Origin of the sequence: Klebsiella sp. GG_Kp175, assembly GCF_040062325.1 — a bacterium.
GTDB lineage: Bacteria > Pseudomonadota > Gammaproteobacteria > Enterobacterales > Enterobacteriaceae > Klebsiella > Klebsiella quasipneumoniae.
In genome coordinates this window covers 506,237-562,183 of the sequence record NZ_JBEAFX010000004.1, presented here as the reverse complement: position 1 = coordinate 562,183, position 55,947 = coordinate 506,237, and the positions used below count along the sequence as shown (strand labels likewise).

The 55,947-nt window shown below is 60.6% G+C and carries 54 protein-coding genes (2 of these 54 only partly in view); 27 read left to right on the top strand and 27 right to left on the bottom strand.

The window, feature by feature from the left end; genetic code table 11:
- Window positions 1–57, top strand: the end of a protein-coding gene (locus ABLU73_RS11465) for a mechanosensitive ion channel domain-containing protein (RefSeq protein ID WP_117263090.1). 1,560 nt of this gene lie to the left of the window's left edge; only the last 57 of its 1,617 coding nucleotides appear in the window; its start codon lies beyond the left edge, outside the window; it ends in the stop codon at window positions 55–57.
- A 738-nt stretch (window positions 58–795) separates the two neighbouring features.
- Here ABLU73_RS11465 and pcaC read toward each other — a convergent pair.
- The 6 genes from pcaC to ABLU73_RS11435 are packed head-to-tail and all read right to left on the bottom strand — an operon-like array spanning window position 796 to window position 5,860.
- On the bottom strand, window positions 796–1,185 hold the full coding sequence (gene pcaC / locus ABLU73_RS11460) for a 4-carboxymuconolactone decarboxylase (protein WP_004886998.1): 390 nt from the start codon (window positions 1,183–1,185) through the stop codon (window positions 796–798).
- Window positions 1,175–1,942 (bottom strand): 3-oxoadipate enol-lactonase, encoded by a 768-nt coding sequence (gene pcaD / locus ABLU73_RS11455; RefSeq protein WP_348850215.1) that lies wholly within the window; start codon window positions 1,940–1,942, stop codon window positions 1,175–1,177. Before pcaD ends, pcaC begins: the two co-directional genes overlap by 11 nt.
- A complete protein-coding gene (locus ABLU73_RS11450) occupies window positions 1,932–3,284 on the bottom strand; it encodes a 3-carboxy-cis,cis-muconate cycloisomerase (RefSeq protein ID WP_114465314.1) in 1,353 nt (450 codons plus the stop codon). The genes pcaD and ABLU73_RS11450 overlap by 11 nt, the downstream gene beginning before the upstream one ends.
- Window positions 3,285–3,293: 9 nt before the next feature.
- The gene (pcaF, locus tag ABLU73_RS11445) at window positions 3,294–4,496 is read right to left on the bottom strand and encodes a 3-oxoadipyl-CoA thiolase (RefSeq protein ID WP_004887005.1); all 1,203 of its coding nucleotides are present in this window, start codon (window positions 4,494–4,496) and stop codon (window positions 3,294–3,296) included.
- A gap of 10 nt (window positions 4,497–4,506) precedes the next feature.
- Window positions 4,507–5,163: a 3-oxoacid CoA-transferase subunit B gene (locus tag ABLU73_RS11440; protein ID WP_004887008.1), complete on the bottom strand. Its 657-nt coding sequence runs from the start codon at window positions 5,161–5,163 to the stop codon at window positions 4,507–4,509.
- A gap of 10 nt (window positions 5,164–5,173) precedes the next feature.
- Complete coding sequence (locus ABLU73_RS11435) at window positions 5,174–5,860, bottom strand: 3-oxoacid CoA-transferase subunit A (protein ID WP_004887011.1); 687 nt, start codon at window positions 5,858–5,860, stop codon at window positions 5,174–5,176.
- A gap of 169 nt (window positions 5,861–6,029) precedes the next feature.
- Here ABLU73_RS11435 and ABLU73_RS11430 point away from each other — a divergent pair, with 169 nt between their 5' ends.
- Window positions 6,030–6,836 (top strand): IclR family transcriptional regulator C-terminal domain-containing protein, encoded by an 807-nt coding sequence (locus ABLU73_RS11430; RefSeq protein ID WP_004887014.1) that lies wholly within the window; start codon window positions 6,030–6,032, stop codon window positions 6,834–6,836.
- Here ABLU73_RS11430 and smrA read toward each other — a convergent pair.
- Both smrA and ABLU73_RS11420 read right to left on the bottom strand, forming a co-directional pair.
- Window positions 6,833–7,396, bottom strand: a complete 564-nt coding sequence (smrA, locus tag ABLU73_RS11425; protein ID WP_004887017.1) for a DNA endonuclease SmrA — start codon at window positions 7,394–7,396, stop codon at window positions 6,833–6,835. The two genes, ABLU73_RS11430 and smrA, sit on opposite strands and share 4 nt — an antisense overlap.
- A gap of 101 nt (window positions 7,397–7,497) precedes the next feature.
- Entirely contained in the window at window positions 7,498–8,406 is a 909-nt protein-coding gene (locus ABLU73_RS11420; RefSeq protein ID WP_004887019.1) for a LysR family transcriptional regulator, read from the bottom strand.
- Between the two features lie 166 nt (window positions 8,407–8,572).
- On the opposite strand from ABLU73_RS11420, the gene ABLU73_RS11415 reads away from it, so the two are divergent.
- From ABLU73_RS11415 to abgT, 3 genes are all read left to right on the top strand, one after another.
- The gene (locus ABLU73_RS11415; RefSeq protein WP_064794820.1) at window positions 8,573–9,883 is read left to right on the top strand and encodes a M20 family metallo-hydrolase; all 1,311 of its coding nucleotides are present in this window, start codon (window positions 8,573–8,575) and stop codon (window positions 9,881–9,883) included.
- Window positions 9,883–11,328, top strand: coding sequence for a M20 family metallopeptidase (locus ABLU73_RS11410; protein ID WP_348850213.1), 1,446 nt, complete (start codon window positions 9,883–9,885; stop codon window positions 11,326–11,328). The genes ABLU73_RS11415 and ABLU73_RS11410 overlap by 1 nt, the downstream gene beginning before the upstream one ends.
- Window positions 11,329–11,450: 122 nt before the next feature.
- Complete coding sequence (gene abgT, locus ABLU73_RS11405) at window positions 11,451–12,977, top strand: p-aminobenzoyl-glutamate transporter (protein ID WP_023318148.1); 1,527 nt, start codon at window positions 11,451–11,453, stop codon at window positions 12,975–12,977.
- 32 nt (window positions 12,978–13,009) lie between these two features.
- On the opposite strand, the gene ABLU73_RS11400 is transcribed toward abgT, so the two are convergent.
- Window positions 13,010–13,168, bottom strand: a complete 159-nt coding sequence (locus ABLU73_RS11400) for a hypothetical protein (protein ID WP_032455956.1) — start codon at window positions 13,166–13,168, stop codon at window positions 13,010–13,012.
- A 267-nt stretch (window positions 13,169–13,435) separates the two neighbouring features.
- Between ABLU73_RS11400 and ogt the strand changes: the two genes are divergently transcribed.
- The 3 genes from ogt (at window position 13,436) to uspE (ending at window position 15,987) form a co-directional block, all read left to right on the top strand.
- The gene (gene ogt, locus ABLU73_RS11395) at window positions 13,436–13,951 is read left to right on the top strand and encodes a methylated-DNA--[protein]-cysteine S-methyltransferase (RefSeq protein WP_004887029.1); all 516 of its coding nucleotides are present in this window, start codon (window positions 13,436–13,438) and stop codon (window positions 13,949–13,951) included.
- Between the two features lie 194 nt (window positions 13,952–14,145).
- Window positions 14,146–14,898: a fumarate/nitrate reduction transcriptional regulator Fnr gene (fnr, locus tag ABLU73_RS11390; protein WP_004887031.1), complete on the top strand. Its 753-nt coding sequence runs from the start codon at window positions 14,146–14,148 to the stop codon at window positions 14,896–14,898.
- A 138-nt stretch (window positions 14,899–15,036) separates the two neighbouring features.
- Window positions 15,037–15,987, top strand: a complete 951-nt coding sequence (uspE, locus tag ABLU73_RS11385) for a universal stress protein UspE (RefSeq protein ID WP_004887033.1) — start codon at window positions 15,037–15,039, stop codon at window positions 15,985–15,987.
- 119 nt (window positions 15,988–16,106) lie between these two features.
- On the opposite strand, the gene ABLU73_RS11380 is transcribed toward uspE, so the two are convergent.
- The 3 genes from ABLU73_RS11380 to pntA all read right to left on the bottom strand — a co-directional run bounded on the left by ABLU73_RS11380 (window position 16,107) and on the right by pntA (window position 19,372).
- A complete protein-coding gene (locus tag ABLU73_RS11380) occupies window positions 16,107–16,295 on the bottom strand; it encodes a YdiH family protein (RefSeq protein ID WP_004887037.1) in 189 nt (62 codons plus the stop codon).
- A gap of 148 nt (window positions 16,296–16,443) precedes the next feature.
- Entirely contained in the window at window positions 16,444–17,832 is a 1,389-nt protein-coding gene (pntB, locus tag ABLU73_RS11375; RefSeq protein ID WP_004887040.1) for a Re/Si-specific NAD(P)(+) transhydrogenase subunit beta, read from the bottom strand.
- Between the two features lie 10 nt (window positions 17,833–17,842).
- Window positions 17,843–19,372, bottom strand: coding sequence for a Re/Si-specific NAD(P)(+) transhydrogenase subunit alpha (gene pntA / locus ABLU73_RS11370; protein ID WP_264923489.1), 1,530 nt, complete (start codon window positions 19,370–19,372; stop codon window positions 17,843–17,845).
- A gap of 521 nt (window positions 19,373–19,893) precedes the next feature.
- Between pntA and ydgH the strand changes: the two genes are divergently transcribed.
- From ydgH to folM, 3 genes are all read left to right on the top strand, one after another.
- The gene (ydgH, locus tag ABLU73_RS11365) at window positions 19,894–20,844 is read left to right on the top strand and encodes a DUF1471 family protein YdgH (RefSeq protein ID WP_004887044.1); all 951 of its coding nucleotides are present in this window, start codon (window positions 19,894–19,896) and stop codon (window positions 20,842–20,844) included.
- A 177-nt stretch (window positions 20,845–21,021) separates the two neighbouring features.
- Window positions 21,022–22,404, top strand: a complete 1,383-nt coding sequence (locus ABLU73_RS11360) for an amino acid permease (protein WP_023318146.1) — start codon at window positions 21,022–21,024, stop codon at window positions 22,402–22,404.
- Between the two features lie 36 nt (window positions 22,405–22,440).
- Window positions 22,441–23,163, top strand: a complete 723-nt coding sequence (gene folM, locus ABLU73_RS11355; protein WP_264923490.1) for a dihydromonapterin reductase — start codon at window positions 22,441–22,443, stop codon at window positions 23,161–23,163.
- On the opposite strand, the gene ABLU73_RS11350 is transcribed toward folM, so the two are convergent.
- Window positions 23,160–23,495, bottom strand: a complete 336-nt coding sequence (locus ABLU73_RS11350) for a GlpM family protein (RefSeq protein WP_004887053.1) — start codon at window positions 23,493–23,495, stop codon at window positions 23,160–23,162. The two genes, folM and ABLU73_RS11350, sit on opposite strands and share 4 nt — an antisense overlap.
- Before the next feature lie 128 nt (window positions 23,496–23,623).
- Here ABLU73_RS11350 and rstA point away from each other — a divergent pair, with 128 nt between their 5' ends.
- The 4 genes from rstA to tus all read left to right on the top strand — a co-directional run bounded on the left by rstA (window position 23,624) and on the right by tus (window position 27,508).
- Window positions 23,624–24,340, top strand: coding sequence for a two-component system response regulator RstA (gene rstA / locus ABLU73_RS11345; protein ID WP_004887056.1), 717 nt, complete (start codon window positions 23,624–23,626; stop codon window positions 24,338–24,340).
- Window positions 24,341–24,572: 232 nt separating this feature from the next.
- On the top strand, window positions 24,573–24,935 hold the full coding sequence (locus ABLU73_RS11340) for a hypothetical protein (RefSeq protein ID WP_004887058.1): 363 nt from the start codon (window positions 24,573–24,575) through the stop codon (window positions 24,933–24,935).
- A gap of 263 nt (window positions 24,936–25,198) precedes the next feature.
- Window positions 25,199–26,500, top strand: coding sequence for a two-component system sensor histidine kinase RstB (gene rstB / locus ABLU73_RS11335; RefSeq protein ID WP_017898701.1), 1,302 nt, complete (start codon window positions 25,199–25,201; stop codon window positions 26,498–26,500).
- A gap of 75 nt (window positions 26,501–26,575) precedes the next feature.
- On the top strand, window positions 26,576–27,508 hold the full coding sequence (tus, locus tag ABLU73_RS11330) for a DNA replication terminus site-binding protein (RefSeq protein ID WP_017898702.1): 933 nt from the start codon (window positions 26,576–26,578) through the stop codon (window positions 27,506–27,508).
- Here the strand turns inward: tus and fumC are convergent.
- Together fumC and fumA are read right to left on the bottom strand one after the other, a co-directional pair.
- Window positions 27,498–28,898 carry a class II fumarate hydratase gene (fumC, locus tag ABLU73_RS11325; protein WP_004887066.1) on the bottom strand — a complete coding sequence of 467 codons (1,401 nt, stop codon included), beginning with the start codon at window positions 28,896–28,898 and terminating at the stop codon, window positions 27,498–27,500. The two genes, tus and fumC, sit on opposite strands and share 11 nt — an antisense overlap.
- 142 nt (window positions 28,899–29,040) lie before the next feature.
- Window positions 29,041–30,687, bottom strand: coding sequence for a class I fumarate hydratase FumA (gene fumA, locus ABLU73_RS11320; RefSeq protein WP_087832869.1), 1,647 nt, complete (start codon window positions 30,685–30,687; stop codon window positions 29,041–29,043).
- 200 nt (window positions 30,688–30,887) lie between these two features.
- Between fumA and manA the strand changes: the two genes are divergently transcribed.
- The gene (gene manA / locus ABLU73_RS11315; RefSeq protein WP_064150126.1) at window positions 30,888–32,066 is read left to right on the top strand and encodes a mannose-6-phosphate isomerase; all 1,179 of its coding nucleotides are present in this window, start codon (window positions 30,888–30,890) and stop codon (window positions 32,064–32,066) included.
- 86 nt (window positions 32,067–32,152) lie between these two features.
- Entirely contained in the window at window positions 32,153–33,712 is a 1,560-nt protein-coding gene (locus ABLU73_RS11310; protein ID WP_087832867.1) for a YdgA family protein, read from the top strand.
- 39 nt (window positions 33,713–33,751) lie between these two features.
- On the opposite strand, the gene ABLU73_RS11305 is transcribed toward ABLU73_RS11310, so the two are convergent.
- Window positions 33,752–34,780 carry a Mal regulon transcriptional regulator MalI gene (locus tag ABLU73_RS11305; RefSeq protein WP_023318138.1) on the bottom strand — a complete coding sequence of 343 codons (1,029 nt, stop codon included), beginning with the start codon at window positions 34,778–34,780 and terminating at the stop codon, window positions 33,752–33,754.
- A 173-nt stretch (window positions 34,781–34,953) separates the two neighbouring features.
- Here ABLU73_RS11305 and malX point away from each other — a divergent pair, with 173 nt between their 5' ends.
- Entirely contained in the window at window positions 34,954–36,546 is a 1,593-nt protein-coding gene (gene malX, locus ABLU73_RS11300; protein ID WP_023318137.1) for a maltose/glucose-specific PTS transporter subunit IIBC, read from the top strand.
- A 52-nt stretch (window positions 36,547–36,598) separates the two neighbouring features.
- On the top strand, window positions 36,599–37,771 hold the full coding sequence (locus tag ABLU73_RS11295; protein ID WP_087832866.1) for a MalY/PatB family protein: 1,173 nt from the start codon (window positions 36,599–36,601) through the stop codon (window positions 37,769–37,771).
- Window positions 37,772–37,784: 13 nt separating this feature from the next.
- On the opposite strand, the gene ABLU73_RS11290 is transcribed toward ABLU73_RS11295, so the two are convergent.
- Window positions 37,785–38,813 carry a CorA family divalent cation transporter gene (locus tag ABLU73_RS11290; RefSeq protein WP_048294707.1) on the bottom strand — a complete coding sequence of 343 codons (1,029 nt, stop codon included), beginning with the start codon at window positions 38,811–38,813 and terminating at the stop codon, window positions 37,785–37,787.
- A gap of 308 nt (window positions 38,814–39,121) precedes the next feature.
- On the opposite strand from ABLU73_RS11290, the gene ydfZ reads away from it, so the two are divergent.
- Window positions 39,122–39,325 (top strand): putative selenium delivery protein YdfZ, encoded by a 204-nt coding sequence (gene ydfZ, locus ABLU73_RS11285; RefSeq protein WP_004151566.1) that lies wholly within the window; start codon window positions 39,122–39,124, stop codon window positions 39,323–39,325.
- 70 nt (window positions 39,326–39,395) lie between these two features.
- On the opposite strand, the gene ABLU73_RS11280 is transcribed toward ydfZ, so the two are convergent.
- Entirely contained in the window at window positions 39,396–39,875 is a 480-nt protein-coding gene (locus tag ABLU73_RS11280; RefSeq protein ID WP_075201775.1) for a hypothetical protein, read from the bottom strand.
- A gap of 239 nt (window positions 39,876–40,114) precedes the next feature.
- Here ABLU73_RS11280 and ABLU73_RS11275 point away from each other — a divergent pair, with 239 nt between their 5' ends.
- From ABLU73_RS11275 to ABLU73_RS11260, 4 genes are all read left to right on the top strand, one after another.
- Complete coding sequence (locus tag ABLU73_RS11275; protein ID WP_023318133.1) at window positions 40,115–40,468, top strand: DUF1304 domain-containing protein; 354 nt, start codon at window positions 40,115–40,117, stop codon at window positions 40,466–40,468.
- A 103-nt stretch (window positions 40,469–40,571) separates the two neighbouring features.
- A complete protein-coding gene (gene yedE, locus ABLU73_RS11270; protein ID WP_094311631.1) occupies window positions 40,572–41,783 on the top strand; it encodes a selenium metabolism membrane protein YedE/FdhT in 1,212 nt (403 codons plus the stop codon).
- On the top strand, window positions 41,780–42,013 hold the full coding sequence (gene yedF / locus ABLU73_RS11265) for a sulfurtransferase-like selenium metabolism protein YedF (protein ID WP_348850211.1): 234 nt from the start codon (window positions 41,780–41,782) through the stop codon (window positions 42,011–42,013). Before yedE ends, yedF begins: the two co-directional genes overlap by 4 nt.
- Window positions 42,014–42,258: 245 nt before the next feature.
- On the top strand, window positions 42,259–42,651 hold the full coding sequence (locus ABLU73_RS11260; protein WP_264923491.1) for a DUF1398 domain-containing protein: 393 nt from the start codon (window positions 42,259–42,261) through the stop codon (window positions 42,649–42,651).
- Window positions 42,652–42,690: 39 nt separating this feature from the next.
- Here ABLU73_RS11260 and ABLU73_RS11255 read toward each other — a convergent pair whose 3' ends face one another.
- On the bottom strand, window positions 42,691–42,849 hold the full coding sequence (locus ABLU73_RS11255) for a YqaE/Pmp3 family membrane protein (RefSeq protein ID WP_002903230.1): 159 nt from the start codon (window positions 42,847–42,849) through the stop codon (window positions 42,691–42,693).
- Window positions 42,850–43,131: 282 nt separating this feature from the next.
- Here ABLU73_RS11255 and gap point away from each other — a divergent pair, with 282 nt between their 5' ends.
- Window positions 43,132–44,130 (top strand): type I glyceraldehyde-3-phosphate dehydrogenase, encoded by a 999-nt coding sequence (gene gap / locus ABLU73_RS11250; protein WP_004204090.1) that lies wholly within the window; start codon window positions 43,132–43,134, stop codon window positions 44,128–44,130.
- A gap of 48 nt (window positions 44,131–44,178) precedes the next feature.
- Here the strand turns inward: gap and aldA are convergent, their stop codons facing one another.
- On the bottom strand, window positions 44,179–45,618 hold the full coding sequence (gene aldA / locus ABLU73_RS11245) for an aldehyde dehydrogenase (RefSeq protein ID WP_257707895.1): 1,440 nt from the start codon (window positions 45,616–45,618) through the stop codon (window positions 44,179–44,181).
- Between aldA and ABLU73_RS11240 the strand changes: the two genes are divergently transcribed.
- A complete protein-coding gene (locus tag ABLU73_RS11240; protein WP_032425978.1) occupies window positions 45,617–45,754 on the top strand; it encodes a hypothetical protein in 138 nt (45 codons plus the stop codon). The genes aldA and ABLU73_RS11240 overlap by 2 nt on opposite strands.
- Window positions 45,755–45,815: 61 nt before the next feature.
- Here the strand turns inward: ABLU73_RS11240 and ABLU73_RS11235 are convergent, their stop codons facing one another.
- Window positions 45,816–46,616: a YdcF family protein gene (locus tag ABLU73_RS11235; RefSeq protein ID WP_004204086.1), complete on the bottom strand. Its 801-nt coding sequence runs from the start codon at window positions 46,614–46,616 to the stop codon at window positions 45,816–45,818.
- A gap of 381 nt (window positions 46,617–46,997) precedes the next feature.
- Between ABLU73_RS11235 and ABLU73_RS11230 the strand changes: the two genes are divergently transcribed.
- On the top strand, window positions 46,998–48,323 hold the full coding sequence (locus tag ABLU73_RS11230) for an MFS transporter (protein WP_004204084.1): 1,326 nt from the start codon (window positions 46,998–47,000) through the stop codon (window positions 48,321–48,323).
- 219 nt (window positions 48,324–48,542) lie between these two features.
- Here the strand turns inward: ABLU73_RS11230 and ABLU73_RS11225 are convergent, their stop codons facing one another.
- The 6 genes in view from ABLU73_RS11225 to ABLU73_RS11200 are tightly spaced (at most 21 nt apart) and all read right to left on the bottom strand, a layout consistent with a single transcriptional unit that may run on beyond the window.
- Complete coding sequence (locus ABLU73_RS11225; RefSeq protein WP_004204083.1) at window positions 48,543–49,973, bottom strand: amino acid permease; 1,431 nt, start codon at window positions 49,971–49,973, stop codon at window positions 48,543–48,545.
- 9 nt (window positions 49,974–49,982) lie between these two features.
- Window positions 49,983–50,978, bottom strand: a complete 996-nt coding sequence (astE, locus tag ABLU73_RS11220) for a succinylglutamate desuccinylase (RefSeq protein ID WP_064189704.1) — start codon at window positions 50,976–50,978, stop codon at window positions 49,983–49,985.
- Between the two features lie 10 nt (window positions 50,979–50,988).
- On the bottom strand, window positions 50,989–52,329 hold the full coding sequence (gene astB / locus ABLU73_RS11215) for an N-succinylarginine dihydrolase (protein ID WP_017898714.1): 1,341 nt from the start codon (window positions 52,327–52,329) through the stop codon (window positions 50,989–50,991).
- Between the two features lie 21 nt (window positions 52,330–52,350).
- Entirely contained in the window at window positions 52,351–53,817 is a 1,467-nt protein-coding gene (gene astD / locus ABLU73_RS11210) for a succinylglutamate-semialdehyde dehydrogenase (RefSeq protein WP_264923493.1), read from the bottom strand.
- Window positions 53,808–54,830, bottom strand: a complete 1,023-nt coding sequence (astA, locus tag ABLU73_RS11205) for an arginine N-succinyltransferase (protein ID WP_348850209.1) — start codon at window positions 54,828–54,830, stop codon at window positions 53,808–53,810. The genes astD and astA overlap by 10 nt, the downstream gene beginning before the upstream one ends.
- Before the next feature lie 18 nt (window positions 54,831–54,848).
- A protein-coding gene (locus ABLU73_RS11200) for a bifunctional succinylornithine transaminase/acetylornithine transaminase (RefSeq protein WP_004204075.1) crosses the window boundary here: on the bottom strand, window positions 54,849–55,947 show its 3' portion. Its footprint extends 107 nt past the window's final position; only the last 1,099 of its 1,206 coding nucleotides appear in the window; the start codon falls outside the window, past its right edge; its stop codon occupies window positions 54,849–54,851.

Genomic DNA, 55,947 nt, shown 5'->3' with positions numbered 1-55,947 from the left:
CCGCAGGAAGCCTGGTACGCCGCCCCGGCTGTCGCGCCGCAGGAGCCTGAGAAATAAGGGTTAACGTATCGGCAATGTCGCCGGGTGGCGGCTACGCCTTACCCGGCCTACAGGATCCTCTCACAGGCTTACACCTCGCAGGCCCGGCAAGCGCTGCGCCGCTGCGCAATCTATCGGCGCCGTACCCGCCATTATGCCGGGTGGCGGCTACGCCTTACCCGGCCTATGTACGTACGACCTGCCGTTAATTTATTCACCATTGTTGCTGAAACTGCCGATGCTGGCGGCCTCAACATCGCTGAGACGTTCCCGGAAGGCCGGGGCAGCCCGCATGGATGCGGGCTGAGGGCCGTGTTTTGCAGGGACGCTGCCTCGGCCCGACCCGAAGCCTGCAGGGATAAGTCGAAGGGACCGCGCAGCGGCGATTTTGCTGGCCGGAGCCCGGGGGTACAGGGGGCGGCGGCGACTGGCCGCCCCCTGTGCGCTCCCTGCGCCATAAGAGACATAACGCAGAAGATCAACCGGGAGCGCAATCTGCCCGGAATTAACATAGAAGTTGTAGCCCTGCCAGGCGCATTGCAAACAGGGAAATTGACGATTGTGCCGTTATTTCGCCGGGTGACGGCTGCGCCTTACCCGGCCTACAGGATCCTCTTGCAAGCTTACACCTCGGAGGCCCGGCAAGCGCAGCGCCGCTGCGCAATCTATCGGCGCCGTACCCGCCATTATGTCGGGTGGCGGCTACGCCTTACCCGGCCTACAACAACTGCCGGGCAATCCGACTCGGACGACGACTTAACCCCGCCCGGCGTCGATGTCGTCAAACACCTGCTGCGCCAGATGCATCGTGGCATTGGCCGCCGGCAGTCCGCAATACAGCGCAGAGTGCATGATCAGCTCTTTCAGCTCATCGCGGGTCACCCCGTTGTTAAACGACGCGCGTAGATGCATCTTCAGCTCCGCCTCGCGATTGAGAGCGATCAGCATGGCAATGGTGATCATGCTGCGGGTGTGGTGGTCGAGCCCCGGACGCGTCCACGTCTCACCCCAGGCGTAGCGGGTGATAAAGTCCTGAAACTCGTCATTCAACGGCGTCAGATGCTGCAGGGTACGGTCGACGTGGGCGTCGCCCAACACTTTGCGCCGCACCGCCATTCCGTCCTGGTAGCGCTGTTTATCCTCCATGGCGTTCTCCCTGGAAAAAGCTCAGCAGCGCTGAAGTAAAGCTCTTCGCCGCCTCAATGTTTGACAGATGCGATGCCGGCAGAACCACCACCTGGGAAGCGGGGATCTGCTGCTGCAGAAAATTGGCGTCAGCGACCGTGGTGACAGGGTCACTTTCCCCGGCGATGATTAACGTCGGCAGCGGGATCTGCCCCACTTCGCCCCGCAGGTCGGCGGCGGCCAGCGCCTCACAGCAGGCGGCATAGCCTTCGGCATCGGTATGGGTCAGCTGGTGACACAGGGCCTCCACCACCTCCGGCGCCTTCTGGCGAAACGCGTGGGTGAACCAGCGGTCCGCCGCCCCGGCGGCCACCACCGCCATTCCTTCCTGGCGTACCGCCCGCGCCCGCGACAGCCAGCTGGCCTGATCGCCGATGCGCGCCGCGGTGTTGGCGACGGCCAGACCATAAAAACGCTCTGGCGCAAAGCGGCCCAGCCACAGACCGGTCAGACCGCCCATCGAAATCCCGCAGAACCAGGCCCGGTCGATATTCAGATGATCGAGCAGCGCAATTACATCTTCCCCCAGCTGGGCGAGGGTCACTTTGCCATTTTTCGTCGTTTTACCGTGGCCGTGGATGTCGTAGCGCAGCACCCGGAAATGGGCGGTTAGCGCCTCAATCTGCGGCTGCCACATCGCCCGGGTGGTGCCCAGCGAGTTGGAGAGAACGATAACCGGCGCACCTTCCGGTCCGTCGAGTTGATAATCAAGATTCATCATGTTGCTCCTGATAACGCGCCAGCACCTGGCGCACAAAGCATTCGGCGCTGCCGGTCGCCGTTGCCGGTTCCAGCAGCGTGGTTAAACGTTCGCGGGAGAGATACTGGCTGACCTGCGGATCCGCCGCGAGCAGATCGACCAGCGGACAGAGGCGGTCCAGCGCCTGACGGCACAGCGCCTCAATATGATGATGCGCCTCGGCTTTGCCGATGAATTCCGCCAGCGCCAGGGTCACCGCCTCAGCCATGATCAGCCCGTGGGTGATATCGAGATCGGCGCGCATCTTCTGCGGAAAGACCTGCATGTCGCGCACCAGCGCCTCGCTTTGCGCCAGCGCCCCGCCCACCAGGGTAATCAGCTCCGGCAGGGTCTCCCACTCCGCCTGCCAGCCGCCCAGCGCCCGCTCGTGCTGCTGAATCTGGCAGGCGTAGAGGGTCGCCATCAGACCCGGCGTGCGCTGGGCGGCGGTCAGGATCGCCGCGCAGGCCACCGGATTGCGCTTATGCGGCATCGTCGACGAGCCACCGCGCCCTTCCGCTACCGGCTCGCCCGCCTCCGCCACTTCGGTCTGCATCAGCAGGGAGAAGTCGTTAGCGAATTTCCCCAGGGTGCCGCAGACGCCGGCGAACCAGGCGCCCGCCTCCAGCAGCCGATCGCGCTGGCTGTGCCACGGGGTATCCGGCAGCGTCAGACCAAGATTCTGCGCCAGCGCCTGGCCAACCGCCGGCCCTTTCTCTTTTAGCGCGTCCAGGGTCCCCGCGGCGCCGCCGAACTGCAGCACCAGCAGACGCGGACGCATCTCGCGCAGCCGCTGCTGCCAGCGCAGGAGCGCGTCGAGGGTACCCGCCAGCTTCAGGCCAAAGGTCACCGGCAGCGCGTGCTGCATCCAGGTCCGGCCCGGCATCACGGTATCGCGATAACGATCCGCCTGCCCGGCGAGGGCCGCCAACAGCTGCTCAAGCAGGGTCTCAGCGGCCTCCAGCGCCCCGCGCAGCTGGAGCACCAGACCTGTGTCGATGGCGTCCTGACTGGTGGCGCCCCAGTGAACGTAGCGCGCGGCGTCCGGATCGCGCGCTTTTACCTGGGCCGTCAGCTGTTTCACCAGCGGGATCGCCAGGTTACCCGCCCCCACCGCCGCCTCGCCGAGGGCGGTAAAATCGATCGCCTCGTGGCGGCAGGCGGCGACAATCGGCCCGACCGCCGCCGTCGGCACCATGCCGCAGGCGGCCTGCGCCTGGGCCAGCGCCGCTTCAAAATCCAGCATGCCCTGCACCCGCTGCGCGTCGCTGAACCAGTCGGTCAGCGGACTGCTGCGCAACATCGGGGTCAACAAACTCATTCTGGCTCCTTAAACACGTTCAATAATCAGGGCGATCCCCTGCCCGACGCCGATGCACATGGTGCACAGCGCGTAGCGGCCGCCGGTCCGTTTCAGCTGGTAAGCCGCGGTCATCGCCAGGCGGCCGCCGGAGGCGCCGAGCGGATGCCCCAGGGCGATCGCCCCGCCGTTGGGGTTCACATGGGCGGCATCGTCCGGTAAGCCCAAATCGCGGGTCACCGCCAGCGCCTGGGCGGCGAAGGCTTCATTCAGCTCAATCACGTCCATCTGGGCTAACGTCAGGCCGGTCTGCGCCAGCACCTTCCGCACCGCCGGCGCCGGGCCAAAGCCCATAATGCGCGGCGCCACCCCCGCCGTCGCCACGCCGACCACCCGGGCCAGCGGTTGAAGATCGTTGGCCGCCAGCGCGGTTTCGCTGGCCAGCAGCAGCGCGCAGGCACCATCGTTAACGCCGGAGGCATTCCCGGCGGTGACGCTGCCGTCGGCGCGCACCACGCCGCGCAGTTTAGCCAGCGCCTCCAGCGAGGTGCTGCGCGGGTGTTCATCGCGGCTAAACCGCAGCGGCTCGCCTTTGCGCTGCGGCACCTGGACGGCGATCAGCTCATCGGCGAAACGTCCTGCCTCCTGGGCCGCGGCGGCGCGCAGTTGACTGCGCAAGGCGAACGCGTCCTGATCGGCGCGGGAAATGGCAAACTCATCGGCGACGTTTTCCGCCGTCTCCGGCATGGAATGGACACCGTACAAGGCTTTCATCTGCGGGTTAATAAAGCGCCAGCCGATGGTGGTATCTTCCATCTGCATGTTGCGGCTAAAGGCGCTCTCCGCTTTACCCATCACAAACGGCGCCCGGGACATGCTCTCCACCCCGCCGGCGATCATCAGCTGCGTTTCACCGCTTTTAATCGCCCGCGCCGCGACGCCGATCGCGTCGAGGCTGGAGCCGCACAGGCGGTTGATGGTGCTACCGGGCACGCTCTCCGGCAGCCCGGCCAGCAGCAGCGCCATGCGCGCCACGTTGCGGTTGTCTTCCCCGGCCTGGTTGGCGCAGCCCAGAATCACATCGTCAATGCGCGAGGGATCCAGCCCCGGGTTACGCTCCAGCAGCGCTTTCAGCGGCAGCGCCGCGAGGTCGTCGGCGCGCATCGTCGCCAGAGTACCACCAAAACGGCCAAAGGGTGTACGCACCGCATCACAGATAAATGCCTGATTCATCATAGGTTCCTTACGCGCTTTCCGCCAGTTGTTCAAAGGTCAGCGTCACCGGAGTGATGCGCTGCAGCTCTTCAAAAGAGAGACCGTTAAAGATTTCCCGCACCACCGGGCCGCGGTCGGTAATGTCGATCACCGCCAGGTCGGTATAGATCCGGCTAACGCAGCCGACCCCGGTCAGCGGATAGCTGCACTGTTCCACCAGCTTGCACTCGCCGTCGCGGGTCAGATGGTCCATCATCACAAACACCTGTCGAGCGCCGATGGCCAGATCCATCGCCCCGCCGACCGCCGGGATAGCGTCCGGCGCGCCGGTGCTCCAGTTGGCGAGATCGCCGCTGGCAGAGACCTGATAGGCCCCCAACACGCAGATATCGAGATGGCCGCCGCGCATCATGGCAAAGGAGTCGCCATGGTGGAAATAGCAGCCGCCCTGCAGGAGGGTGACGTACTCTTTTCCGGCATTGATCAGCTCCGGATCTTCTTCGCCAGGCAGCGGTTTCGGCCCCATGCCCAGCAGGCCGTTCTCGCTATGCAGGAACACCTCTTTGTCGGCGGGCAGGTAATTGGCAATCCGGGTCGGCAGGCCAATACCGAGGTTAACGTAAGCGCCTTCGGGGATATCGCGGGCCACGCGCTGGGCCATTTCGTCACGGGTCAGTTTTTGCATCTCGGGCTCCTCAGGCGCGTTGTGCGGCAGTCAGGTTTTCCAGCGAGAAGAGGCGCTGGACGAAAATGCCGGGGGTGATAATGTGTTCAGGGTCGAGGTCGCCCAGCGACACCAGCTGCGAGACTTCAACGATGGTGGTTTTCGCCGCCGTCGCCATAATCGGGCCAAAGTTGCGTGCCGCCTTGCGATACACCAGGTTGCCCCAACGGTCGCCCTGGTGAGCTTTAATCAGCGCGAAATCGGCTTTGATCGGATACTCCAGCACATAGTGGCGGCCGTCGATTTCCCGTGTCTCCTTCCCTTCCGCCAGCGGCGTGCCGTAGCCGGTGGGGGTAAAGACCGCGCCCAGCCCGGCGCCGGCGGCCTGGATCCGCGCCGCGAGGTTGCCCTGCGGCACCAGCTCCAGCTCCACTTTGCCGCGGCGATAGAGGTCATCAAAAATCTGTGAATCGACCTGGCGCGGGAAGGAGCAGATCATTTTGCGCACCCGGCCAGCCTTCAGCAGCGCCGCGAGCCCCACTTCTCCGTTACCGGCGTTGTTGTTAATGATGGTCAGGTCGCGGGCGCCCTGGTCTATCAGGGCGTCAATCAGAAAGGTCGGCTGGCCGGCAGGACCAAAGCCGCCGATCATAATAGTCGCCCCGTCGTGGATCCCGGCGATGGCCTCGCTCAGCGTCGATACGCTTTTATCAATCATCAGGTCGCTCCATTGATGTGCGGTAATCGCACTTTTATTCGTTGTTCGCACAAAATGTGACCCGCTTAACGATGTCGGTCAAGGGCGATAATCGAAATATGGTGCGATAATCGAACATCGGTTATCTTTAGCGAAAGAATGTGATCGATGGCAAATATGGGGAACAGAAATGGATAAGCATCCAGACGATTTACTGACCGGCGACGGCGATCCGTTTAAGGGCGATCCTAACTTTATGGCCTCGCTTGCGCGCGGCCTGGAGGTCATTCAGGCATTCACGCCGCAGCGGCCCCTGCTGTCTATCTCACAGATCAGTCAGAAGACCGGTATTCCGCGCGCCGCGGTGCGCCGCTGCCTGTATACCCTGAGCAAGCTGGGGTTCGTCTATGCCGAAGACGGTAAAAACTTTCAGCTACGGCCGCGGATCCTGGCCCTCGGTCACGCCTGGCTGGCCTCGACGCCGCTGGCGCGTTCGGCGCAGCCGGTGCTGCGGCATCTGAGCGAAATGCTCAACGAGTCCTGCTCCATCGCCACCCTCGATGGCGACGATATTCTGTATATCGCCCGCGCCTCCAGCTCGCGGATCATGACCATCGACCTCGATATCGGCAGCCGCCTTCCGGCGTGGGCGACCTCGATGGGCCGGGTGCTGCTCAGCCATCAGCCAGAGGAGAAGCTCAACGATATGCTGGCGAGGGTAACCATGATCCGCTATACCCCGCAGACGGTGGACTCGGTGGCGAAGCTGCGCGCCGAGCTGAAACGGGTGCATCAACAGGGGTATGCCCTCAACGATCAGGAGCTGGAGATGGGCCTGCGCTCCCTCGCGGTACCGCTGTTTAACGCCCAGGGTCAGGTGCAGGCGGCGCTGAACGTCGGGGTGCATGCGGGCCAGATGTCGGCCCGCGAAATGATCGACCGCGTGCTGCCGGAGCTGCAAAAAGCCGCCCGCGAGCTGACGCTGCTGATGCGCTAACGGCTGCGCTTGGCGTGCTGCTCCCAGGTCTCCTGCTTCGCTTCGGCCGATTTACGCAGCGCGACATAGCAGGCGCCGCTGCCGCCGTGGTGCGGAAGCGCGGCGCAGAAGGCCTGCACCTCCGGCAACTCTTCCAGCCAGCGCGCCAGATAGCTGCGGATGATATTGGCGTGGGACTGATCGTCGCGGCCTTTGCCGTGAACGATCAGCACATTGCGTAACCCCTCTTTCTGCGCCTGCACCATAAAGGCGAAGAGCATCTGCCGGCACTGCTCCACCGGCTGGCGCAGCAGGGAGAGGCTCGCCTGCTGGCCGTATTTCCCCCGCCGCAGCTTATCCAGCACGCCGCTCTGCAGCCCTTCGCGCTTAAACTCCAGCGGCGTGGCGAGCGGTACGATATCGAGATAGCCGGTAGTGAGAAAATTATCCAGTTGCAGGGTGTCGACGCGCTGCGGGGCGCGACTGTTGCGCCCGGGATGCCAGTGCACGTCATTGTTACGTTTCAGGGGCTGGACATCTTCCATGGCGTCAAGAAACAGGGATTTGTCATCAAGGTTCATGGGCTCTCCTCCAGCGGCTGTCGCCAGCTACTATAGCCGCCTCGTGCTCCCCCCTCAATGCGTTTATCCCCGTCTGCTGGCAAAGTGAGCGCGACGGGCGGTTAAGGAAACCATTGTCGACTCTGGCGGCGAAACAGGGTGATCAATGACGCCGTTAGCGGCGTCTGTCGGGTGTCGCGCCGCTGGATCAGAAAATAGGCCGCCGTCGGCAACGCTTCGCGGACGGGGATCATCATCAGCTTGTCCGCCATCAGCGGATCGTTGCCGAGCTCCACCGGCAGGATACTGAGAAAATCGCTTTTCACCACCAGGCTGATGCACGACGAGAAGGTCTCGCACACAATATTCACCTTTGGCGCCAGCCCGGCCTGATTAAACCTGTCCTGCAGCTGTTTAAAGTAGCTGCCGCGCGGCGTCGGCATGGTCCAGTGGTGATCCATCAGCTCCACCAGCGAGGTGGCCTGCGCCGCCGGATGCCCCGCGCGAGCGAACACCGCGAACGGTTTCTCAAACAGTTTTTCAAAGCTGAACTCATGGTCGTACGGCCCGGGATAGTAGGTATTGATGGTGAAATCCAGCTCTCCCTGGCGCAGCTCATTGATCATCGCCAGCAGCTGGCCCTCCATGATCCGCACCTTCACCTGAGGATGCTGCTGATGAAAGCGGCAGATCACCGACGGCATCAGCGACCGGGCGACGCTGGCGCCAAGGCCAATATTGATCTGCCCGGCCTGCTCTCCCTGACGCTGCAGCAGTTCATCCTGCGCCGCCCGCAGCTCCTCAAGGATCAGGCTCGCATGTTGATAAAAACTTTCGCCATTGTCAGTCAGCGCCACCCCCTGGCGGCGGCGGACGAACAACTGAGCGGAAAGCCCCTCCTCGAGCTCTTTAATCGCTTTGGTCAAGGCCGGCTGCGAGATCGCCAGCGAGCGGCTGGCGCCGCGAATACTCCCTTCCCGGGCCACCTCGACGAAGGCGCGAATTTGATGAAATTTGATCTGAAAGGCCATGCTTTTGGTGATAACCGCTGTTTATCAGACGCAAGAAAATGACATCTACTGTAATCCATCAGGCTGTGGCAGGTTAAGAGCGTTAAGGCGTGTAGCGTGTCAGTGATAAATAAAAGCTATCACATCGTGAACGCCATCACATTTTTTACTTATGACAGGATAAGCTATGCCGCAACTTGATGAATACCTGCGCCAGCTGGCGCCAGCCATGACCCAATGGCGCCGCGATTTTCACCTGCACGCTGAATCCGGCTGGCTGGAGTTTCGCACCGCCAGTAAGGTGGCGAAGATCCTCGATGGGCTCGGCTACCAGCTGGCGCTGGGGCGCGACGTCATCGATGCCGACAGCCGGATGGGGCTGCCGGATGAGGAGACCCTGGCCAAGGCTTTCGAGCGCGCCCGCGAGCAAGGGGCGCCGGAACGCTGGTTGCCGGCGTTTGAAGGCGGGTTCGCCGGCGTGGTGGCGACGCTCGACACCGGACGTCCCGGCCCAACCCTGGCCTTTCGCGTCGACATGGACGCCCTCGACCTCAATGAGCAGCACGATGACAGCCATCGCCCCCATCGCGACCATTTCGCCTCCTGCAACGCCGGCATGATGCACGCCTGCGGCCACGATGGGCATACCGCCATCGGGCTGGGGCTGGCGCATGTGCTCAAGCAGTATGTCGCCCAGCTCAATGGCGTCATTAAACTGATTTTCCAGCCTGCTGAAGAGGGTACCCGCGGCGCCCGCGCGATGGTGGCCGCCGGCGTGGTGGACGAGGTGGACTATTTTACCGCCATCCATATCGGCACCGGCGTCCCGGTCGGCACCGTGGTGTGCGGTGGCGACAACTTTATGGCCACCACCAAATTCGATGTGCAGTTCAGCGGCGTGGCCGCTCATGCCGGCGGCAAGCCTGAAGATGGGCGCAACGCGCTGCTCGCCGCCGCCCAGGCCGCCCTTGCCCTGCACGCCATCCCACCGCACAGCGCCGGCGCTTCGCGGGTCAACGTCGGGGTGATGCAGGCCGGCACCGGACGCAACGTGGTGCCCTCCTCGGCTCTGTTAAAAGTGGAAACCCGCGGCGAAAGCGAAGCCATCAACCAGTATGTTTTTGACCGGGCGCAGCACGTCATCGCCGGGGCCGCGGCGATGTATCAAGCCGGGTACGAGTTACGCATGATGGGGGCCGCCACCGCCAGCGCCCCGTCGCCGGCGTGGGTGGCGTACCTGCGCGAACAGGCCGCGCGGGTGCCCGGCGTGCAGCAGGCGGTGGATCGCATCGCCGCCCCGGCGGGATCGGAAGACGCCACCCTGATGATGGCCCGGGTCCAGGCGCGCGGCGGCCTTGCGTCATACATGATATTCGGCACCGAACTGAGCGCCGGTCATCACAACGAGAAGTTTGACTTCGACGAGAGCGTAATGACGGTCGCGGTCGACACCCTGGCGCGCGTCGCGCTTAACTTTCCCTGGCAGCGGGGGGTGTGATGGACCCGATTTTTCAGTTTGTTGAAGAGGTAATTGAGGCAAGCCGCGAGACCTATTGCGCCATCGCCGATGATATCTGGGACCACCCGGAGACGCGCTTTGAGGAGTTCTGGTCCGCCCGGCGGCTGGCGGACGCCCTGGAAGCGGAAGGTTTCCAGCTGACCCGTGATGCTGGCGGGATCCCCAATGCTTTTATCGCCAGCCTCGGCGAGGGCCAACCGGTTATTGCCCTGCTGGGCGAGTTTGACGCCCTGGCGGGTCTCAGCCAGCAGGCCCATTGCGCGGAGCCGACATCGTCAACGCCGGGGGGCAACGGTCACGGCTGCGGGCACAACCTGCTCGGGACAGCGGCTTTCGCCGCGGCGGTTGCCGCCAAAAAATGGCTGCAGCAGCACGGCGGCGCGGGCACCCTGCGCTTCTACGGTTGCCCGGGGGAAGAAGGCGGCTCGGGCAAAACGTTCATGGTGCGCGAAGGGCTGTTTGATGACGTCGATGCGGCCCTCACCTGGCATCCGGAGGCCTGGGCCGGGATGTTCAGCACCCGCACCCTCGCCAACATTCAGGCGGCGTGGCGCTTTACCGGCACCGCCGCCCACGCCGCCAATTCGCCGCACCTGGGGCGAAGCGCCCTGGACGCGGTCACCCTGATGACCACCGGCAGTAACTTCCTGAATGAACATATTATCGAAAAGGCGCGGGTTCATTACGCCATTACCGATACCGGCGGCGTCTCGCCCAACGTCGTCCAGGCCCAGGCGGAAGTGCTGTATCTGATCCGCGCCCCGGAGATGGCAGATGTAGAACAGATCTTCGCCCGCATTGAGAAGATTGCCCAGGGGGCCGCGCTGATGACCGAGACCCACGTCAGCTGCCGCTTTGAAAAAGCCTGTTCCAGCTATCTGCCCAACCGCACGCTCGAAGCGGCGATGTATCAGGCGGTAGCGCATTACGGCACGCCGGCATGGAGCGACGACGATCGCGCCTTTGCCGCGGCGATCCGCGCCACGCTCAGCGCCAACGATATCAACAACAGCCTGAACAATATCGCCGGCACCGGCGGCGAGGCGGGGAAAACCTTCGCTCGTCGCCACCGCGATACGCTGCTGATTGATGAGGTGGCGCCGTGGACGGCCACGGATACGATTCTCGCCGGCTCCACCGACGTCGGCGACGTCAGCTGGAAAGCGCCGGTGGCCCAATGCTTCAGCCCCTGCTTCGCGGTGGGTACCCCGCTGCACAGCTGGCAGCTGGTGAGCCAGGGACGCACCGCCATCGCCCATAAAGGGATGCTGCTGGCGGGGAAAGTCCTCGCGGCGACGGCGATCCGTTTATTCAGCGACCGCGCGCTGCTGGAGGCCAGCCAGCGAGAGCTCAGGCAGGCGCTGGCCGAACATCCTTACCGCTGCCCTATTCCGGCGGAGGTGAGACCGTCGGTTTTACGATAACCATAAGACCAGACCGCTCCTGACAGACGCTGACCGGCATAGCGGCACGCACCGACCATAATAACCGCCGGCAGTACGGGAGCAGGCCTGCCCAACACAACAACGACAACAGAGGAACGCCCATGAGTATGTCATCCATACCGTCGCCTTCCCCCGCCGGAAAGCGCTATGGCTGGGTAGAGAAGATCGGTAATAAGGTCCCGCACCCGTTTTTGCTGTTTATCTATCTTATCGTGGCGCTGATCGCCGCCACGGCGATACTCTCCGCCTTCAACGTCGGGGTGCAAAACCCGGCGGACGGGTCGCGGGTGGTGGTCAAAAACCTGCTCAGCGTGGAAGGGCTGCACTGGTTTTTACCGAACGTGATTAAAAACTTCAGCGGTTTCGCGCCGCTGGGGGCGATCCTCGCCCTGGTGTTGGGCGCCGGCTTTGCCGAGCGGGTGGGCCTGTTGCCCGCGCTGATGGTCAAGATGGCCTCCCACGTTAGCGCCCGTTATGCCAGCTATATGGTGCTATTCATCGCCTTTTTCAGCCATATCTCTTCCGACGCCGCGCTGGTGATCATGCCGCCGCTGGGGGCGCTGATGTTTCTCGCTGTCGGTCGGCATCCGGTCGCCGGCCTGCTGGCGGCGATAGCCGGCGTGGGCTGCGGCTTTACCGCCAATTTACTGATCGTCACCACCGACGTGCTGCTCTCCGGGATCAGCACCGAGGCGGCCAAATCCATCGATGCCTCTCTGCACGTCAGCGTGATCGACAACTGGTACTTTATGGCGACCTCGGTGATCCTCCTGACCCTCGTCGGCGGTTTAATCACTGACAAGCTGGTGGAGCCGAGGCTGGGACAGTGGCAAGGCAGCCGCGACGAAAAGCTGCAAACCCTGACCACTGAGGAGCGTTTCGGCCTGCGCATCGCCGGGGTAGCAACGCTGGCGTTCGTGGCGGTCATCGCCCTGATGGTGGTTCCTGAAAACGGCATTCTTCGCGATCCGGTTCAGCACACGGTGATGCCCTCGCCGTTTATCAAAGGCATCGTGCCGCTGATCATCTTTTTCTTCTTTGTCGTGTCGCTGGCTTACGGCATCGCCACTGGCAAAATTCGCCGTCAGGCCGATCTGCCGCAGTTGATGATTGAGCCGATGAAAGAGATGGCCGGATTTATCGTGATGGTCTTCCCGCTGGCGCAGTTCGTGGCGATGTTCAACTGGAGCAATATGGGCAAGTTTATGGCCGTTGGCCTGACGGACCTGCTGGAGAGCGCCGGCATGAACGGCGTCCCGGCGTTTGTCGGTCTGGCGCTGCTGTCGGCTTTTCTGTGCATGTTTATCGCCAGCGGCTCGGCCATCTGGTCGATTCTGGCGCCGATCTTCGTGCCGATGTTTATGCTGCTGGGCTTTCACCCGGCGTTTGCGCAGATCCTGTTTCGCATCGCCGATTCATCGGTGCTGCCGCTGGCGCCGGTTTCACCGTTTGTACCGCTGTTTCTCGGTTTTTTACAGCGCTACCGACCCGACGCCCGCCTCGGGACTTACTACTCGCTGGTGCTCCCTTATCCGCTGATTTTTCTCGCCGTCTGGCTGCTGTTGCTGGTGGGCTGGTATCTGGCAGGACTGCCCATCGGCCCTGGCATTTATCCGCGGCTCCCTTAAGCCGTTGAAGCGCCAGGGACGGCTGCTTACTCTTAACGCGGCACCTTCATTTTGACCTTACGGGGGACATCTGCGGCTCCGGCGAAGATGCCGAAAAGCGCGCGATACCCGCGTTCGAGCAACAGCGTGAGGCCGTGGATAACCAGGCCGCTGAAGATCAATACGATTACGCCAGTCAGTATATATTGCATAGCCCCACCTCTGAGTTATTAACCGCGCCGCGACGACGCGGTGGCACCTTCCCGGGCGCGCAAAGCGGCGCGGAGGACCGGCGTCGTCAGCTTAAAAATAGCAAAAACCATGCCCGATAACCCGCCAGGATCGATCCAAAAATAAATCAACGTACAGGCCGCAGGAAGCCGGCCGGGAATACGGGTTTATCTTTTGGGAGTATAGTTGACCGCCGCCGGCGCGTGGTATCGTGTGGCCCTCGTGTACGATGGTGGATGACTGAAACGATGTTGACCTTGCTGCAGGATAAAATGGATACCCCGCTGGGGGCGCTGTGGGTACTCTGCGACGAACAGTTTAATTTACGCGCCGTCGAGTGGGACGAGCACCGCGATCGGATGGAAACCCTGCTCGACGTACACTATCGCCGGGAAGGCTATCAGCGCGTTGACTGCCGCAATCCGGGCGGTCTCAGCAGTAAGCTGAACGACTATTTTGCCGGCGACCTGGCCGTTATCGAGACCCTGCCTACCGCCACCGCCGGCACCCCTTTCCAGCGCCAGGTCTGGCAGGCGTTGCGCGATATCCCCTGCGGCCAGGTGATGCACTACGGTCAGCTGGCCGAAGCGCTCGGTCGTCCCGGCGCGGCACGCGCGGTGGGGGCCGCCAATGGCGCCAACCCGGTGAGTATTGTGGTGCCTTGCCATCGGGTCATCGGACGTAACGGTACGATGACCGGCTATGCCGGCGGCGTGCAGCGTAAAGAGTGGCTTCTGCGCCACGAGGGCTATCTGTTGCTTTGACTGAAAATGCCTTTTCTGGAATTTTCAGGTAATTTTACAATCAAATGTGGCTGAATAATCTATTTTTAATCAAGCAGATATCAGCCTGTTTTGATTTCCCCTGCTGATATTACGTGTTTCAGAGCCTGAAGACTTACCTGCTCATCAAAAAGATGTTAAAATTGACCAATATCAATTAAGGCCTGAGCAGACATATGATCCCTGAGAAGCGAATTATTCGACGCATTCAGTCTGGCGGTTGTGCTATCCATTGTCAGGATTGCAGTATCAGCCAGCTCTGCATCCCCTTTACTCTGAACGAGCACGAGCTTGATCAGCTGGATAATATTATCGAGCGGAAAAAGCCCATCCAGAAAGGTCAAACCTTGTTCAAAGCCGGTGATGAGCTGAAATCGTTGTATGCCATTCGCTCCGGGACCATCAAAAGCTACACCATCACCGAGCAAGGCGATGAGCAGATTACCGGCTTCCACCTGGCGGGCGATCTGGTGGGCTTTGACGCCATCGGCACCGGCCTGCACCCGAGCTTCGCCCAAGCGCTGGAAACGTCGATGGTATGCGAGATCCCCTTTGAAACCCTCGACGATCTTTCCGGAAAAATGCCGAATCTGCGTCAGCAGATGATGCGCCTGATGAGCGGTGAGATCAAAGGCGACCAGGATATGATCCTGCTGCTTTCCAAAAAGAACGCCGAAGAGCGCCTGGCCGCGTTTATCTATAACCTGTCCCGCCGTTTCGCGCAGCGCGGTTTCTCTCCCCGTGAGTTCCGTCTGACCATGACCCGCGGCGACATTGGCAACTATCTCGGCCTCACCGTCGAAACCATCAGCCGTCTGCTGGGGCGTTTCCAGAAGAGCGGCATGCTGGCGGTGAAAGGCAAATACATCACCATTGAAAACGGCGACCTGCTGGCCCAGCTGGCCGGTCAGGCGCGTAACGTCGCTTAATCTCCGCGCAACACCTGGTCAGGATCGGCAATTTTTTCAGATTTGTTGATCTGACCAGGCTCCTCCCCTGTTTCAATTCATCCATATAGGTTATCTTTTTAATAACTGACGGTAGCTGCAGTTGTAAGGAGACCCTGTATGGCGAAGTATCAGAGCATGCTGGTAGTAATCGATCCTAACCAGGACGACCAGCCGGCACTAAGGCGAGCGGTGTACCTGCACCAACGGATTGGTGGACGCATCAAAGCCTTTTTGCCGATCTATGATTTTTCTTATGAAATGACCACCCTGCTGTCGCCGGATGAACGTACGGCGATGCGTCAGGGCGTCATTGCCCAACGAACGGCCTGGATCCGCGAGCAGGCGAAATTCTATCTTGAATCCGGTGTGCCGATTGACGTGAAGGTGGTGTGGCACAACCGCCCCTTCGAAGCCATTATTCAGGAAGTGATCAGTGAGAAACACGACCTGCTGCTGAAGATGGCCCACCAACACGACAAGCTGGAAGCGGTGATCTTCACCCCGACCGACTGGCATCTGCTGCGTAAGTGCCCTTGCCCGGTCTGGATGGTGAAAGACCAGCCATGGCCAGAAGGCGGTAAAGCGCTGGTCGCCGTCAATCTGGCCAGTGAAGAAAATTATCACAACACCCTCAACGAGAAGCTGGTGCGCGAGACCCTGTCGCTGGCGGAAGAAGTCAACCACACTGAAGTGCACCTTATCGGCGCCTATCCGGTCACCCCGATCAATATCGCGATTGAGCTGCCGGATTTCGATCCCAGCGTCTACAACGACGCCATCCGCGGCCAGCATCTGCTGGCGATGAAAGCCCTGCGGCAGAAGTTTGGCATTGACGAGAAATTCACCCACGTGGAAAAAGGGTTGCCTGAGGAGGTGATCCCGGATCTCGCCGAGCATCTGCAGGCGGGGATCGTGGTGCTGGGTACGGTCGGACGAACCGGCCTCTCCGCGGCGTTCCTTGGCAATACCGCGGAGCAGGTTGTCGACCACCTGCGCTGCGATCTGCTGGTGCTTAAACCAGAGGCCTATCAGACGCCGGTGGAACTGGACGACGACGACGACGATTAATCTTCCCTCCCGGAACGTTCATCATCCCCCGTCTCGCGGGGGATTTTTTTGCCCGCTTTCCCTCAGGCACAAAAAAGGGCCGCTTGCGGCCCCGTCATGGCATGGCGACCCTGAACGACTCAGTGGATACCCAGACGCCAGGCCAGATCGATCTCTTCTTTCAGCTCCAGCGAGGAGAGCGCCATCAGGTCAGCAAACTCCAGTTCCAGCAGTTTAAGTTTTTTCAGATACTGCGCTGGAGTCATGACGGTGGTGTCGCGGCGTAAGAATTCGATGGCCATCTGCGTTGGGGTTAACTCGGTATCCATAATATCCTCTGTCTGATGTAAGAACCGGAACATTATATCACCTTTTACCGCTTATTTTATGAACAATCCCTGGCATCCTTGTGCATATAAAAAAGCCGTCTCACAGGAGACGGCTTATAAACAAACGTTGTAAAACAATAATGTTACATTACAGCGCTTTCAGGATCGCATCGACGCTGGCTTTGGCATCACCGAACAGCATATGGGTGTTCTCTTTAAAGAACAGCGGGTTCTGTACGCCGGCGTAACCGGTGTTCATCGAACGCTTAAAGACCACCACGTTCTGCGCTTTCCACACCTCAAGCACCGGCATGCCGGCGATCGGGCTCTTCGGATCGTCCTGCGCCGCCGGGTTGACGGTATCGTTAGCGCCGATGACCAGCACGGTGTCGGTATCGCTGAAATCATCGTTGATCTCATCCATCTCCAGCACGATGTCGTAAGGCACTTTAGCCTCCGCCAGCAGGACGTTCATATGTCCCGGTAGACGGCCGGCGACCGGGTGAATGCCAAAGCGCACCTTAATGCCGCGCGCCCGCAGCTTCTCGGTAATTTCTGCCACCGGATACTGCGCCTGGGCCACCGCCATACCATAGCCCGGGGTGATGATGACCGAGTGCGAATTTTTCAGCATCTCCGCCGTCTCTTCGGCGCTAATTTCGCGGTGCTCGCCCACTTCTTCATCGCCGCCGCTGGAGGAGCCATCGGTGCCGAAGCCGCCGGCGATCACGCTGATAAAGGAGCGGTTCATCGCCTTACACATAATGTAAGAGAGGATGGCGCCGGAAGAGCCCACCAGCGCGCCGGTGACGATCAGCAGGTCATTGCTCAGCATAAAGCCCGCCGCCGCCGCCGCCCAGCCCGAGTAGGAGTTGAGCATCGAGACCACCACCGGCATGTCCGCGCCGCCGATGGAGGCCACCAGGTGCCAGCCGAAGGCCAGCGCGATCGCGGTCATCACCAGCAGGCACAGGACCTGGGTGCCGGTGCTGTCGGAGCGCACAAAAATCACCATCAGGATGAAGGAAACCACCAGCGCCGCCAGGTTAAGCTTATGGCGATTAGGCAGCATCAGCGGTTTGGAGGAGATCTTGCCGCGCAGTTTACCAAACGCCACTACCGAACCGGTGAAGGTCACCGCGCCGATGAAGATGCCGAGGAACACTTCGGTCAAATGGATATTGACCAGAATCTGCTCCATGCCGGTTTCATGCTGCAGGTAGCTGTTAAACCCTACCAGCACCGCCGCCAGGCCAACGAAGCTGTGCAGGATGGCCACCAGCTCCGGCATCTCGGTCATTTCGACCTTCTTCGCCAGACGAATACCGATTGCCCCACCGATCACCATCGCGAGGATAATCCAGCCGACGTTGCCGGCGTCCGGACCCAGAATAGTGGCGATCAGGGCGATGGCCATCCCGGCGATGCCGAAATAGTTGCCCTGCTGCGAGGTTTCGTGTTTCGACAGACCCGCCAGGCTGAAAATAAACAGGATTGCAGCAACAATGTATGCAGCTGTAACTAATCCACCAGACATGTGCTACCCCTTATCCTTTGCGAAACATTTTCAGCATGCGCTGAGTCACGGTAAAACCACCGAAAATATTAATGCTGGCGATCAGTACCGCGATAAAGCTCAGGAAGCTGACCCAGCCGCCGTGGCCTATCTGCAGCAACGCGCCAACCACGATAATGCCCGAAATGGCGTTCGTCACCGACATCAGCGGCGTATGCAGCGCATGGGAGACATTCCATACCACGTAGTAACCCACCACGCAGGCCAGCGCGAAGACGGTGAAATGGCCGAGGAACTCTTTAGGCGCCACGTTGGCCAGCCAGCCGAAGAGAATAATCGCCAGCGCTATCAGCGCATATTTGCGCCACGGCGACGCCGGTTTCACCTCTTCTTTCGGCGCTTCCACTTTTTTCGCCGCGGCCTGCGGCTGAGCGGAGACCTGAATCGGCGGCGCCGGCCAGGTGATTTCGCCTTCACGCACCACGGTCACACCGCGCACCACCACGTCATCGAAATCGATGACGATATTGCCGTCTTTCTCTTTGCACAGCAGCTTCAGCAGGTTCACCAGGTTGGTGCCGTAGAGCTGGGAGGACTGGGTCGGCAGACGGCCTGGCAGGTCGGTATAACCGATAATTTTCACGCCGTTGGCGGTGGTCACCACTTCGCCCGGCACGGTGTACTCGCAGTTGCCGCCGTTTTGCGAGGCGAGATCGACCACCACGCTGCCCGACTTCATGGCGTCAACCATTTCCCGGGTGATCAGCTTCGGCGCCGGCTTGCCCGGAATTAACGCCGTGGTGACGATAATATCGACCTCTTTCGCCTGGGCGGCGAACAGCGCCATTTCGGCCTGAATAAAGGCCTCGGACATCACCTTGGCATAGCCGTCGCCGCTGCCCGCTTCCTCTTTAAAATCCAGTTCGAGGAATTCGGCGCCCATACTCTGCACCTGCTCCTTCACTTCCGGACGGGTATCGAAGGCGCGAACAATCGCCCCCAGGCTGTTGGCGGCGCCAATCGCCGCCAGACCGGCCACCCCGGCACCGATAACCATCACTTTGGCGGGCGGAACTTTGCCTGCCGCGGTAATCTGCCCGGTAAAGAAACGGCCGAATTCATGGGCCGCTTCAACGATAGCGCGGTACCCGGCGATATTGGCCATTGAGCTGAGCGCATCCAGCGACTGGGCGCGGGAGATACGCGGCACCGAATCCATCGCCATCACGTTGATATTGCGGGCCGCCAGTTTCTCCATCAGCTGCGGGTTTTGCGCCGGCCAGATAAAACTAATCAGCGTGGTTCCTGGATTCAACAGGGCAATTTCATCGTCATTCGGAGCATTGACCTTGAGGATGACATCAGACTGCCACACCTCATCGCCGGTCACGATCTCAGCCCCCGCCTGGGCGAAGGCCTCATCGTCAAAGCTGGCCAGCTTCCCGGCGCCGCTTTCTACCGCGACGCTAAAGCCGAGTTTGAGCAACTGCTCAACGGTCTTCGGCGTGGCGGCGACCCGGGTCTCCAGGGCTAGCCTTTCTTGTGGTACACCAATACGCATAGTTTTCCCTTCCATCGGTTTTTGATGATGGTTTACTTTTCTGACCAACAACGACAGGACGGCAAAATCGTCCTCGCCGTCTTTCGCTGTCTGCAAAATGAAACAGTAACAAACTTTTTATAACCTACTGAAAATAGCGATTGTGATCTACAGCGATAAAACAGAAATTTTGATTTTATTGCTTATTGTCAGCACAGATGGTTCCGGGCAGCAATATTTACCTGTATTTGCCTTTCAGGCCTGATAATCCGCTTATCCAGTGGTATAAAACGCCATTTATCGCCATTGAGATCATTGTATTAACATTACATTAACTAATAAAAGTGGTATCGATTATCGTTTTTGCTGGTCAAGCGGCTGTTTTTTCAACATATCGAAAAATGTTATCTTTCCGTGGTATACGATTCGGGCGGCAAGCAAAAAATGACGCAGACAGTCACAGCGATTAAATGCAATAATCAAACGTTTTCAGTCAACAACAACACCAGTATATGGTTTGCGCAAGGCAAAGGATTATTTTTATGAAGCTTAAAAACACCCTCCTGGCGTCTGCTCTCCTGACAACCGCCACGTTGTCTGCCCACGCAGCGACCGAGTTGACCCCGGAGCAGGCGGCTGCGCTGAAGCCCTACGATCGCGTTGTCGTCACCGGCCGGTTTAATGCCATTGGCGACGCGGTGCAAGCGGTATCGCGCAAAGCTGACAAAGACGGCGCGGCCTCATTCTATGTTGTCGACACGTCGGATTACGGCAATGGCGGCAACTGGCGCGTCACGGCTGACCTCTATAAAGACGACGCGCCGAAAGCGGATGCGCCGAAAAATCGCATCATCAATGGCGTGATGGAGCTGCCGAAAGATCAGGCCGTTGAGCTGATGCCTTACGACACCGTCACCGTCCAGGGCTTCTATCGCAGTCAGCCGGAAGTGAACGACGCCATCACCAAAGCGGCGAAAGCGAAAGGCGCCTATGCGTTCTTCATCGTCCGCCAGGTGGACGCCAACCAGGGCGGCAACCAGCGCATTACCGCCTATATCTACAAAAAAGATGCGGAGAAACGCGTTCTGCAGAGCCCGGACGCTATCCCGGCTGATTCTGAAGCCGGCCGCGCGGCGCTGGCCAAAGGCGGCGAAGCGGCAAAAAACGTCGAAATCCCGGGCGTCGCCACCACCGCGGCGGTTGGCTCCGGCACCGGCGTAGGTCGTTTCTTCGAGACCCAGTCGTCGAAAGGCGGACGTTACACTGTCACGCTGCCGGACGGCACCAAAGTTGAAGAAGTGAACAAAGTGACCGCGGCGCAAATGGTGCCGTTCGATAACATCAAGTTCACCGGCAACTATGGCAACATGACGGAAATCTCTTATCAGACGGCGAAACGCGCGGCGAAGAAAGGGGCGAAGTACTACCACATTACCCGCCAGTGGCAGGAACGCGGCGGCAACATCACCATCAGCGCCGATTTGTACAAATAATCGCTGCTGACTGGCTAAAAAGGCGGCGCATCGCCGCCTTTTCATTTTTTTTCATCCCCCGCCATTGCATGGCCCCCGGACACTCCGTAAAATCCCGCGCCTTAGCGCAATCTTCCATTTTTATGCGATTTCGCAAAATAAATATTCTGGAACAGCCATTTTCACCTCGGGAATGCAATGGAAAAGAAACTGGGCCTGAGCGCCCTGACCGCCCTGGTCCTTAGCTCAATGCTCGGCGCTGGCGTATTCAGTTTGCCGCAAAATATGGCGGCCGTGGCCAGCCCTTCCGCTCTGCTCATCGGCTGGGCGATCACCGGCGTCGGGATCCTGTTCCTCGCCTTCGCGATGCTGCTGTTGACCCGTATTCGCCCCGACCTCGACGGCGGGATCTTCACCTACGCCCGTGAAGGGTTCGGCGAGCTGATCGGCTTCTGTTCCGCGTGGGGCTACTGGCTGTGCGCGGTGATCGCTAATGTCTCCTATCTGGTGATCGTCTTTTCGGCGCTCAGTTTCTTCACCGATACTCCTGAGCTGCGCCTGTTTGGTGATGGCAACACCTGGCAGTCGATCGTCGGCGCTTCAGTTCTGCTGTGGGTAGTCCACTTTCTGGTCCTGCGTGGGGTGCAGACGGCGGCGGGGATTAACCTGGTCGCGACCCTCGCCAAGCTGTTGCCGCTGGGGGCGTTTGTCGCCCTCGCCGCCCTGGCCTTTCAGCTGGATACGTTCCGCCTCGATTTCAGCGGCGTGGCGCTGGGCGTACCGGTGTGGGAGCAGGTTAAAAACACGATGCTGATCACTCTGTGGGTGTTCATCGGCGTCGAAGGCGCGGTGGTGGTCTCCGCCCGCGCGCGTCACAAGCGCGACGTTGGGCGCGCGACGCTGCTCGCGGTGCTTTCGGCCCTCGCGGTGTATCTGCTGGTCACCCTGCTGTCGCTGGGTGTGGTGCCGCGTAGCGAACTGGCCGAAATGCGCAACCCGTCGATGGCGGGACTGATGGTCAGACTGATGGGCTCGTGGGGTGAAATTGTGATTGCCGCCGGGCTTATCGTGTCGGTGTGCGGCGCCTATCTCAGCTGGACCATCATGGCCGCCGAAGTGCCTTACCTCGCGGCCACCCACAAAGCCTTCCCGCGCTTGTTCGCCCGTCAGAACCGCAACAACGCCCCCTCCGCCTCGCTGTGGCTGACCAATATCAGCGTTCAGGCGTCGCTGGTTTTGATCTGGCTGACCGGTTCGGACTACGGCACCCTGCTGACTATTGCGTCAGAGATGATCCTCGTGCCCTATCTGCTGGTCGGCGCCTTTTTGCTGAAAATCGCCACCCGTCCGCTGCATCAAGCGGTGGGTATCGGCGCCTGCATTTATGGCTTATGGTTATTATACGCGTCGGGACCTGTGCATTTGCTGTTGTCAGTGGTACTTTACGCTCCGGGTCTTCTGGTCTTTTTGTACGCGCGGCGTACGCACCAGCACGATCGTTCGCTCAAACGCCGCGAATTGGCGCTAATTGGTTTATTGCTGGTTGCCGCTGTGCCGGCAACGTGGATGCTGGTGGGGTAAGCGGTCGCCCTGCCGCCTAAATCAAAGGAGATACCCATGGCTGAACTACAGCCCCGCCCGGTTCTGATCACAGGAGGAGGCCGCCGCATCGGCCTCGCGCTGGCGCACCATTTTCTGCAGCACCATCAGCCGGTCATCGTCAGCTATCGCACGCCCTATCCGGCGATCGATGACCTGCGCCAGGCAGGCGCTCTCTGTCTGCAGGCCGACTTCAGCAGCGATGACGGCATTCTGACCTTTGCCGAAGCGGTTAAATCGCATACCAGCGGCCTGCGGGCCATCATCCACAACGCCAGCGACTGGATGGCGGAGAAGCCGGGAGTACCGCTCAGCACGGTGATCAACCGCATGATGCAGATCCACGTCCATGCCCCCTATCTGCTCAACCACGCGCTGGAAGAACTCCTGCGCGGCCACGGCCATGCCGCCAGCGACATTATCCATATCACCGATTACGTGGTGGAGCGCGGGAGCGATAAACATATCGCCTACGCCGCCAGCAAGGCCGCGCTGGACAACATGACCCGCTCCTTCGCCCGCAAGCTGGCGCCAGAGATCAAAGTCAACGCTATAGCCCCGTCGCTGATCATGTTCAATGAAGGTGACGACGAGGCCTATCGTCAGCAGGCGCTGGATAAATCGCTGATGAAAATCGCCCCGGGCGAGAAAGAGATCAGCGACCTTATCGACTATCTGTTTACCAGCCGCTACGTGACCGGCCGGTCATACGCCGTCGACGGCGGTCGCCCTCTGCGTTAGTGGAAGCGGCTCCAGCCAACAATCAACAGCCAGGCGCACAGCCCCCAGCACCCCACTGCGCCTGCCAGCGCTAACGGCAGGCGCATGATGCCGGTGAAGTACCACAGCGACAGCAGATAGATAAAATAGGGAACGATCGACCACATGCCGAACACGATAGTGGCGCGCAGGGCTTCAATACCACGCTCGCTGGCAACAATATAGTGGGCGATGAGCGCAAAGGTGGGAAACAGCGGAATAAGCCCGGCGATGGCGTAGTTTTTGGTTTTCGCCAGCACGCCAATCAGCACCACCACCAGCGCGCCCAGCAGCCCTTTGATTAACAGCCCCATGTCCATATGCCTTAACAATGAATCAACAAGTTAGCGCAGCATAGCGGAATTGGCGCTGTTTATAAAACAGGAATGGCGGGTAAAATAGCCGCGGTGTATGTTACTTCTTTTACTGATGTGCAATAGACATGAATAAAATCGTTTTTGTTGAGGATGATCCTGAGGTAGGAGCGCTGATCGCCGCCTATCTCGGCAAGCATGATATGGAGGTGGTGGTCGAGCCTCGCGGCGACCGCGCAGAGGAAGTGATCGCGCGGGAGAAACCGGACCTCGTGCTGCTGGACATTATGCTGCCCGGCAAGGACGGAATGACCCTCTGTCGCGATCTGCGTGGGCAATGGCAAGGGCCGATTGTTCTGCTGACCTCGCTCGACAGCGATATGAACCATATCCTCTCCCTGGAGATGGGTGCCAGCGATTATATCCTGAAGACCACACCGCCGGCGGTGCTGCTGGCGCGACTGCGTCTGCATTTGCGCCAGCATATCGCCCCGGCGGGTACAGGCGCGCCTTCGACGCTGACCCCGCACAAGACCATCTCCTTTGGCTCACTGACCATTGACCCGGTCAACCGCCAGGTGCTGCTCGGCGGAGAAAGCATCGCCCTGTCCACCGCCGATTTCGACCTGCTGTGGGAACTGGCCACCCACGCCGGGCAGATTATGGACCGCGACGCCTTGCTGAAAAATTTACGCGGCGTCACCTACGACGGGATGGATCGCAGCGTTGACGTCGCTATCTCGCGCCTGCGCAAAAAACTGCTCGACAACGCCACCGAACCCTACCGGATTAAGACGGTACGCAACAAAGGCTACCTCTTCGCCCCCCACGCCTGGGATAACTGAGCGGTCAGTCTGCGGCCCTGAAAGGGGCCCGTTTCACCGCCTGTTCCCCGGCGGCAAGCGCATCGCATTTTTTCGCCACCTTCGCGCTGGCTGACCGCCGCCCATTTGTCATATTGAGTAAATCAATATGTTTCGCCGTACAGAAGCCCATCACATAACCCCTCAATATGATTGTGCTCAAGGACTTAGCGTTGTCAGAGTGGCATAAAGCCTGAAAACACAGGACTTTTGCATGATGAAATACGTTGTACTTTTGGCACTTACTCTCTTCACGTCACTCTCTGGCTGGGCTTTTTCTCTCGACAACGCCGATATCCGGCTCCTCTGTCCACAGCGCGGGCAGATTAAGGTGCTTCTTCACCGCTATCAACATACCCAGCAATCCTGGGGAGATCACCATTTCGAAACCGGCGGCGGATACGTGCGCCAGGGGCCGCTGCTGGTGATCCCGTTTGCTAATCTTGATCAGATGATTTACCACCAGACCACCGGCGAATTTGCTTACTGGTATGCCGAAGCAGAACAGCTGGTGCGCTGTCGGCTGCTGAGCCTGGCCACCCTCTATCCGGTGGATATACCCTACTATCGCGAGTAGCGCCCAGCGGCGCGCAGAATACGCTGGCCACAATCCTGGCCTCATGCAGACGTAAGCCCGCAATGAGTGACACTGTCACATTTTTAACGACGTAGCTCCCCCCGGCTGGCTATTGTCAGGGGGCATAAACCCTGCTTTGATAGCGTATCGGTTATGCCCGCGCGGGCTTCGGCTCGCCCCGGTAAATCCGTGACGTTTTCGCCCTGCCCTGCAGATGGTCCGGGGCGCCGGCAGGTTTCTCTTTTTGAATATGCGGTAATGTAATGAAAAAGCTGTTCGTGCAGTTCTATCTTCTGCTCTTCGTCTGCTTTCTGGTGATGACCATGCTGGTGGGCCTGGTCTATAAATTTACCGCTGAACGCGCCGGAAGGCAGTCGCTTGACGATCTGATGAAAAGCTCACTGTATCTGATGCGCAGCGAGCTGCGGGAAATTCCGCCTCGCGACTGGAGCAAGACGCTTAAAGAGCTGGACCTTAATCTGTCGTTCGACCTGCACATCGAGCCGATGAGCAAATTTAAATTGTCGGAAAGCTCGATGCAGCACCTGCGAGCTGGGGATATTGTTGCGCTCGACGACCAGTACACCTTTATCCAGCGCATCCCCCGCAGCCACTATGTGTTATCCGTGGGCCCGGTACCCTATCTCTATTTTCTGCATGAAATGCGCCTGCTGGACGTGGCGCTGATGGCGTTTATCGCTATCTCGCTGGCCTTCCCGGTGTTTATCTGGATGCGTCCGCACTGGCAGGACATGCTGCGCATTGAGACCGCCGCCCAGCGCTTTGGCGAAGGCCACCTCAGCGAGCGTATTCATTTTGACAGCATGTCCAGCTTTGAGCGGCTCGGGGTGGCCTTTAACCAGATGGCCGACAACATTAACGCCCTCATTGCCAGCAAAAAGCAACTGATTGACGGCATCGCCCATGAGCTCAGGACGCCTCTGGTGCGCCTGCGCTACCGTCTGGAGATGAGCGAAAACCTCACCGAGGCGGAATCGCAGGCGCTGAACCGTGATATCGGCCAACTGGAGGCGCTCATTGAAGAGCTCCTGACCTACGCCCGTCTCGACCGCCCGCAGACGGAGCTCAGCCTGACCACCCCCGATTTTCCCGCCTGGATCAGCGACCACGTCGAGGATATCCAGATGGTCAACCCGCAGCGCGAGGTCGGCCTGGCGACGCTGACCCGCGGCAACTATGGCGCGCTGGATATGCGGTTGATGGAGCGGGTGCTGGATAATCTGGTGAATAACGCCCTGCGCTACAGCAGTCAGCGGGTGGCGGTCAGCCTGACCCTGCAGGGTTCCCGCGCGTCGTTGCAGGTCGATGATGACGGCCCGGGCATTGCCCCCGAGGAGCGCGAGCGGGTGTTCGAGCCTTTTGTTCGTCTTGACCCCAGCCGCGATCGGGCGACCGGAGGCTGCGGCCTCGGCCTGGCCATCGTCCACAGTATCGCCCAGGCGATGGGGGGCGAGGTTCGTTGCGAGGCCAGTCCTCTCGGCGGCGCCCGCTTCTGTTTTAGCTGGCCGGTCTATCATCAGTTGCCCGATTTTACCTCTGCCTGAATAAAAGTTGCGCAGCGGCCGCGGGCTGGGTATGCTGTAAAAATCGAATAGTATGTTGTAACTAAGGTGAATGCGATGGCCAGCTACGACCTCGTTGAACGTCTGAATGATACCTTTCGCCAGATCGAGCTGGAGCTGCAGGCGCTGCGCCAGGCGTTAACGACCTGTCGACTGCTGGCGGGCCGGGTGTTTGAGCTGCCGGCAATCAGTAAAGATGCCGAGCATGACCCGCTGGCGAACATTACTGTCGTCCAGCACACCGGGGAGGCGGCGCTGGATCTCGCCCTGCGACACTATGGCCATCTGTTTATCCAGCAGCAATCGGAAACCCGCAGCAGCAAAGCCGCCGTCCGCCTGCCGGGTGCTATCTGCCTGCAGGTCACCGCCGCGGAACAGCAGGCGCTGCTGGCGCGCATTCAGCAGATCAACACCCTTAAGGCCACCTTCGAGAAAATCGTCACCGTCGACTCTGGCCTGCCCCCCACCGCCCGCTTTGAGTGGGTGCATCGCCATTTGCCTGGATTAATTACCCTCAGCGCCTATCGCACGCTAACGCCCCTTCTCGACCCGAGCACTATCCGCTTCGGTTGGGCCAATAAGCACGTGATCAAAAACCTGACCCGCGACCAGGTGTTGATGATGCTGGAGAAAAGCCTGCAATCGCCGCGGGCGGTGCCGCCCTGGACCCGCGAGCAGTGGCAGAGCAAACTGGAGAGGGAGTATCAGGATATCGCCGCCCTGCCGCAGCGGGCGCGGCTGAAAATTAAACGGCCGGTGAAAGTACAGCCGATTGCCCGCGTCTGGTATGCCAGCGAGCAGAAACAGGTGCAGTACGCCTGCCCCAGCCCGCTGATCGCCCTGATATCCGGCAGCCAGGGGGTCAGCGTGCCGGATATTGGCGAATTGCTCAACTACGATGCCGACAACGTGCAATACCGCTACAAACCGGAGGCGCAGTCGCTGAGATTACTGATCCCTCGCCTGCACCTCTGGCTGGCTAGCGAGTAGCCAGGCTGCCGACCATCAGCTCCGGGCGCACCCAGCTGTCGAATTCGGCTTCCGTCAGGTAGCCCAGCGCCAGCGCCGAGGCCTTCAGGGTCAGCCCCTCATGGTGCGCTTTTTTGGCGATCTCCGCCGCTTTATCATAGCCGATATGGGTATTCAGCGCGGTCACCAGCATCAGCGACTCGTTGAGCAGCTGGTTGATCCGCTCGCGATTCGGCTCAATCCCCACCGCACAGTGCTCGTTAAAGCTCGCCATGCCGTCCGCCAGCAGACGCACCGACTGCAGGAAGTTGTGAATGACCATCGGCCGATAGACGTTGAGCTCGAAGTTACCCGAGGCGCCGCCGATATTCACTGCCACGTCGTTACCCATCACCTGGCAGCAGACCATGGTCAGGGCTTCGCACTGCGTCGGGTTGACCTTGCCGGGCATAATCGATGACCCGGGCTCGTTTTCCGGGATGGCGATTTCCCCAATCCCGCAGCGCGGCCCGGAGGCCAGCCAGCGGACATCGTTAGCGATTTTCATCAGCGAGGCCGCCAGACCTTTCAGCGCGCCGTGGGCATGGACCAGGGCATCGACGGTGGCCAGCGCTTCGAATTTGTTCGGCGCGGTGACAAACGGCTGTCCGCTGAGCGAGGCCAGTTCGGCCGCCACCCGCACGGCATATTCCGGATGGGTATTCAGCCCGGTCCCCACCGCCGTCCCGCCCAGCGCCAGCTCGGCGAGATGCGGCTGGCTGGCGTCAAGATGCTTCAGGTTGTGGTCCAGCATCGCCACCCAGCCGGAGATTTCCTGGCCTAAGGTGAGCGGCGTGGCGTCCTGCAGATGGGTGCGACCGATCTTAACGATATCCCTGAAGGCCACCGCTTTTTCGTTGAGCGTGGCCCGCAGCGCCTGCAGCGGCGGGAGCAATTTTTCCCGCAGGGCAATCAGCGCCGCGACGTGCATGGCGGTGGGGAACACATCATTCGAGCTTTGGCTTTTATTGACATCGTCATTGGGATGGATTTTTCGCGCCATCCCCCGCTCACCGCCGAGCAGTTCACTGGCGCGGTTGGCCAGCACCTCGTTCATATTCATATTGCTCTGGGTGCCGGAACCGGTCTGCCAGATAGCCAGCGGAAACTCCTGGGGGTGTTTTCCGGCCAGCACTTCGTCAGCGGCGGCGACGATCGCCCCGGCTTTCTCCGGCGTCAGCAGGCCAAGATCCTGATTGACCTTCGCCGCCGCCCGCTTGGTCAGAGCGAGGGCGTATATCAGTTCCCCGGGCATTTTTTCGGTCGAGATGCGGAAATGCTCCAGAGAACGCTGGGTCTGGGCGCCCCAGAGTTTATCGGCCGGGACGTCGATGGCGCCCATCGAGTCTTTTTCACTGCGATGCGTTGTCATTACTTTCTCCTTGGATGAAAAGTGCGTCATAGCGACAAAGCTCATCTGCTTAAAAGAGTAAGTATTGGCCAGATTGAAAAGTTGTTTTGGTGGTTCGTGCCGCGAAGCGGCATAAAAAAACCGCCCCGAAGGGCGGCCAGGTTTACTTCACGCAGCGGGCGCACTGCGATGTCTGGATCTGCTGGAAGAAGTCGTTGCCTTTATCATCGACGAGAATAAACGCCGGGAAGTCTTCCACGTCGATTTTCCAGATAGCCTCCATCCCCAGTTCCGGATACGCCACGCACTCAAGGCTGCGGATGCTCTGCTGAGCCAGTACCGCCGCCGGGCCGCCGATGCTGCCGAGGTAGAAGCCGCCGTGCTTGTGGCAGGCGTCGGTGACCTGCTGGCTGCGGTTGCCTTTCGCCAGCATGATCTTGCTCGCGCCGTGCGACTGCAGCAGATCGACGTATGAGTCCATGCGCCCTGCGGTAGTCGGGCCGAGGGAGCCGGAGGCGTAACCATCCGGCGTCTTGGCCGGGCCGGCGTAGTAGATCGGGTGATCTTTCACGTACTGCGGCAGGGCTTCGCCATTATCAATAAGCTCTTTCAGCTTGGCGTGGGCGATATCGCGGGCCACGATAATAGTGCCGCTCAGCGACAGACGCGTGGACACCGGGTACTGCGACAGCAGCGCCAGGATCTCGCTCATCGGCTGGTTAAGATTCACTTTCACCGCTTCGCCTTCCCCGGCCTGGCGCAGATGCTCAGGGATATATTTCCCCGGATTGCTCTCCAGCTTCTCAATCCAGATGCCGTCGCGGTTGATTTTGGCTTTGATGTTGCGGTCGGCGGAACAGGAGACGCCCATCCCTACCGGACAGGAAGCGCCGTGACGCGGCAGACGGATCACGCGGATATCGTGGGCGAAATATTTGCCGCCGAACTGCGCGCCGAGGCCGAGGTTCTGCGCTTCTACCAGCAGCTCCTGCTCCAGCTGAATGTCGCGGAAAGCCTGCCCATGTTCGTTACCTTCGGTCGGCAGGCCATCGTAGTATTTGGTGGAGGCCAGCTTGACGGTTTTCAGCGTCGCTTCCGCCGAAGTCCCGCCGATGACAAAGGCGATATGGTACGGCGGACAAGCGGCGGTCCCCAGGGTGCGCATCTTCTCGACCAGATAGTTTTTCAGCTTCGCCGGGGTGATCAGCGCTTTGGTTTCCTGGTACAGATAGGTTTTGTTAGCCGAGCCGCCGCCCTTGGCGATGCAGAGGAATTTATACTCATCGCCATCGGTAGCATAGAGGTCAATCTGCGCCGGCAGGTTGGTGCCGGTGTTGACCTCTTTATACATATCCAGCGGGGCGTTCTGCGAATAGCGCAGGTTGTCCTGGATATAGGTGTTGTACACCCCCTGCGCCAGGGCGGCCTCATCGCCGCCGCCGGTCCAGACGCGCTGGCCTTTTTTACCCATGATGATCGCGGTGCCGGTGTCCTGACAGGTGGGCAGAATGCCTTTGGCGGCGATATCGGAGTTGCGCAGGAACTGCAGGGCGACGTATTTGTCGTTTTCGCTGGCTTCCGGGTCGTTCAGGATATCCGCCACCTGCTGCTGATGCGCCGGGCGAAGCATAAAGGAGGCGTCGTGGAAGGCATGCTGCGCCAGAAGGGTCAGCGCCTGAGGGTCAACTTTTAGCACTTCCTGGCCGGCAAATTCGGCGACGGAGACGTAATCACTGCTGAGGAGATAATACTCGGTGTCATCCTTTTTGAGGGGAAAAGGATCCTGGTAAACAAACGGTTTATTCGACATTGTACTCTCACTTACTGCTTTGGCTGATTATGTTTCAGGCAGGGACTCCATGTGCCTGTAGAAAAGCGAGTCGATCAATCTTACACAATTTTTTAACAAAAACTGAGACAGGGACGACTTTTTCTTTCAGCAGTTGCTTCTCCAGCGTTTGCTGGTTTAATAGGGCGATAATTTTACTTTGATTGATACAGGGAATGAGAATGCAAAAGCTGATCAACGCCGTACAGAACTATGCCTGGGGAAGCCATACCGCCTTAACTGAACTGTATGGCATCGCCAACCCGGACAACCAGCCGATGGCAGAGCTGTGGATGGGGGCGCATCCGAAGAGCAGCTCGCAGGTCCTGACGGCCGATGGCCAGCCGCGTTCGCTGCGCGAGGTGATTGACGCGGATAAAGCCGCCCTGCTCGGCGACAAAGTGGCGCAACGCTTCGGTGAGCTGCCGTTCCTGTTTAAAGTGCTGTGCGCCGCGCAGCCTCTCTCCATTCAGGTCCATCCTAACAAGCAGGCCTCCGAAGAGGGTTTCGCCCGCGAGAACGCCGCCGGCATCCCCCTCTCCGCCGCCGAACGTAACTACAAAGATCCGAACCACAAGCCGGAGCTGGTTTTCGCCCTGACCCCGTTCCTGGCGATGAACGCGTTTCGCGAGTTCAGCGAAATTGTCAGCCTGCTGCAGCCGGTGGCCAACGCACACCCGGCGATCGGCGCCTTCCTGCAGCAGCCGGACGCGACTCGCCTGAGCCAGCTGTTTGCCAGCCTGCTGAATATGCAGGGCGAGGAAAAAGCCCAGGCGCTGCAGGCGCTGCGCGAGGTGCTGGACCGTGAGCAGGGCGAACCGTGGCAGACCATCCGCCTGATCGCGGAATTCTATCCCGACGACAGCGGCCTCTTCTCCCCACTGCTGCTGAACGTGGTGAAGCTGAATCCTGGCGAAGCGATGTTCCTGTTTGCCGAAACGCCGCACGCTTATCTGCAAGGGGTAGCGCTGGAGGTGATGGCCAACTCGGATAACGTGCTCCGCGCCGGCCTGACGCCGAAGTACATTGATATCCCTGAGCTGGTGGCCAACGTCAAGTTCGAGGCTAAACCGGCGGGTGAGCTGCTGACCCAGCCGCAGCGCCACGGCGCGGAACTGGACTTCCCGATCCCGGTGGAAGATTTTGCCTTCTCGCTGCACGATCTCTCCACCGAGGCCAGCGATCTGGCCCAGGCGAGCGCGGCGATCGTTTTCTGCGTCGACGGCGAAGCCGTGCTGCGCAAAGGCGACCAGAGCCTGACCCTCAAGCCGGGCGAATCGGCCTTTGTGGCCGCCAATGAATCGCCGGTGCAGGTCAGCGGCCATGGCCGCGTGGCGCGCGTGTTCAATAAGCTCCAGTAAACGACTGACCTTTCAGGTCGCGCTTACTGATTATGACAACTCAGCCAGGCGGTCTCTCCGCCTGGCTTCATTTATGGACAAATGCTATGAAAAAATCGCTGGTCGCAGCAGGAATCATCGTGGCGCTGGGCGTGGTATGGACAGGCGGCGCCTGGTACACCGGTAAACAGCTGGAAGGCCGAATTGCCGATATGGTGCAGCAGGCTAACGCACAGCTACGCAGCAGCGCGCCGGAGTCAGGTCTGGAGCTGAGCTATCAGGACTACCAGCGCGGGCTGTTCAGCAGCCATCTGCAGCTGGTGGTGAAGCCCATCGCCGGTCAGGCTAACGGCTGGCTGGCCGCCGGACAGAGCGTGGTGCTTGACGAGGTGGTCGATCACGGCCCCTTCCCGCTGGCCTCGTTAAAAACCTTTAATCTGGCTCCGGCGATGGCTTCGGTCCACACCACGCTGGTGAAAAACGACGCCAGCCAGGCGCTGTTCGAGATAGCCAAAGGCACTACCCCCTTCACCGTAGATACGCGCATCGCCTACAGCGGCGACAGCCAGTCGGCGATCGTTCTCAATGCCCTCGACTACGCCAAAGGGGATGAGAAAGTCACCTTCAGCGGCGGCCAGTTCCAGCTCGACGCCGATCGCGACGGCAAAAACATCAGCCTGAAGGGCCAGGCCGGCAGCGGTCAGATCGATGCCCTCAACGAATATAACCAGAAGGTGCAACTGCGCTTCGTCAACCTGACCACCGACGGCGCCACCGAGCTGGCCAGCTTCAACGAGCGTATCGGCCAGCAAAAAATGACCCTCGATAAACTGGCCATCAGCGTCGAAGGCAAAGAGCTGGCGCTGGTTGACGGCATGGCGCTGGACGGCGGCTCGACGCTGACCAAGGACGGCAAAGCCGTGAACAGCCAGGTGAACTATACCGTCAACAGCCTTAAGCTGCAGGGTCAGGATATGGGCAGCGGCAAACTGACGCTGAAAGTGGATAACGTCGACGGTCAGGCGTGGCACCAGTTCAGCCAGCAGTACAGCGCGCAGTCTCAGGCGCTGCTGGCGAAGCCAGAGCTGGCGCAGAACCCGGAGCTGTACCAGCAGGCGCTTACCGAAACCCTGTTCAATGCGCTGCCGATCCTGCTTAAGGGCAATCCGTCGGTGACCATCTCCCCGCTGAGCTGGCGCAATGCCAAAGGCGAAAGCACCCTCAACCTCTCGGTTCTGCTGAAAGATCCGGCCCAGGTGACCGCTCCGCCGCAGACGCTGGCGGACAGCCTGGATCGCGTGGTGCAGTCCCTTGACGGCAAAGTGGTGATCCCGGTGGATATGGCGACGGAGTTTATGACTAAGATCGCCGGTCTGGAAGGCTACCAGCCAGCCGACGCCGCCAAACTCGCCGATCAGCAGGTCAAAGGCCTGGCGGCGATGGGCCAGATGTTCCGCATCACCACCATGGAAGATAATGCCATCAGCAGCAGCCTGCAGTACGCGAACGGCCAGGTGACGCTGAACGGCCAGAAAATGCCGCTGGAGGATTTTGCCGCGATGTTTGGTCTGGAAGCGCCTTCGCTACCGGACGGCGCGCCGCAGGACGGCCAGCCGCAGCAGGATGACGCCGCGCCTCAGCAGGACGACGCCGCCCCGCAGCCGTAACGTATCGGCTCAGGAGACGGCCACCGCGCGCCGTCTCCGTCATTTTCTCGTCACCAGCCGCGGGGGCATGATCTGGTTTCGCGTCTCGCCCGCGCCCTCCTCCAGCCGCCGCAGCATCGACTCCGCCAGCGTTTTGCCCATCTCGCGCGCCGGGGTGGTGACCCAGGTGAGCGGCAGGTCGTCAAGCGCGGCCTCGGGCACATCGGCGAACGCCGCCAGCGCCACCCGCTGCTCGAAGTAGCTGTCGACGCCATCTTCCCCGCTCTGCCTTCCAGCCCGCAGCAGTCCGAACCACGCGCCGGTCGCCACTACGTTGTTGTAGCACACCACCGCGGTGATGGTCGGATTTTGCCCCAGCAGCGCGGTCATCGCCTCCGCCGCCTGCTTCTGGCTCGACTCGCACTCCAGCACCCATTCGCTGTGAAACGGCAGACCGTATTTCAGCAAGGTGGCGCAATAGCCGCCGACCCGCTCGGCGCGCGTTAGCGACGAGCTCTGGCCGCCAAGCCAGGCGATCCGCTGATGGCCGCGGCGGATCAGATGCTCGGTCACCAGCTGCGCCGCCTGCATGTTGTCCGGGCGGATCAGGTCGACATCGTCGAGATAGCTGGCGCGGGAAGCGAACACCAGCGGCACCCCCGCCTCCGCCGCCCGCTCGCGCAGCTCGCTGCCGCGGTCGATGGCCCCGGCGATGATCACCCCGTCCACCCCCTGCGCCGCCAGCGTATCAAACCGCTGAGCCATCTTCTCGCCGCTGCGTCCCCCCTGGGTGAGAAACACCATTTTCCCCTGCCTCTCCAGGGCATCGGTGAGGCCGGCGGTTAACTCGGCATAGAACGGTTTAGAGAGATCGCTGACGATAAGGCCAATCACCCCGCTCTGTCCGCCGCGCAGCGAGGCGGCCTGACGGTTGCGCACAAATCCCAGCTGCTCAATGGCCTGATTAACCCGCTCGCCGGTGGCGCTGGAGATGCGCCCTTTGCCGCTCAGCACCAGCGAAACGGTGCTCACGGAGACGCCGGCGGCCAGTGCCACATCATTGATGGTGATCTTTTTTGCGATTGCCATAACCTGCTGGCTGACTCCCTTGCCTGTCGATAAAACGTTTTATCATTGTGCGATCTTTATAAACCTTATTATCGCTTGAATATGTGATTTTTATCGCACTAAAAAGTGGTAAAACGTTTTATCTTGCCGTGGCGTTAGTTCTTCCCGACCACTTGAGAATCAGGAACCGTGCTATGACGGCGAAAACCGCACCAAAAATCACCTTGTGGGAATTTTTCCAGCAGCTGGGAAAAACCTTTATGCTGCCCGTGGCGTTGCTCTCGTTTTGCGGGATCATGCTGGGGATCGGCAGCTCGTTAAGCAGTCACGATGTTTTGACCCTGCTGCCGTGGCTGGATATGCCGCTGCTGCAGGCTATCTTTATCTGGATGAGCAAAGTCGGCTCCTTTGCCTTCAGCTTCCTGCCGGTGATGTTCTGTATCGCCATCCCGTTGGGGCTGGCGCGGGAGAACAAAGGCGTCGCCGCCTTCGCCGGTTTTGTCGGCTACGCAGTCATGAACCTGGCGGTCAACTTCTGGCTGACGGCGAAAGGCATTCTGCCCACCACCGACGCCGCGATCCTTAAGGCCAACAATATCCAGAACATCATCGGTATTCCATCGATCGATACCGGGATCCTCGGGGCGGTTATCGCCGGGATTATCGTCTGGCTGCTACATGAGCGCTTTCACAACATTCGCCTGCCGGACGCCCTGGCCTTCTTCGGCGGCACTCGCTTCGTGCCGATCGTCACCACCGTGGTGCTGGGTCTGGTCGGTCTGGCGATCCCGCTGGTGTGGCCGGTCTTCGCCATGGGGATCAACGCCCTCGGGAAGATGATCAACAGCGCCGGCGATTTTGGGCCGATGATCTTCGGCACCGGCGAGCGACTGCTGCTGCCGTTTGGCCTGCACCACATCCTGGTGGCGCTGATCCGCTTCACGGAAGCCGGCGGCACCCTCGACGTCTGCGGCCACAGCGTCAGCGGCGCGCTGACCATCTTCCAGGCGCAGCTGAGCTGCCCGACCACCCACGGCTTCGCCGAAAGCGCCACCCGCTTCCTGTCGCAGGGTAAGATGCCAGCCTTCCTCGGCGGTCTGCCGGGCGCCGCGCTGGCGATGTACCACTGCGCCCGTCCGGAAAATCGGCATAAAATTAAAGGCCTGCTGATCTCCGGGGTGATCGCCTGCGTGGTGGGCGGCACCACCGAGCCGCTGGAGTTCCTGTTCCTGTTCGTGGCGCCGGTCCTGTATGTCATCCACGCCCTGCTGACCGGTCTCGGCTTTACCATCATGGCGGTGCTCGGCGTCACCATCGGCAACACCGACGGCAATATCATCGACTTCGTGGTGTTTGGCATCCTGCATGGTCTGGCGACCAAGTGGTATCTGGTACCGGTGGTGGCGGCAATCTGGTTTGCAGCCTACTATGCCATCTTCCGCTTCGCCATCACCCGCTTCAATCTGAAAACGCCGGGCCGCGATATCGACACCGCCGCCAGCGTGGAGAAAGCGGTCGCTGGCACCATTGGTAAATCCGGGTATAACGTGCCGGCGATTCTGGCGGCCCTCGGCGGCGCCGACAACATTGTCTCGCTGGATAACTGCATTACCCGTCTGCGTCTGTCGGTACACGATATGAGCAAAGTGGACGCTGCCGCGCTGAAAGCCCACCGCGCCATCGGGGTGGTTCAGCTCAACCAGCATAATCTGCAGGTGGTGATTGGCCCGCAGGTGCAGTCGGTAAAAGATGAAATGGCCACGCTGATGAATACCGTTCAGGCCTGATCCCACCGGTCCCCTTCCGGCACGGAAGGGGACCCTCGCTAAGGAAGTTCCGATGTTTGATTTTTCCATACCCATCGACCGCCACGGCACCTGGTGCACGCAGTGGGACTATGTCGCCGACCGCTTTGGCGTCCCCGACCTGCTGCCGTTCACCATCTCCGATATGGATTTCGCCACCGCGCCCTGCATTCTCGACGCCGTCAGCCGGCGGCTGGCCCACGGCGTGTTGGGCTACAGCCGCTGGCAGAACGAGGCGTTTCTCGGGGCGATTGCCCACTGGTACGCCAGCCGCTTTCACAGCGTCATCGATCCGCAAACGGTGGTTTACGGACCGTCGGTTATTTATATGGTGGCGGAAACCATCCGCCAGTGGTCGCAAGAAGGCGACGGCGTCGTCGTCCATACTCCCGCCTACGATGCGTTCTATAACACTATCACCGCTAACCGCCGACAGATCGCCCCGGTGCCACTGACCCTGACGGACAATCACTGGCACTGCGATATGGCGCGCCTGGAAGCGGCGCTGGCGGAGCCGAAGAATACCCTGCTGCTGCTCTGCAGCCCGCACAACCCAACGGGCAAAGTCTGGCGCCGCGAGGAGCTCCAGACCATGGCGGCGCTGTGCCAAAAGCATGGCGTCAGGGTGATTAGCGACGAAATTCATATGGACATGACCTGGGGCGACCACCGTCATATCCCGTGGAGCGAGGTGGCTCAGGGGCCGTGGGCGCTGTTCACCTCCGGATCAAAGAGCTTCAATATTCCGGCCTTTACCGGGGCCTATGGCTTTATCCCTGAGGCAAACTGCCGCGACAGCTATCTGCAGGCGCTGAAAGCGCGCGATGGACTCTCGTCGCCCTCGGTGCCGGCGCTGCTGGCTCATATCGCCGCATACCGCGATGGGGCACCCTGGCTCGACGCCCTGCGCGACTACCTGCAGGAGAACCTGCGCTTTGTGGCTGATACGCTCAATCGCGCCTTTCCTGCGCTACGCTGGCAGCCGCCGGAGGCCACCTACCTGGCGTGGATCGACCTGCGCCCCCTCAACATTGACGACCGCGCACTGCAGCAGGCGCTGATCGCCGGGCAGAAGGTGGCGATTATGCCGGGATATACCTATGGTCCCGAAGGCAATGGCTTTCTGCGCCTCAACGTCGGCTGTCCACGCGAGAAGCTGGAGCGCGGTGTCGCAGGGCTGATAGCCGCCCTGCGCAGCCTCAGTTGACGCGCGGCACTGACTACAGATCGTCACGCCGGCGGAACGCCAGGTAGCCGGCGCCGAGGGTAAAGATGCCGACAATCACCACCAGCAGGATAAACCCGTGGTGATTGCTCGCCAGCGGGATCCCGCCGACGTTCATGCCGAAGAAACCGGCCACAATGTTAATCGGTAGCGCGAGGACCGTGATCACCGTCAGGGTGTAGAGGGTGCGGTTGCTCTGCTCCAGCTGGCGGGCGCCGATCTCCTCCTGCAGCAGGCTGATGCGCTCGATCAGGCCGGACAGGTCATTAAGCACCACGCTAAACTCTTCGGTGAACTGACGAAATGCCTGCACCACCGCGCGATCCATCCACGCTGGCGGCCGGTTAAGCAGCCGGAACATTGCCGCCGGTTCCGGCGCCAGCAGCCGTTGAAAACGCAGCAGCATCCGCCGCAGCCGCGCCAGATCGGCCCGATTACGCTGCACGTGATTGCTCAGGAGCCGCTCTTCAATCAGGTCGACGTGGCGGCTGGCCTGGCGCACCACCTGCTCCAGCACCTCCTCCTGCTCCTCCAGCAAAAAGGCCAGCAGTTCAGCGGAGGTATGCACCTTAAGCGTATGCAGACGCGGCAGCATCCATTCGATAAACCGCAATGGTTTGAAACGCGCTGTCACCACCAGCTTCGGGCTACAGTAGAGCCACAGCGTGGCGGTTTCCGCGCTGGTGTCTTGCGGACGAAACAGCACGTCGTTAAGCACGGCGAACAGATTCTCCCCTTGCCGTTCAATACGGGTGGTATGCGAGCCGCTGCGGATCTCCTCAAAGAAAAAGTCCGCCACGGGAAAGTGACTGATTAGCCATTTTTCGGCGGTGGCGTGATTGAGATTAAGATGCAGCCAGATAAAGGCCTTATCGTCAGCCAGCGCCTGATAGCTGGCGCATACCTCACCCGAGGCAATAGGCTGTGGAGGGTGATCTTCATGAAACAGATAGCCATACACCAGGCCGGACACTTCCATATCAAAATCGGGTTTTAACATCTTCGCGGTGACGTCTTGACTCATGGCTCCCTCAGGACAGGCACTGGCACCGTTGATGCCCAGATAGCGCCATATTTCGCTATTTTTCGCGGACTGGCAAGGTTAATAATCCTGCCGCAAAACCGTCATCTGACGGACATATTTCGGGCAGCATGCCTGAGTCATACCCGGCGTGCTGACCAAGCGCGTCGCGCGACGATCTGGCCTTCTCGCTGTGTTTTTATCGTCACTATTAAAATAATTTTGATATTCCTCAAAACTTTTTTAGGCGGGAAGCGGTATTAATTTGGCCGCTTAATCATTGCTTACCCTGGTTTATTGAGGAGGAGACCATGAAAACCTATGACCGTAATCGTAACGCTATTGCTACCGGCAGTATGGTCATGATCGCTGGTAACGGTACGACGGGCGTGATTAAAGCGATCCATGGCGAGGGGAAAACCGCCGAGCAGCTGCGTCGGGCGGACTGCGTGGAAATCGACGGCTGCGAGGGACGCTTCTGCCCGTTAGATCTGATCCGTCTCGGTTTCCATTAATCCCTGCCGTCAAGGCACCATGAGCAGGCCACCCAGCGTGGCCTCTTCTTTTTCAGGCTGATCCAGGCGCTTAGCGAAAGCTCCACTGAATACTCATCACGAAGATCGCCGGTATAATAATCCCGCCCTCGACGCCGAAGTAATCGGTAAAGTTGTATTGCAGACCATGATAAATATAGGGCGAAAAACCGACGCCGGTGATTTTTTTGGCGGTGCGGTAGGTGCCTGAGTCGCCGCAGTGGCTGAAAGCGTCAAAGAAAAATTCCCCGGTATAGGCATACACGCCTTTCAGCAGCCAGCCGGTGTCGTTTTTCAGCCAGTCGCGGCGCACGCCGAGGGTCAGACAGCGATCGTCGAAGCTGTTTTTCATGGTGCCGACCAGCGCGCTGTATTTTGAATCCGCTGAAAACTTGCGCTCCACCGAGAAAAAGTTGTTGTTGAAATGCTCGTTATATTGTCCGTGGTTACCGGTCATGTGATAAACATAGGAGCCGGTATTCATCGAATAAAGATTGAATTCCCCGGCCTGCGCCGACGGCATGGCAACCAACAATAGCCCGGATAACAAAATCCATAATTTATTTAACATTCAGTAACCTACGCCACACCTGTAAAAAAAGAACCCGGCATACTATCACCGCGCAGCTAAACCAAAGGGCAATCAGATACACCGACGCTTTTCGCGGCAGGCAAACATGATGCTATAAGCACTATAGCAGTCGCCCTCTCGCCTGGTGAGCGCCAGCGGCTATACTGCTGACACATTCATCTTATTGATTAAGGACTGCTGTGTTAGCCACTCTCCTCGTTGCGCTGGTCGCTATTATTCATCTCGCCATCCTGGTGCTGGAGATGTTTTTCTGGGAAGCTCCCGCCGGGCGCCGGGCCTTTAACCTCAGCGTCAATTTCGCTCGGGAAAGCCGAGTGCTGGCGGCCAACCAGGGGTTGTATAACGGTTTCCTGGCCGCCGGCCTGGCGTGGGGGCTGTGGCTGGGGGCATCGGGCGTGCAGGTGGTGATCTTTTTCCTCGCCTGCGTGCTGGCCGCCGGGATATTCGGCGCGCTGACCGCCAGCCGCAAAATTCTCTATATTCAGGCGCTGCCCGCGCTGCTGGCGCTGCTTGCGGTGCTGGCGCAGGCGTAGGGTCTTGATCCAAAACAGAGAAAGCAGGCGCTAAGGCGGATACTATGTGCCCCCTTCGGTCGGTCATCGACCGTTAATACCTTCTGAGTTCAGAGGCATTTTTATGACATGGCAATCCTTCAAACAGGCCTGGCTTATCCGGTTCTGGTCTCCCGTCCCGGCGGTCATCGCCGCGGGCATTCTCTCAACCTACTATTTTGGCATCACCGGCACCTTCTGGGCGGTGACCGGCGAATTTACCCGCTGGGGTGGCCAGCTGCTGCAGCTGCTGGGGGTCCACAGCGAACAGTGGGGCTATTATCAGCTGATCCATCTCGACGGGACGCCGCTGACCCGCATCGACGGCAGGATGATCATCGGCATGTTCGGCGGCTGCCTGGCCGCGGCATTGTGGGCCAATAACGTCAAACTGCGCTTGCCACGCAGCCGGATCCGCATAGTGCAGGCCGTGGCCGGGGGCATCATCGCCGGGTTCGGCGCGCGGCTGGCGATGGGCTGCAACCTGGCGGCGTTTTTCACCGGCATTCCGCAGTTCTCCCTGCACGCCTGGCTGTTTGCCATCGCCACCGCCATCGGCTCCTGGTTTGGCGCTCGCTTCACCCTGCTGCCTCTATTTCGCATCCCGGTAAAAATGCAAAAGGTATCCGCCGCTTCGCCGTTAACCCAAAAACCGCTGCAGGCACGCCGCCGTTTCCGCCTGGGCATGGTGGTCTTTTTCGCCATGATCGGCTGGGGCCTGCTCACCGCCGCAGACCACCCTGCGCTCGGCCTGGCGATGCTGTTCGGCATCGGCTTCGGTCTGCTTATCGAGCGAGCGCAGATCTGCTTTACCTCCGCCTTTCGCGATATGTGGATCACCGGCCGGACGGTGATGGCGAAGGCGATAATCTTCGGCATGGCGGCGAGCGTCATCGGCATCTTCAGCTATGTGCAACTGGGGATGGCGCCGAAAATCATGTGGGCCGGTCCCAACGCGGCGATCGGCGGGCTACTGTTCGGCTTTGGCATCGTGCTGGCCGGCGGCTGTGAGACCGGCTGGATGTACCGGGCGGTGGAAGGCCAGGTTCACTACTGGTGGGTGGGGCTGGGCAACGTCATCGGCTCCACGCTGCTCGCCTGGTGCTGGGACGATATCGCCGCCCCGCTCGCCACCCACTGGCAAAAGGTCAACCTGCTGAACGCTTTTGGTCCCTTCGGCGGACTGCTGGCGACCTATCTGCTGCTGCTGATCGCCCTGCTGCTGGTGATCGCCTGGGAGAGACATTTTTTCCGCCGCCAGTCGGCAGCGGTCCGGACCGTGAAGGAGAGTGCATGAAAAACATCATCCCTGATTATCGCCTGGACATGGTCGGCGAGCCCTGCCCTTATCCGGCGGTCGCCACCCTGGAGGTGATGCCCTCCCTGCAAAAAGGCGAGATCCTCGAAGTGATCAGCGACTGTCCGCAGTCGATCAATAACATTCCGCTCGATGCCAGGAACCATGGCTATACGGTGCTGGATATTCAGCAGGATGGCCCGACCATTCGCTATCTGATCCAGAAGTAATCCCGTTTTCCCGCCGGCGACCTTCATCGCCGGCATGGATTTCCCCGTCTCGCCATGTCCTCACCATCAGATGGGCCGTGCAGGCAAACGATTGCAATAGATTGTAACACTTGAAACGGTGTTCCAGTTATCAAATAACCATTAATATAACGCGGCTATATTATTAAAATACGAATAAGTAACTTCGTGAATGGTTTCTGCCGCTACCGGCCAAAGCCGCACACAGCAATACAATAAGGATAGAAATGGAACTGCTGGCCAGGCTGGGTTATTTTTTTGAGCAAGTGCGTGCAAATGCCGATTTTGTCACCTTCGCCAGTGAACTACGTCGGCACCAGGTCTCGTGTTACATCTACTTTGTCTCCACCGGCAATATGAATTTCGTGATGGCAAACGACAAGGTGATCACGATAAAAAGCGCCCGCAGCCTGCTGCGCGTGCGCAGCGCCCCCAACCAGCAGCTGACCTCGGCTGCGGTCATCCGCCATTTTGCCGGCGCCATCAACTTTGAACAATACTGTAAGGATCTCGCCAGCGCCGGGGTGTTTAAGTGGAGCGTCGACCTGGACGAGGAGACTCGCCACTACTGGTCGAAGGATAACAGGCTGCTGTATAAAGAGAGCCTGATTCCCCCCTGAGCGGGTCCCGGGGGGAAGTCTGGTTTGCGGGGCCAGCTCTTAATCGCGGGTCTGCACCCAAAAGGCGTGGATCAGGCCTGGAATATAGCCCAGCAGGGTCAAAATAATGTTGAGAATAAACGCCCAGCCGAAACCTTTCCCCAGCAGAACCCCCAGCGGCGGCAGAATGATAGTAAAAACGATTCTCCAGAATCCCATAAGTTCTCCCTTCATCTAATGTCAACATTTTACTAAGCTATTCAATAGTTAAGCATAGACGCTTTTCACCGCTTCGCCAGCAGGCTGCGCCCTCATCTCCGGTAACAAAAATTATTTCCTGCCGTCACGGATAAAAAAGTCCGCCAAAACATCCACTTTTTTGCCTCATGCTGTGGGCCTGACAGCGAACCGCACAGATTGTCAGTTGACCTGGCTGCCAGTCAGGACTAAGCCTGGAGAAGTTTTATCACATCGAGTCGTTTTACCAACCGGAGAATATCCATGAGTAAACTTGGGATTAATGGTTTTGGTCGTATCGGACGTCTGGTGTTACGCCGTTTATTAGAAGTCGACAGCAGCCTCGAGGTGGTGGCCATCAACGACCTCACCTCGCCAAAAGTGCTGGCCTACCTGTTAAAGCATGATTCAAACTACGGCCCCTTCCCGTGGAGCGTCGACTTCACGGAAGATGCGCTGATCGTCAACGGCAAGACCATCACCGTGTATGCCGAAAAAGAGGCGCAGCATATTCCGTGGCAGGCGGCGGGCGCGGAAGTGATTGTGGAGTGTACCGGGTTCTACACCTCGGCAGAGAAATCGCAGGCCCATCTTCAGGCCGGCGCACGCAAGGTACTGATTTCGGCCCCCGCCGGCGAGATGAAAACCATCGTCTATAACGTCAACGATGACACCCTGACGGCGGATGACACCATCATCTCCGTCGCCTCCTGCACCACCAACTGCCTGGCGCCAATGGCCAAAGTGCTGCAGGACGCCTTCGGCATCACCGTAGGCACCATGACCACCATCCACGCCTATACCGGCACCCAGTCGCTGGTGGACGGGCCGCGCGGTAAAGATCTGCGCGCCTCCAGGGCGGCGGCGGAAAACGTCATCCCGCACACCACCGGCGCGGCCAAAGCTATCGGCCTGGTGATCCCCGCCCTGAGCGGCAAGCTGAAAGGCCATGCCCAGCGCGTACCGACCAAAACCGGCTCAGTGACAGAGCTGGTGTCGGTGCTGGAGAAAAAGGTAACTGCGGATGAGGTCAATCAAGCGATGAAGCAGGCTGCCGATGGCAATGAATCCTTTGGCTATACCGAAGAAGAGATTGTCTCTTCCGATATCATCGGCAGCCATTTCGGTTCAATCTACGATGCCACCCAGCTGGAGATTGTGGAGGCCGGCGGCGTACAGCTGGTGAAAACCGTCGCCTGGTACGACAACGAATACGGTTTTGTCACCCAGCTGATCCGCGTGCTGGAGAAATTTGCCCGCTAAGTGAACGGCGGACAGCCTGCGCTGCCCGCCGATTCTGTATTGAGCGTCTCAGGCCTGCAGATAGACCACCTGGGTCTGCAGGTACTCATTCAGGCCATGGCGGCCATCTGCGCCGCCGATCCCTGATTTACGCCAGCCGGCGTGGAATCCCTGCATCGCCTCAAAGTTCTCGCGGTTGATATAGGTTTCGCCGAACTTCAGCCCCTTAATCGCCTTCATCGCCACGTTGAGATCGCGGGTGTAGATTGAGGAGGTGAGGCCATAATCGCTGTCATTGGCCATCGCCAGCGCTTCATCGAGAGTTGAAAACGCCACCACCGGCAGCACCGGACCGAAGGTTTCCTCATGGATAATATCCATCTCCTGACGCACATCCAGCAGCAGGGTCGGCGGATAAAAATAGCCTTTCCCCTCCAGCGGCTGACCGCCCAGCGCTACCCGCGCCCCCTGCGCCACCGCCTTCGCCACTTTGCGCGCCACCTGATCCCGCGCGGCAGCGTTGATCAGCGGCCCCATCGCGATGTCATCCCGCGCCGCCGGGTCGCCAAACTGCACGGCCTTCATCGCCTCGCCGAGGCGGTTGACGAAGCGGTCGTAAATCCCCTGCTGAACATAGACCCGCTCGACGCAGTTGCACACCTGCCCGGTGTTGATCACCCGCGAGTCCACCACCGCCTTCACCGCCAGCTCCACATCCGCATCGTCCATGACGATGGCCGGCGCTTTGCCGCCAAGCTCAAGGCACACTTTGGTGATATTTTTCGCCGCGGCGGCCATGATTTTCTCCCCCGCCGCCACGCTGCCGGTCATGCTGACCATCGCCACCTTCGGATTGCCGGCCAGCTCCTGGCCGACGGTTTCCCCACGGCCGAGCACCAGGTTAAAGACCCCTTTCGGCAGCCCAACCTGGTGGACGATCTCGGCGAAAGCAATAGCGTTATTGGGCGTGAATTCGCTGGGCTTAATGACGATGGTATTTCCGGTGATCAGCGCCGGCGCCACCTTGCGGGCGATAAGAAAAAACGGGAAGTTCCACGGCAGGATCCCGGTGGTCACCCCCAGCGCGCGTTTGAAGACAAGGATATTTTCCCCGGGACGGTCGCTCTGCACGATCTCCCCTTCATAACGCCGCGCCCATTCGGCCATGTAGTCGAGATAGTCGGCGGTGAACGCCACCTCCACCGCCGCCAGCTGCTGGATCTTGCCGCCTTCAGCGACGATCAGCCCGGCGATGTCATCGGCACGCTGACGGATGCCGGCGGCAATTTTGCGCAGCCAGCCCGCGCGCTCAATGGCCGGCAGCGCCTCCCAGGCCGGCTGGGCGCGCTCCGCCGCGTCAATCGCCAGCCGCGCCTCTTCCGCGGTCCCGTCCGGGATCCGCGACAGCAGCGCTTCGGTCGCCGGGTTAAGCACGTCGATCCAGCCGTCGCCGTGACCGGAAACGAACTGGCCATCAATATACATCTGGTGTTGAACGGGTGCTGTCATGGCTGCTCCTGTGGTGCATTTGTATTTAACAAGTGATTTTTTTGTTAAATATCGGGCGGATAAGCCGTGGCTTCGCAGCACGTTGGCGCAGTTTTGTGAGCTGATTCATAAAACCGGGCCAAAAATACCCGGTTGAGGTTACATTTCAATAACACAAATTGCCCGTTTGCGATAAATCTGCCGCAAACGGGCATTTATCAGCCGAGGATGCGGGCCTGCAGCGCCCCGGCGAGCCGGTCATCCTCCCGCAGCTGTCGCCAGGCGTCGAGGATCTCCGGCGGGAAAGTCACGTGGCTGATAAAGTCTTTCCCCCGTGGACCGTACCCTTCAGGGGAATCCTGCAGACGCGGCAGTTCGCCGAGCAGCAGCGCCAGGTAGCGGGTCACCGGCCACAGCCCCGCCCCGCCGCCCACGAACCCCAGCTGGCCGTCGGTCTGTTGCAGCACCGGCGTGCAGCCGGGAAAGCTCAGCCACTGCGGCGGCGTCGTCGCCCCCTGCCAGACGCGGGCGAAGGTGGCCATCGTCCGCCGCTGCATGGTGGGGTCCTGAATGACGATCCCGCGACGATGGGGGATCCCCCGACTCTCCAGCATTGTGCGAGTAAAGCGCGCGTTTTCGCCGCAGTTGGTCGACCGATCCTCCACCACCAGCCGCGGGCGAGGAATGTGCCAGAAGTCATGCGCAATATCCGCCAGAATATGCGCTTCCGGACGCCCCTCCACCGCGAGCGAACGGTAGCGCGGATCTTCGCGCACCGCCTCATACAGAAAACCGGTGGAGTGCCCTACGCCGCCGCTGATCAGCAGCGGAACCTCCTGCTCCACCGCCAGTCGGCAGGCGGCGTCGATGGTAGGGATCACGGCGTTGCCAGCCAGCACCACCACATCCACCGCCGGCGGCGCGGTCAGCGTCGCCAGATCGTTTTGCGCCAGCCAGCCGCCGGTCAGGTTTGCCGCCGCCAGCGTCGTCGCCGACAGCGGGGGAAAGTGTTCTGCCATTCTGATCTCCTTAATCACCTCTCAGCCGCGCAGAGAGAATAGTCTGGCCATCATAAACGCCGCCTGCCGGGGCGCAAAGCGACGCTGATTTGTAACTATTTTGAAATAACAAGAAACATCTAAAAACACGCAGGTTGCACCTGAATAACTGACCATGAAAATAACAAAAAACAGCAAAAACAGGTGGAAAATAAAAATTTACCTCGCGGTTACACCAGACAAAAGCGCGTTTTCTTGCCCGCATTGCCGAGGGATAACTTGCCAATTGTAACCATCAACTCTAAGTTGCTTAACAATTACACAACCTTTTTCACATCAGGTTGCACCCTGCACGCACAGAGTGACACCTGACCTTTTACCGTGGCGGGAGAACGTTTCGTAATGAGCAATCCAGCAAGCAACACTGCATCCATTCTGCAGAAAAACAAGAAGGTACTGATCGCGAGCCTGACCGGCAGCGCCATCGAATGGTTCGATTATTTTCTCTATGGCACCGCCGCCGCGCTGGTGTTTAACAAAATCTTCTTTCCGATGGTCGACCCGGTCATTGGTCTGATCCTCTCCTGGCTCTCCTTTTCGCTCACCTTTTTTATCCGCCCCATCGGCGGGGTCATTTTCGCCCATATCGGCGATCGCATCGGTCGCAAGAAGACGCTGGTGCTCACCCTGTCGCTGATGGGCAGCGCCACGGTGGCCATTGGCCTGCTGCCCACCTACGAGATGGTGGGCCTGTGGGCGCCGGCCCTGCTGATTACCCTACGCATTATTCAGGGCATGGGTATCGGCGGCGAATGGGGCGGCGCGCTGCTGCTGGCCTACGAATACGCCCCGGAAAAGCGGAAAGGCTTTTTCGGCAGTATTCCCCAGGCCGGCGTGACCATCGGCATGCTGATGGCAACCTTCATCGTCTCGCTGATGACCCTGTTCGATGAGGCGCAGTTTCTCGCCTGGGGCTGGCGCATTCCGTTCCTGCTCAGCTCCGTCCTCGTATTCCTCGGCCTGTGGATCCGCAAAGACATCGACGAAACGCCCGCCTTTAAGCAGGTGAAACAGTCTGGCCAGGTGGCGAAGGCTCCGCTGCGCGAGACGCTCAAACACCACTGGCGGGAAGTGCTGATCGCCGCGGGTCTGAAAGTGGTGGAGACCGCCCCCTTCTATATCTTCTCCACCTTTGTGGTCAGTTACGCCACCACCACCCTGAGCTATCAGAAGTCGCAGGCGCTGGAATCCGTCACCCTGGGCGCGCTGGTGGCCACCGTGATGATCCCGCTGATGGGGCTGCTGTCCGACAAGGTGGGTCGGCAAAAAATGTACACCCTGAGCGTGGTGCTGCTGGGGCTGTTTATCGTCCCGTGGTTTCTGCTGCTCGACACCGGCACCAGCTGGGGCATTATGCTGGCGACGATCGTTGCCTTCGGCATCCTGTGGGCGCCGGTGACCGCGGTGCTGGGCACCCTGTGCTCAGAGATTTTCAGCGCCAATGTGCGCTATACCGGAATCACCCTCGGCTACCAGCTGGGCGCCGCGCTGGCCGGGGGCACCGCGCCGCTTATCGCCACCGGTCTGCTGGCGAAATACGATGGTGACTGGCGACCGGTGGCCGTCTACCTGGGCGTGACGGTGGCGATTTCGCTGCTGGCGATATTCTGCGCCAGCCGGATGAAATCCGTCCCTGGCGCGGCGCGCTCCCGGGCGGAAAGCGCCTAACCGCAGCCGGTCCGGGCTACCTCGGCGCCGACCATCCTGCCCGGGCGCTGCGCTTGCGCGGGCCTACAGGGGGATCACGCCGCGGGGGAAACCGCTCATCCCAGGCTCAGTAAGACAGTAGGCCCGGTAAGGCGCCAGCCGCCACCGGGCAGACGAACGGGAACAACGGCTAAGACGCCCTGGCCACACCCCTTAGCCGGCCGCCAGGGCCGGCGGGTGTCAGGCGCTCTGATTGTCCAGCTGAAGCTGCCCTTCGCGCCGCTGCTTCAGCTTCCAGAAGGCCCACAGCGCGATAAACCACAGCGGAGAAGCCAGCAGCGCCAGCAGCGTGTCCGGGTCAAAGATCATGATGAAGATGGCGAAGGCGAAGAACAGCAGGCTCACCCAGCTCATCACCACGCCAAAGGGCATCTTAAAGATCGACCCGGCGTGCAGGTCCGGACGCTGACGGCGATAAACCAGATAGGCCGCGAGGATCATCCCCCAGCTGAACACCACCATAATCGCCGCCAGGGTCGAGACGATGGTGAACAGGGTCATCACATTCGGCACCAGGAACAGCAGCAGCGTACCGATCAGCATGCAGAAGCAGGAGAACAGCAGGCTGCGCACCGGAATGCGGGTGCTGCGCGACAGAATGCGGAACTGCCAGTGCGCATGCTTCTCCACCGACAGGCCGTACAGCATGCGGGTGCTGGAGAAGACCCCGCTGTTGGCCGAGGACATCGCCGAGGTCAGCGCCACGAAGTTAATCACCGCCGCCGCCGCGGGCAGCCCGGCTTTGGCAAACAGCGTTACGAAGGGGCTGGTCTCCGCCGACACCCCCGGCCAGGAGGCGACAGCGATGATCACCACCATCGACAGCAGATAGAAGATGATAATCCGCAGCGGCAGCGCATTGATCGCCTTGGGCAAAATGCGCTGCGGATCGCGGGTCTCCGCCGTCATCGTCCCCAGCAGTTCGATACCGGTAAAGGAGAAGATCGCTATCTGGAAGCCGGCGAAAAAGCCGGTGATACCGTGAGGCATAAAGGCCGTCGGGTCGGTGAGATGGCTCAGGGAAGCCGTCACGCCGTCCGGAGAGGTCCAGCCGGTGGCAATCATCCAGCCGCCGGTGACGATCAGGGCGATAATGGTGATCACCTTGATCAGGGCGAACCAGAACTCCGCCTCGCCAAACATCTTCACCGACAGCAGGTTGAGCAGGAACAGGATAGCCAGCATGCTGAGGGCCGGCATCCACGCCGACAGCTCGGGGAACCAGTACTGCATATAGCTCCCGCACACCACCACGTCGGCGATACAGGTCACCACCCAGCTCAGCCAGTAGGTCCAGCCGAGATAAAAGCTGGCCTGCGGTCCGAGATACTCGCCGACAAAGTCGGCAAACGAGCGGTAATCATGGCGAGTGAGCAGCAGCTCCCCCATCGCCCGCATCACCATATAGGTAAAGAACCCGACCAGTACATAGATAACCAGGATCGAGGTGCCGGCGACGGCGATGTTGCGCCCCGCCCCCATAAACAGCCCGGTGCCGATGGCGCCGCCGAGGGCAATCATCTGGATATGGCGGGCGCCAAGCCCGCGCTTAAGCTGTGACGCGCCTTCACCTCCGGCGGCAGATGGCGCCTGATGTTGATGTTCAGTCATGGTGTTTCCTCAGGCTGTTTGCGGGAGGTGAAGCGCCGCGGCGCGGAGCAGCAGCCCGGCGCGCTGGCCGGTAGCGACCCCGGCATTGGGAAAGAGGATATAGGGGGCCCGGGCCTGCACCACCCACCGTTTCTCTGCCTGGCGGGCGATCTCATACCCTGCCGGGAGCGCGGTGAAGTTCTCGACGTTGGCCGCCAGATTGAGCGTAAATTCCCCTTCGCGCTTGATGATGCTCTCCTCGACCAGGAAGTAATCCACCGGCGCTTTATCGCGCGCCGGCAGCGGCGCGTCAGAAATCCAGGCTCGAATCGTCGCGTCGGCGGCGGCGAACAGGCTAAGATCGTTGGCGCCGAACGGCATCACTTTTCCCAGCTCAAGGGTGGCGCTTTGCGCGGCGAACTTTTCGCAGGTGAAGTGGGTGAAGGTCCCGCCCGCTTCGGTATGGCGCACGATGGCGTCCATCCCGCTGGCCTGCAGCAGCTGATAGAAGCCGGGCGAAAAATCCTCCTCGTGGGCCGGGAGCAGCGCAAACTGGCGATACAGCGACCCGCGAATGGCGGTATGCATATCGAGATGACTACGGCTGACCGGCCCCGCCGCATCGGCGGCGCGATAGAAGGCCTGCACCGCCTGCTCGAGAGCAAAAGCCCGCCGCGACTCATTGCCCGGGGTGACCGCCAGATGGCGGCCGCCGAACAGGCGATTGAGGTCGTTGTGCAGATAGCGACGCGCGGCGCGGATCGCCGGCAGGTTACCAAAAACGATCAGCAGCGCCTGGGTGAGCGGCTGCCGCCCCTGGCTCAGATCGTGAGTCAGCTGCAGCAGCAGCTCGGTCGGCGCGGTCTCATTGCCATGGACGCCAGCGGAGAGGATCGTCGCCTGACGCCACGGCGTAGCCGGCAGCAGCTGCAGGATGCCCTCGCCCAGCCAGCGGGCCTCGATGTCCGCCGGAAAGGTCCACGCCTGCAGGCGGCAGTGCAGTAAATCGTTAACCAGATGCTCCATCTGCCGCTCCTTAACGCTGAAAATCATAGACAGCGCCCAGACGCAGGATCTGCGTCAGCTCATCCAGCGCCTGATAAACCTCGCGCAGCAGCTGCGGGTCTGCCAGATCGCGGGCGTGCAGCCGGTCACGGTAATGTTTTTCCACCCACGCCGTCAGCTGCTGGTAACGTTCGTCGTTCATCAGGCTGTGGGCGTTGACCGCCTTACGTTCAGACTCGTTGAGCACCACCCGCAGCCGCAGGCAGGCCGGGCCGCCGCCGTTACGCATGCTTTCCCGCAGGTCAAAAACCGCCACTTCATCGATCGGCGACGCGCTGTCGGCCGCGAGATCGCTCAGGTAACGCCAGACGTTTTCCCGCTGGCGGCACTCCTCTGGCACCACAATCAGCATCTTGCCGTCGGGTTTGCTCAGCAGCTGGCTGTTGAACAGATAGGAGGCCACCGCGTCATCGAGCGACACCCGCTCGTCCGGCACTTCCACGCTGGTAAACGGAATATCGAGACTGTCGCTTTTTGCCCGCAGCGTCGCCAATACTGTCGACTGATCGACAAACGCCTGCTGATGGTGGAACAGCACATGGCGATTGCTGACCGCGATAACGTCGTTATGAAACACGCCGCGATCGATAGCCTGCGGCGCCTGCTGGGCAAACACCGTGTAGCGCGGATCCAGCTGATGCAGGCGAGCCACTGCTTCGCTGGCCTCCAGGGTCTGCCGCGCCGGATACTTCATCGGGGCGATCCCGCCGCTGGCGCGTCGACCGTAGACAAACAGCTGCACCCCCTGCCGGTCATACTCCCGACAGAAGCGGTTATGGTTGGCCGCACCTTCGTCGCCGAGGTCGCCATGCTGCGGCAGCGCCGCGTGGTGGGCGAAGTAGCGCGGATCGGCGAAGGTGGCGCGCAGGATCGCCGAGGTGGTGGGCGCCTCCTGCATGCGGTGCAGCTTATTGTTCAGGTTGGCGACGGTGAAATGAACTTTGCCATCGGCGCTATCCGCCGACGGCGAAACGGTCGCCGCGTTAGCAGTCCACATCGACGAGGCGGAGCTGAAGGCGGAGAGCAGCTGCGGCGCCGCCTGGGCCGCCTGGCGGATGACCTGCTCATCGCTGCCCTCGAATCCCAGGTCGCGCAGCAGACGCAGGTTCGGCCGCGGCTGCGGCGGCAGAATCCCCTGCACGAATCCGCGATCGGCAAGGGCTTTCATTTTATACAGCCCCTGCAGCGCCGCCTTTTTAGGGTTAGAGAGACCATCGCGGTTATTTTGCGAGGCTTCATTGCCGACGGAGAGTCCGGCATAGTGGTGCGTCGGGCCGACCAGGCCATCAAAGTTAGCTTCAAAACCAGACATATGTCCTCACAGGATCCGTTATCAGAATGGCAGGCCCGGCGATACGTTCGCCGGAAGCGTCAGCGTGTCGCTGACCAGAGAGGCCATCGGCCAGGCACAGTAATCGGCGGCGTACCACGCTGCCGCGCGGTGGTTACCGGAGGCGCCCACCCCGCCAAATGGCGCTTTACTGGAAGCGCCGGTCAGCGGCTTGTTCCAGTTGACGATCCCGGCGCGCGCCTCGTCCGCCAGCTGGTCAAACTGTGCCGCATCGCTGGAGATCAGCCCCACGGCCAGGCCATAGCGGGTCTGGTTGGCGTGGCGAATCGCCTCCGGGAAGTCGTCGTAACGGATAACCGTCAGCAGCGGGCCAAAGTACTCTTCATCCGGCACCTCGATACCGGTGACGTCGACGATCCCCGGGGTCAGCACCGTGGAGTGCGGGTCGGGCTGGCGCAGGCGCAGCAGCACCTTGCCGCCAAGTCCCTCCAGTTTCTGCTGCGCCGCCAGCATGTTCTGCGCCGCCTCAAGGGAAATCACTCCACCCATAAACGGCGCCGGCTGGTCATCCCATTTCCCGGCGCGGATCTGCGCGCTGGCCTCCACCAGCCGCCGCAGCAGCGCATCCCCCTGCTCGCCGCGCTGAACAATCAGCCGGCGCGCGCAGGTGCAGCGCTGTCCGGCGGAGATAAACGCCGACTGGATAATCACATGCAGCGCCGCATCGACATCGGCCACATCAGCCACGATCAGCGCGTTGTTGCCGCCCATTTCGAGGGCCAGCATCTTCTCCGGCTGGCCGCCGAAGTAGCGATGGAAGTGGAAACCCGCCGCTGCGCTGCCGGTGAACAGCACGCCGTCGATATCGCGGTTTTCCAGCAGCGCCTGGCCGGTGGCTTTCCCGCCCTGCAGCAGGTTAATCACCCCGTCGGGGACGCCCGCCTGCTGCCACAGCTGGACCGTCAGTTCCGCAGTGGCCGGCGTCAGCTCGCTGGGTTTAAATACGATAGTATTCCCGGCGATCAGCGCCGGAATGATATGCCCGTTGGGCAGGTGGCCCGGGAAGTTGTAAGGGCCGAAGACCGCCATCACGCCGTGCGGCTTGTGGCGCAGCAGCGCTTTACCGTCCGGCAGCGTCGACTCGTGAAAGCCCGTCCGCTGGTGATAGGCCTCGATGGAGATGGCGGCTTTGCCGATCATCGCCTGCACTTCGGTGCGGGTCTCCCACAGCGGCTTGCTGGTCTCCCGGGAAATCAGGGTCGCCAGCGCCTCTTTATGCGTCTCCAGCAGCGCGGCGAAACGCTGTACGACGTCAATACGCTCGGCCAGCGGGCGGTGCGACCAGGGATAAAACGCGGCGCGCCCCGCGGCGCAGGCCGCCTGGACGTCGTCGCCCCCCGCGCTGGCCGCCTGCCACAGCAGAGACTGATCCTCCGGGGCCAGTTTACTCATCGTTGCGCCGCTGCCCGGCTGCCACTGCCCGGCTATGAACTGTGCTTTTACCGCCATGATCTGTTTTCCTCTGGGTTCAGGGTTACCGTATAAACGCGGTCGGTTTCAGTGACCTGCAGCGCATCCAGCGCGGCGGCGTCCAGTGAGACCTGCTCTTCGTGGGCCACCAGCAGCGCCCGAAAATTGTCGAACTGACCGTTGGCGACGAGCGTCGGCACCGACAGCGTGCCCGCCAACTGCTGAGCCGGCAGGCAATGGCAGTCGCGCACGGCGCGGATCTGATCGGTCTCCGCCTCCAGCACCGGACCGGCATCGAAAATATCCACCGAGCCGCGCCAGCTGAACCCCTCTTTCTCGAGGATCGCCCGCGCGGGGGCGGTGTTGGGGTGCACCTGGCCGATAACCTGACGGGCATTCTCCGGCAGCAGCGAGATATAGATCGGGTACGCCGGCATCAGCTCGGCAATAAAGGTTTTCATGCCGGTGCCGGTCAGCCGGTCGGCATCGGCGAACGGGATCTCGAAGAAGTGATGGCCTAGCGCATCCCAGAACGGCGACTGCCCTTGCTCATCGCTGCAGCCGCGCAGTTCGGCAAACAGGTGCGGCGAAAACCACTCGCGGAAGGCGGCGATAAACAAAAACCGCGCTTTGGAGAGCAGCAGACCGTTGCGGTTGCGCTGATACTCGGGGTCGAGAAACAGCGTACACAGCTCGCTGTGGCCGGTATGGTCATAGCTCAGATTGAGCAGCTCCTGGGGCTTGTAGACCCCCAGCGCTTTCGAGGCGCGGACCGTTTTCTGAATGCGAAAATTGTAAAACGGCTCGTCCAGGCCTACCGCCACCTCAATGGCGCTGACCCCCACCACCCGCGACAGCGTGGTGTCTTCCAGCACAAACAGAAAGCCTTGCTGGCCGCGCGGCACCGCGCCGGCGAAAGTGTCAATGCTGCGGCGGATCCGGGCGGCCAGGCGCCCGGCATCATGGGGTAAGGAGGTCATGCCGACCCCCGCCCGCGCGGCAAGGCGGACGATGTCGTCAAGATCGTTTTCCCGTACGGGACGAAATAGCATCACAGGCCGTCCTCCCGGTTAGCGGGTTAAGCGGGCAACGGCGCGATCGAGGCGCACGAAGGCTTCCGCAATATCTGCCAGCGGGATATTGAGCGCCGGCGCGAAGCGCAGCACGTCCGGACCGGCAATCAGGGCGATCACACCCTCTTCCGCCGCCAGGTTGGTCAGGGTTTTGGCCTTCCCGCGCAGCGGTCCCGCCAGCTCGGCGCCGATCAGCAGACCGGCGCCGCGCACGGCGCTAAACGCATCGTAACGGGCAGAGAGGGCATTCAGCTGGTCGACGATCAGCGCATGGCGCTCGCCGACGCCCGCCAGCAGCGGCGCATCCAGATGGGCCAGCACGGCGTTGGCGACGGTCGCCGCCAGCGGGTTGCCGCCGAAGGTGGTGCCATGGGTGCCTGGCTGGAAGACCTGCGCCCAGGCCTCTTTCGCCAGCATCGCGCCGATCGGGAAGCCGCCCCCCAGCCCTTTGGCGCTGGTGAGGATGTCCGGGACGACGTTGTAATGCTGGTAGGCGTAGAGATGGCCGGTACGCCCGGCGCCGGTCTGTACCTCATCAAATATCAGGGTGGCATGATGGCGATCGCAAAGGGCGCGCAGCGCCTGGAGGAACGCCGGGTCCGCCGGGATCACCCCGCCTTCGCCGATAATCGGCTCGACAATCACCGCGCAGGTGCGCGAGGAGATCGCCGCAGTCACCGCCTCGATATCGTTATAGGGCAGATGGGTAATGCCCTGCGGCAGCGGCGCATAATCGCTGGAATATTTCGGCTGGCCGCCGACGGAGACGGTGAACAGCGTCCGGCCATGGAAGGCGTGGTTGAAGGCGATGATTTCGCTTTTTTCACCGCCGAACTTATCGTGGGCATATTTCCGCGCCAGCTTAAGGGCCGCCTCGTTCGCTTCGGCGCCGGAGTTGCAGAAGAACACCTTGTCGGCAAATGTGGACTGCACGAGGGTTTTCGCCAGCTGCAGCACCGGTTCGTTGGTATAGCCATTGCCGATATGCCACAGTTTCGCCAGTTGCCCCTGCAGGGCCTCCGCCAGCGCCGGGTGAGCATGGCCCAGGGCGTTCACTGCGATGCCGCCCGCCATATCAATATACTCTTTCCCCTGC

Excerpts from the sequence above, each read along its gene's own strand:
- ABLU73_RS11255 (WP_002903230.1), bottom strand. The coding sequence starts at position 42,849 with ATGGGATTCTGGAGAATCGTTTTTACTATCATTCTGCCGCCGCTGGGG.
- ABLU73_RS11350 (WP_004887053.1), bottom strand. The coding sequence starts at position 23,495 with ATGGGGCTGTTAATCAAAGGGCTGCTGGGCGCGCTGGTGGTGGTGCTG.
- ABLU73_RS11435 (WP_004887011.1), bottom strand. The coding sequence starts at position 5,860 with ATGATTGATAAAAGCGTATCGACGCTGAGCGAGGCCATCGCCGGGATC.
- ABLU73_RS11230 (WP_004204084.1), top strand. The coding sequence starts at position 46,998 with ATGAGCAATCCAGCAAGCAACACTGCATCCATTCTGCAGAAAAACAAG.
- folM (WP_264923490.1), top strand. The coding sequence starts at position 22,441 with ATGGCTGAACTACAGCCCCGCCCGGTTCTGATCACAGGAGGAGGCCGC.
- ABLU73_RS11240 (WP_032425978.1), top strand. The coding sequence starts at position 45,617 with ATGGCTGCTCCTGTGGTGCATTTGTATTTAACAAGTGATTTTTTTGTT.
- malX (WP_023318137.1), top strand. The coding sequence starts at position 34,954 with ATGACGGCGAAAACCGCACCAAAAATCACCTTGTGGGAATTTTTCCAG.
- smrA (WP_004887017.1), bottom strand. The coding sequence starts at position 7,396 with ATGAACCTTGATGACAAATCCCTGTTTCTTGACGCCATGGAAGATGTC.
- uspE (WP_004887033.1), top strand. The coding sequence starts at position 15,037 with ATGGCGAAGTATCAGAGCATGCTGGTAGTAATCGATCCTAACCAGGAC.
- ABLU73_RS11420 (WP_004887019.1), bottom strand. The coding sequence starts at position 8,406 with ATGGCCTTTCAGATCAAATTTCATCAAATTCGCGCCTTCGTCGAGGTG.
- ABLU73_RS11235 (WP_004204086.1), bottom strand. The coding sequence starts at position 46,616 with ATGGCAGAACACTTTCCCCCGCTGTCGGCGACGACGCTGGCGGCGGCA.
- yedE (WP_094311631.1), top strand. The coding sequence starts at position 40,572 with ATGACATGGCAATCCTTCAAACAGGCCTGGCTTATCCGGTTCTGGTCT.
- rstA (WP_004887056.1), top strand. The coding sequence starts at position 23,624 with ATGAATAAAATCGTTTTTGTTGAGGATGATCCTGAGGTAGGAGCGCTG.
- ydgH (WP_004887044.1), top strand. The coding sequence starts at position 19,894 with ATGAAGCTTAAAAACACCCTCCTGGCGTCTGCTCTCCTGACAACCGCC.
- astE (WP_064189704.1), bottom strand. The coding sequence starts at position 50,978 with ATGGAGCATCTGGTTAACGATTTACTGCACTGCCGCCTGCAGGCGTGG.
- ogt (WP_004887029.1), top strand. The coding sequence starts at position 13,436 with ATGTTGACCTTGCTGCAGGATAAAATGGATACCCCGCTGGGGGCGCTG.
- gap (WP_004204090.1), top strand. The coding sequence starts at position 43,132 with ATGAGTAAACTTGGGATTAATGGTTTTGGTCGTATCGGACGTCTGGTG.
- fnr (WP_004887031.1), top strand. The coding sequence starts at position 14,146 with ATGATCCCTGAGAAGCGAATTATTCGACGCATTCAGTCTGGCGGTTGT.
- astA (WP_348850209.1), bottom strand. The coding sequence starts at position 54,830 with ATGCTATTTCGTCCCGTACGGGAAAACGATCTTGACGACATCGTCCGC.
- manA (WP_064150126.1), top strand. The coding sequence starts at position 30,888 with ATGCAAAAGCTGATCAACGCCGTACAGAACTATGCCTGGGGAAGCCAT.
- ABLU73_RS11360 (WP_023318146.1), top strand. The coding sequence starts at position 21,022 with ATGGAAAAGAAACTGGGCCTGAGCGCCCTGACCGCCCTGGTCCTTAGC.
- aldA (WP_257707895.1), bottom strand. The coding sequence starts at position 45,618 with ATGACAGCACCCGTTCAACACCAGATGTATATTGATGGCCAGTTCGTT.
- ABLU73_RS11295 (WP_087832866.1), top strand. The coding sequence starts at position 36,599 with ATGTTTGATTTTTCCATACCCATCGACCGCCACGGCACCTGGTGCACG.
- fumC (WP_004887066.1), bottom strand. The coding sequence starts at position 28,898 with ATGACAACGCATCGCAGTGAAAAAGACTCGATGGGCGCCATCGACGTC.
- abgT (WP_023318148.1), top strand. The coding sequence starts at position 11,451 with ATGAGTATGTCATCCATACCGTCGCCTTCCCCCGCCGGAAAGCGCTAT.
- pcaD (WP_348850215.1), bottom strand. The coding sequence starts at position 1,942 with ATGAATCTTGATTATCAACTCGACGGACCGGAAGGTGCGCCGGTTATC.
- yedF (WP_348850211.1), top strand. The coding sequence starts at position 41,780 with ATGAAAAACATCATCCCTGATTATCGCCTGGACATGGTCGGCGAGCCC.
- ydfZ (WP_004151566.1), top strand. The coding sequence starts at position 39,122 with ATGAAAACCTATGACCGTAATCGTAACGCTATTGCTACCGGCAGTATG.
- astD (WP_264923493.1), bottom strand. The coding sequence starts at position 53,817 with ATGGCGGTAAAAGCACAGTTCATAGCCGGGCAGTGGCAGCCGGGCAGC.
- ABLU73_RS11410 (WP_348850213.1), top strand. The coding sequence starts at position 9,883 with ATGGACCCGATTTTTCAGTTTGTTGAAGAGGTAATTGAGGCAAGCCGC.
- fumA (WP_087832869.1), bottom strand. The coding sequence starts at position 30,687 with ATGTCGAATAAACCGTTTGTTTACCAGGATCCTTTTCCCCTCAAAAAG.
- ABLU73_RS11415 (WP_064794820.1), top strand. The coding sequence starts at position 8,573 with ATGCCGCAACTTGATGAATACCTGCGCCAGCTGGCGCCAGCCATGACC.
- ABLU73_RS11430 (WP_004887014.1), top strand. The coding sequence starts at position 6,030 with ATGGATAAGCATCCAGACGATTTACTGACCGGCGACGGCGATCCGTTT.
- ABLU73_RS11260 (WP_264923491.1), top strand. The coding sequence starts at position 42,259 with ATGGAACTGCTGGCCAGGCTGGGTTATTTTTTTGAGCAAGTGCGTGCA.
- ABLU73_RS11305 (WP_023318138.1), bottom strand. The coding sequence starts at position 34,780 with ATGGCAATCGCAAAAAAGATCACCATCAATGATGTGGCACTGGCCGCC.
- pcaC (WP_004886998.1), bottom strand. The coding sequence starts at position 1,185 with ATGGAGGATAAACAGCGCTACCAGGACGGAATGGCGGTGCGGCGCAAA.
- rstB (WP_017898701.1), top strand. The coding sequence starts at position 25,199 with ATGAAAAAGCTGTTCGTGCAGTTCTATCTTCTGCTCTTCGTCTGCTTT.
- ABLU73_RS11450 (WP_114465314.1), bottom strand. The coding sequence starts at position 3,284 with ATGAGTTTGTTGACCCCGATGTTGCGCAGCAGTCCGCTGACCGACTGG.
- ABLU73_RS11340 (WP_004887058.1), top strand. The coding sequence starts at position 24,573 with ATGATGAAATACGTTGTACTTTTGGCACTTACTCTCTTCACGTCACTC.
- pcaF (WP_004887005.1), bottom strand. The coding sequence starts at position 4,496 with ATGAATCAGGCATTTATCTGTGATGCGGTGCGTACACCCTTTGGCCGT.
- pntB (WP_004887040.1), bottom strand. The coding sequence starts at position 17,832 with ATGTCTGGTGGATTAGTTACAGCTGCATACATTGTTGCTGCAATCCTG.
- ABLU73_RS11440 (WP_004887008.1), bottom strand. The coding sequence starts at position 5,163 with ATGCAAAAACTGACCCGTGACGAAATGGCCCAGCGCGTGGCCCGCGAT.
- astB (WP_017898714.1), bottom strand. The coding sequence starts at position 52,329 with ATGTCTGGTTTTGAAGCTAACTTTGATGGCCTGGTCGGCCCGACGCAC.
- ABLU73_RS11310 (WP_087832867.1), top strand. The coding sequence starts at position 32,153 with ATGAAAAAATCGCTGGTCGCAGCAGGAATCATCGTGGCGCTGGGCGTG.
- ABLU73_RS11290 (WP_048294707.1), bottom strand. The coding sequence starts at position 38,813 with ATGAGTCAAGACGTCACCGCGAAGATGTTAAAACCCGATTTTGATATG.
- ABLU73_RS11225 (WP_004204083.1), bottom strand. The coding sequence starts at position 49,973 with ATGACTGAACATCAACATCAGGCGCCATCTGCCGCCGGAGGTGAAGGC.
- tus (WP_017898702.1), top strand. The coding sequence starts at position 26,576 with ATGGCCAGCTACGACCTCGTTGAACGTCTGAATGATACCTTTCGCCAG.
- pntA (WP_264923489.1), bottom strand. The coding sequence starts at position 19,372 with ATGCGTATTGGTGTACCACAAGAAAGGCTAGCCCTGGAGACCCGGGTC.
- ABLU73_RS11400 (WP_032455956.1), bottom strand. The coding sequence starts at position 13,168 with ATGCAATATATACTGACTGGCGTAATCGTATTGATCTTCAGCGGCCTG.
- ABLU73_RS11380 (WP_004887037.1), bottom strand. The coding sequence starts at position 16,295 with ATGGATACCGAGTTAACCCCAACGCAGATGGCCATCGAATTCTTACGC.